General features: G+C 35.5%; 42 protein-coding genes (2 of these 42 cut by a window edge). 14 read left to right on the forward strand and 28 right to left on the reverse strand.

From position 1 onward, the window contains the following. The 4 genes from AC3EA5_RS10495 to AC3EA5_RS10510 all read right to left on the reverse strand — a co-directional run. A protein-coding gene (locus tag AC3EA5_RS10495) for a TIGR03826 family flagellar region protein (protein WP_488608292.1) crosses the window boundary here: on the reverse strand, positions 1-108 show its 5' portion. Its footprint begins 303 nt before the window's first position; 108 of the gene's 411 nt are visible here — the first part of the coding sequence; the start codon lies at positions 106-108; the stop codon falls past the left edge of the window. Positions 109-180: 72 nt separating this feature from the next. Further along, a complete protein-coding gene (locus AC3EA5_RS10500; RefSeq protein WP_488608293.1) occupies positions 181-741 on the reverse strand; it encodes a ComF family protein in 561 nt (186 codons plus the stop codon). Between the two features lie 56 nt (positions 742-797). Further along, positions 798-2,135 (reverse strand): ATP-dependent helicase ComFA, encoded by a 1,338-nt coding sequence (locus tag AC3EA5_RS10505; protein ID WP_488608294.1) that lies wholly within the window; start codon positions 2,133-2,135, stop codon positions 798-800. Between the two features lie 102 nt (positions 2,136-2,237). Continuing rightward, complete coding sequence (locus AC3EA5_RS10510) at positions 2,238-2,807, reverse strand: nuclear transport factor 2 family protein (RefSeq protein ID WP_488608346.1); 570 nt, start codon at positions 2,805-2,807, stop codon at positions 2,238-2,240. A gap of 332 nt (positions 2,808-3,139) precedes the next feature. On the opposite strand from AC3EA5_RS10510, the gene AC3EA5_RS10515 reads away from it, so the two are divergent. After that, the gene (locus tag AC3EA5_RS10515; RefSeq protein ID WP_488608347.1) at positions 3,140-3,886 is read left to right on the forward strand and encodes a nuclease-related domain-containing protein; all 747 of its coding nucleotides are present in this window, start codon (positions 3,140-3,142) and stop codon (positions 3,884-3,886) included. 167 nt (positions 3,887-4,053) lie between these two features. On the opposite strand, the gene AC3EA5_RS10520 is transcribed toward AC3EA5_RS10515, so the two are convergent. Then, positions 4,054-4,728 (reverse strand): response regulator, encoded by a 675-nt coding sequence (locus AC3EA5_RS10520; protein ID WP_488608295.1) that lies wholly within the window; start codon positions 4,726-4,728, stop codon positions 4,054-4,056. Between the two features lie 28 nt (positions 4,729-4,756). Next, complete coding sequence (locus AC3EA5_RS10525; RefSeq protein ID WP_488608296.1) at positions 4,757-5,914, reverse strand: sensor histidine kinase; 1,158 nt, start codon at positions 5,912-5,914, stop codon at positions 4,757-4,759. A gap of 172 nt (positions 5,915-6,086) precedes the next feature. Here AC3EA5_RS10525 and AC3EA5_RS10530 point away from each other — a divergent pair, with 172 nt between their 5' ends. The 3 genes from AC3EA5_RS10530 to AC3EA5_RS10540 all read left to right on the forward strand — a co-directional run bounded on the left by AC3EA5_RS10530 (position 6,087) and on the right by AC3EA5_RS10540 (position 9,034). After that, positions 6,087-6,719: a YigZ family protein gene (locus AC3EA5_RS10530; protein ID WP_488608297.1), complete on the forward strand. Its 633-nt coding sequence runs from the start codon at positions 6,087-6,089 to the stop codon at positions 6,717-6,719. Positions 6,720-6,857: 138 nt separating this feature from the next. Beyond that, entirely contained in the window at positions 6,858-7,904 is a 1,047-nt protein-coding gene (locus tag AC3EA5_RS10535; protein ID WP_488608298.1) for an LCP family protein, read from the forward strand. Positions 7,905-8,017: 113 nt separating this feature from the next. After that, the gene (locus AC3EA5_RS10540) at positions 8,018-9,034 is read left to right on the forward strand and encodes an LCP family protein (protein WP_488608299.1); all 1,017 of its coding nucleotides are present in this window, start codon (positions 8,018-8,020) and stop codon (positions 9,032-9,034) included. Positions 9,035-9,240: 206 nt separating this feature from the next. Here the strand turns inward: AC3EA5_RS10540 and AC3EA5_RS10545 are convergent, their stop codons facing one another. Then, positions 9,241-10,293 (reverse strand): glycosyltransferase family 4 protein, encoded by a 1,053-nt coding sequence (locus AC3EA5_RS10545; protein ID WP_488608300.1) that lies wholly within the window; start codon positions 10,291-10,293, stop codon positions 9,241-9,243. A gap of 242 nt (positions 10,294-10,535) precedes the next feature. Here AC3EA5_RS10545 and secA2 point away from each other — a divergent pair, with 242 nt between their 5' ends. Both secA2 and AC3EA5_RS10555 read left to right on the forward strand, forming a co-directional pair. After that, on the forward strand, positions 10,536-12,896 hold the full coding sequence (gene secA2, locus AC3EA5_RS10550) for an accessory Sec system translocase SecA2 (protein WP_488608301.1): 2,361 nt from the start codon (positions 10,536-10,538) through the stop codon (positions 12,894-12,896). 2 nt (positions 12,897-12,898) lie between these two features. Next, positions 12,899-13,786 (forward strand): accessory Sec system S-layer assembly protein, encoded by an 888-nt coding sequence (locus AC3EA5_RS10555; protein ID WP_488608302.1) that lies wholly within the window; start codon positions 12,899-12,901, stop codon positions 13,784-13,786. A gap of 49 nt (positions 13,787-13,835) precedes the next feature. Here the strand turns inward: AC3EA5_RS10555 and AC3EA5_RS10560 are convergent, their stop codons facing one another. The 4 genes from AC3EA5_RS10560 to AC3EA5_RS10575 form a co-directional block, all read right to left on the reverse strand. Then, positions 13,836-16,346 (reverse strand): phosphodiester glycosidase family protein, encoded by a 2,511-nt coding sequence (locus AC3EA5_RS10560; RefSeq protein WP_488608303.1) that lies wholly within the window; start codon positions 16,344-16,346, stop codon positions 13,836-13,838. 250 nt (positions 16,347-16,596) lie between these two features. Beyond that, positions 16,597-17,217, reverse strand: a complete 621-nt coding sequence (locus AC3EA5_RS10565) for an S-layer homology domain-containing protein (protein ID WP_488608304.1) — start codon at positions 17,215-17,217, stop codon at positions 16,597-16,599. 107 nt (positions 17,218-17,324) lie between these two features. Continuing rightward, a complete protein-coding gene (locus tag AC3EA5_RS10570) occupies positions 17,325-18,371 on the reverse strand; it encodes a hypothetical protein (RefSeq protein WP_488608305.1) in 1,047 nt (348 codons plus the stop codon). A 12-nt stretch (positions 18,372-18,383) separates the two neighbouring features. Next, positions 18,384-19,766: an MBOAT family O-acyltransferase gene (locus AC3EA5_RS10575; RefSeq protein ID WP_488608306.1), complete on the reverse strand. Its 1,383-nt coding sequence runs from the start codon at positions 19,764-19,766 to the stop codon at positions 18,384-18,386. A 226-nt stretch (positions 19,767-19,992) separates the two neighbouring features. On the opposite strand from AC3EA5_RS10575, the gene AC3EA5_RS10580 reads away from it, so the two are divergent. From AC3EA5_RS10580 to AC3EA5_RS10595, 4 genes are read left to right on the forward strand one after another with little or no spacing between them, the layout of a single operon-like run. Continuing rightward, the gene (locus tag AC3EA5_RS10580) at positions 19,993-20,928 is read left to right on the forward strand and encodes a glycosyltransferase family 2 protein (RefSeq protein ID WP_488608307.1); all 936 of its coding nucleotides are present in this window, start codon (positions 19,993-19,995) and stop codon (positions 20,926-20,928) included. Continuing rightward, positions 20,928-22,652, forward strand: a complete 1,725-nt coding sequence (locus AC3EA5_RS10585) for a DUF6020 family protein (protein WP_488608308.1) — start codon at positions 20,928-20,930, stop codon at positions 22,650-22,652. The genes AC3EA5_RS10580 and AC3EA5_RS10585 overlap by 1 nt, the downstream gene beginning before the upstream one ends. Continuing rightward, a complete protein-coding gene (locus AC3EA5_RS10590) occupies positions 22,645-22,980 on the forward strand; it encodes an EamA/RhaT family transporter (RefSeq protein WP_488608309.1) in 336 nt (111 codons plus the stop codon). The genes AC3EA5_RS10585 and AC3EA5_RS10590 overlap by 8 nt, the downstream gene beginning before the upstream one ends. Before the next feature lie 31 nt (positions 22,981-23,011). Then, on the forward strand, positions 23,012-23,314 hold the full coding sequence (locus tag AC3EA5_RS10595) for an EamA family transporter (protein WP_488608310.1): 303 nt from the start codon (positions 23,012-23,014) through the stop codon (positions 23,312-23,314). A gap of 116 nt (positions 23,315-23,430) precedes the next feature. Here the strand turns inward: AC3EA5_RS10595 and AC3EA5_RS10600 are convergent, their stop codons facing one another. From AC3EA5_RS10600 to AC3EA5_RS10620, 5 genes are all read right to left on the reverse strand, one after another. Next, positions 23,431-23,928 carry a C40 family peptidase gene (locus tag AC3EA5_RS10600; RefSeq protein ID WP_488608311.1) on the reverse strand — a complete coding sequence of 166 codons (498 nt, stop codon included), beginning with the start codon at positions 23,926-23,928 and terminating at the stop codon, positions 23,431-23,433. 449 nt (positions 23,929-24,377) lie between these two features. After that, entirely contained in the window at positions 24,378-25,589 is a 1,212-nt protein-coding gene (locus AC3EA5_RS10605; RefSeq protein ID WP_488608312.1) for an S-layer homology domain-containing protein, read from the reverse strand. 14 nt (positions 25,590-25,603) lie between these two features. Beyond that, a complete protein-coding gene (locus tag AC3EA5_RS10610; RefSeq protein ID WP_488608313.1) occupies positions 25,604-27,400 on the reverse strand; it encodes a M14 family zinc carboxypeptidase in 1,797 nt (598 codons plus the stop codon). A 531-nt stretch (positions 27,401-27,931) separates the two neighbouring features. Then, positions 27,932-29,779: a putative bifunctional diguanylate cyclase/phosphodiesterase gene (locus AC3EA5_RS10615; RefSeq protein ID WP_488608314.1), complete on the reverse strand. Its 1,848-nt coding sequence runs from the start codon at positions 29,777-29,779 to the stop codon at positions 27,932-27,934. A 514-nt stretch (positions 29,780-30,293) separates the two neighbouring features. After that, positions 30,294-30,809, reverse strand: coding sequence for a divergent PAP2 family protein (locus tag AC3EA5_RS10620; protein ID WP_488608315.1), 516 nt, complete (start codon positions 30,807-30,809; stop codon positions 30,294-30,296). 198 nt (positions 30,810-31,007) lie between these two features. On the opposite strand from AC3EA5_RS10620, the gene AC3EA5_RS10625 reads away from it, so the two are divergent. After that, positions 31,008-31,508: a hypothetical protein gene (locus AC3EA5_RS10625; RefSeq protein WP_488608316.1), complete on the forward strand. Its 501-nt coding sequence runs from the start codon at positions 31,008-31,010 to the stop codon at positions 31,506-31,508. Between the two features lie 91 nt (positions 31,509-31,599). Here the strand turns inward: AC3EA5_RS10625 and AC3EA5_RS10630 are convergent, their stop codons facing one another. From AC3EA5_RS10630 to AC3EA5_RS10645, 4 genes are all read right to left on the reverse strand, one after another. Then, positions 31,600-31,878, reverse strand: a complete 279-nt coding sequence (locus tag AC3EA5_RS10630) for an AbrB/MazE/SpoVT family DNA-binding domain-containing protein (protein WP_488608317.1) — start codon at positions 31,876-31,878, stop codon at positions 31,600-31,602. A gap of 242 nt (positions 31,879-32,120) precedes the next feature. Continuing rightward, positions 32,121-34,877, reverse strand: a complete 2,757-nt coding sequence (locus AC3EA5_RS10635; protein WP_488608318.1) for an S-layer homology domain-containing protein — start codon at positions 34,875-34,877, stop codon at positions 32,121-32,123. A gap of 398 nt (positions 34,878-35,275) precedes the next feature. After that, the gene (locus tag AC3EA5_RS10640) at positions 35,276-35,629 is read right to left on the reverse strand and encodes a hydrolase (RefSeq protein ID WP_488608319.1); all 354 of its coding nucleotides are present in this window, start codon (positions 35,627-35,629) and stop codon (positions 35,276-35,278) included. Positions 35,630-35,829: 200 nt separating this feature from the next. Continuing rightward, positions 35,830-36,486: a reverse transcriptase-like protein gene (locus AC3EA5_RS10645; RefSeq protein ID WP_488608320.1), complete on the reverse strand. Its 657-nt coding sequence runs from the start codon at positions 36,484-36,486 to the stop codon at positions 35,830-35,832. 187 nt (positions 36,487-36,673) lie between these two features. Here AC3EA5_RS10645 and AC3EA5_RS10650 point away from each other — a divergent pair, with 187 nt between their 5' ends. After that, on the forward strand, positions 36,674-37,060 hold the full coding sequence (locus AC3EA5_RS10650; protein ID WP_488608321.1) for a DUF3139 domain-containing protein: 387 nt from the start codon (positions 36,674-36,676) through the stop codon (positions 37,058-37,060). A gap of 131 nt (positions 37,061-37,191) precedes the next feature. Here the strand turns inward: AC3EA5_RS10650 and AC3EA5_RS10655 are convergent, their stop codons facing one another. The 3 genes from AC3EA5_RS10655 to AC3EA5_RS10665 all read right to left on the reverse strand — a co-directional run bounded on the left by AC3EA5_RS10655 (position 37,192) and on the right by AC3EA5_RS10665 (position 47,223). Continuing rightward, positions 37,192-37,614: a VOC family protein gene (locus AC3EA5_RS10655; protein WP_488608322.1), complete on the reverse strand. Its 423-nt coding sequence runs from the start codon at positions 37,612-37,614 to the stop codon at positions 37,192-37,194. A gap of 43 nt (positions 37,615-37,657) precedes the next feature. Continuing rightward, a complete protein-coding gene (locus AC3EA5_RS10660; protein WP_488608323.1) occupies positions 37,658-43,294 on the reverse strand; it encodes a pullulanase in 5,637 nt (1,878 codons plus the stop codon). Positions 43,295-43,446: 152 nt separating this feature from the next. Then, the gene (locus AC3EA5_RS10665) at positions 43,447-47,223 is read right to left on the reverse strand and encodes a S8 family serine peptidase (protein ID WP_488608348.1); all 3,777 of its coding nucleotides are present in this window, start codon (positions 47,221-47,223) and stop codon (positions 43,447-43,449) included. Between the two features lie 351 nt (positions 47,224-47,574). On the opposite strand from AC3EA5_RS10665, the gene AC3EA5_RS10670 reads away from it, so the two are divergent. Continuing rightward, positions 47,575-48,297: an SGNH/GDSL hydrolase family protein gene (locus AC3EA5_RS10670; RefSeq protein WP_488608324.1), complete on the forward strand. Its 723-nt coding sequence runs from the start codon at positions 47,575-47,577 to the stop codon at positions 48,295-48,297. Between the two features lie 47 nt (positions 48,298-48,344). Here the strand turns inward: AC3EA5_RS10670 and AC3EA5_RS10675 are convergent, their stop codons facing one another. Then, complete coding sequence (locus AC3EA5_RS10675; RefSeq protein ID WP_488608325.1) at positions 48,345-49,442, reverse strand: acyltransferase; 1,098 nt, start codon at positions 49,440-49,442, stop codon at positions 48,345-48,347. Positions 49,443-49,775: 333 nt separating this feature from the next. On the opposite strand from AC3EA5_RS10675, the gene AC3EA5_RS10680 reads away from it, so the two are divergent. After that, positions 49,776-51,998 (forward strand): Ig-like domain-containing protein, encoded by a 2,223-nt coding sequence (locus tag AC3EA5_RS10680; protein ID WP_488608326.1) that lies wholly within the window; start codon positions 49,776-49,778, stop codon positions 51,996-51,998. Positions 51,999-52,129: 131 nt separating this feature from the next. Here the strand turns inward: AC3EA5_RS10680 and AC3EA5_RS10685 are convergent, their stop codons facing one another. The 4 genes from AC3EA5_RS10685 to AC3EA5_RS10700 form a co-directional block, all read right to left on the reverse strand. After that, positions 52,130-54,280, reverse strand: coding sequence for a S8 family peptidase (locus AC3EA5_RS10685; protein ID WP_488608327.1), 2,151 nt, complete (start codon positions 54,278-54,280; stop codon positions 52,130-52,132). A gap of 430 nt (positions 54,281-54,710) precedes the next feature. Then, complete coding sequence (galE, locus tag AC3EA5_RS10690; protein ID WP_488608328.1) at positions 54,711-55,694, reverse strand: UDP-glucose 4-epimerase GalE; 984 nt, start codon at positions 55,692-55,694, stop codon at positions 54,711-54,713. 33 nt (positions 55,695-55,727) lie between these two features. Beyond that, positions 55,728-57,137, reverse strand: a complete 1,410-nt coding sequence (locus tag AC3EA5_RS10695; protein ID WP_488608329.1) for an undecaprenyl-phosphate glucose phosphotransferase — start codon at positions 57,135-57,137, stop codon at positions 55,728-55,730. 9 nt (positions 57,138-57,146) lie between these two features. After that, a protein-coding gene (locus tag AC3EA5_RS10700; protein ID WP_488608330.1) for a glycosyltransferase family 2 protein crosses the window boundary here: on the reverse strand, positions 57,147-57,671 show its 3' portion. Its footprint extends 363 nt past the window's final position; the window shows 525 of its 888 coding nt (coding positions 364-888); its start codon lies off the right edge, out of view; it ends in the stop codon at positions 57,147-57,149.

A 57,671-nucleotide genomic window follows, 5' to 3' on the forward strand; every position in this document is an offset into this window, starting at 1 on the left:
TGTTTCATATTGTTGTTCCTCGATATTAGCACATTTTGCACACACATCACGCATCCCCGTGTAATTGAAAAAATCATTACAAGTTGGACAATTTCTTAATTCCCCCATGTTGAACGCCTCCTGGTGTAGATGGTTGTTAGGAACATTGTACTCGGAGGAATGATTTTGGACAAGATGAATTTACACACGCACTAAGGTAAGAGCACTTACTTTAGTAGCTCCAGCTTGCTTTAATATGCATGCAGCATGGTGCAAGGTGGTGCCGGTGGTGTACAAATCGTCTATTAATAGAATGGATTTTCCAGCAACACTTTCTGTTAGTGCGAATAAAATCTCTGATTGCATACGTTCTTGTTTCGACTTCTTTCCTTGCGTCGTGTTCATAATCTTCTGGAGTGGTTGTGTAAATGTAATATCTGCTGCAATTAGTAATTCATCTATATGGGCAAAAGTCCTTTCCTTCAGTTTTTCTGGATGCATGGGGATGGGAACAATCATTGTCGTTTCTGATTTCAAATGGACAAAATCTTCACGAAATATTTTAGCCATCTCAACATCCTGGAGAAACTTGTATTGATGGAGAACATCTTTCATGAATTCGTTATAGGAATAAATTGAAATTAATGAGTCTAAGGAACCCTCAAACATAGTGTCTTCCCAGTCTTTGCGATAATCTTTCATTTCAGCTTGTTCAAACTTATTTTGGCATTTATCACAAATTACTTGAGGCTGTCTAATCATGAATAGTGATGTCCATGAGGGCTTTTCTAAAAATTCGTTATTGCAAATAAGGCAATTCATTTCTTCACCTTATTATGTTCTTCGATTAAATACTTCGCCTCATCCATTTCATTCGAAATCCCTTGATGGAAAAACACGATATCGCCAGTTGGAAATTCACTTGACCGTCCTACTCTTCCGCAGATTTGAATTAAAGCACTGCTTGAAAAAATGGATTCATCAGCTCCAACCACTGCCACGTGAAGTTTCTCGATCGTAATCCCTCTTTCTAAAATGGTTGTTGTAAGAAGTCCAGGCACTTGTTTATTTCGCAGCATTAATACTTTTTCTTTTCTTTGGGGGTCTTCGGCATGAACAGAAGGAATATTTTCGAATAAAATGGATGCCTGCATCATTAAATCAATCGTCGGAAAGAAAATAAGAAATGGTTCCTGGTTATTCATTCTTTCTTCCATCCACACCCTTAATTTACTTGGGTACTTCCCTTTCTTTATCTGCTTCGTATAATTCCATAACGGTTCAAACCGAGGGACAGGTAAAGGGTGGCCGTGGAATCGAATTGATATGACTGACTTATTCTTTACATCTCTCAGAAGTTCCTTCGATGGCGTAGCAGTAATATAGTGAACAGCCGTATCAAGTTTCTTTGCTTTATTCACAGCATATTCAAGTGATTTGTCGATTGAATACGGAAAAGCATCCGCTTCATCGACAAAAATGACATCAAACGCATTCTCAAATCGGTACAGCTGGTGAGTGGTCGCTATGATCAATTGTGCAAAACCTTTTTGGTCTATTGCTCCTCCATATAAGGCATGTATCACAGTCTCAGGGAAAACTTTCTTAAATCGTGGAGCCAACTCGAGCACGACATCCGTTCGAGGTGTCGCAACACATACTCGTTTCCCTTCCTTCAATAACTCCGCAATGACAGGAAACAGTAACTCTGTCTTTCCCGCTCCACAAACCGCATGAATCAGATGTGATTCATTTGACTTCACACTTCGTATTAATTCATCAGAAGCTCGCTGTTGATCAAGTGTAAATGTTCCATTCCATGCAAAAACGACCTTCTGTTTTATTTCCAATGAAGGTCCTGTCCAAGATATTAAATCTGTGCACCGACTAATTCTGCCCATACGAATACAATTTCGACAATAAAGACACGGACCTTCGCATTTGGCACAGTTAAATGGAGTTAGTTGGTAATTGCCGCAGCGACGACAACTGTTTGATTGATAAGTAAATGTAAAAAGGGTTTTGACACTCGACTGAATGCCTGGGTAGGGGGTTATATTCCCTTGGTTAATTTCATTGTCTATGTCTTCTCGCGAAAACGGGGTATGTTCGCGCAGCCACATGCGACCTGTTAAAAATTCTCGGATTTCGTTCATGAGCATCCCTCCAAATGTGGATTGACCTCATTCCTATTTTCAGTTTAGCATGAGTTATAAAAAACACCATAATGAAACTTTCTCATCATGGTGTCCAGCAGTTTATTCAACTTTATCGCCAATAAAGAACACACTTGTCACTTTCCACTCACCATCTTCATTCGTAAAGACAGTCACTTGACGACCGGAGCGATCTAATTCCGCCCCACTCGATTCTTGCACCATCGAAATATCGAAATTAGCAAATACTTGCGCCTGGTTCTTATCGTATTTTATTAATGTGATATTATCAGCAGTTCGATCAACATTATATTCTTTGAAAGTTTTGCGAACTAATTGTTCTTCTTCTGCATACTCGAACCCTTCAGGTTCCTTCGCAATGACAGACATATAGGTTTCAACGTCTTCATCATTGAAGGCTTTCATGTATGTGTCGAAAGCCGAGAGGATCGCTTGTCTTTGTTCTTCTGGAACATTCGTCGCTTCCTCAATTTTGCCGCCAGCCATTTCAAAGCCAACTTCGCCTTGATCCGTCACACCATGTTCTAAGGCATTGCTTTCATTTGGGGATTCTCCGTCGTTAACGGAGCCGGAATTTGTCGACTCATCATTGCTACATGCCGTCAATAAAATTGCAGTCATTGTTAATAAAAGTATATATGGATATTTCATCAATTCTCGTCCTCCTACTCGGTTATTAATTTTGGCATATTCATGCGCGAAACTCAACGATTATTGACTTGTGAAATTTATTTGAACATGCTATGTTGAAAACACCCCTATTTTCTCCTAAATTCTACTAAAGGAGTGTTTCAAAAATCGACTTCGCACGAACCGAACCATCTATAATTCACGCATACACAAGAGTTTTACATCGACTTCCCTCTGAGCATCCATCCCGACACGATATCTTATCTAAAATCGATATGACGAGAGCCGGCTATAATGGCGAATGTCAGGTCGATCGCTTCCTAAAATAGGTCGGGTTTGCAGAACCCTATGCCATTTTAAAAGAAGTTAATTTAAAATGTGATGCCCAATCCTTCATTTCCATCGATACATTGATTATTACTCAGTCATATATCTGTGTGTTGGAAATAAAGACGATTAAAGGCAAGCTTATGTTCCAATCAAATCCCCCACAACTTTTAAAAGATGTCGACGGCGTCATTACCCCACTAAAATGCCCTGAACAACAACTAAACAGAAATGTAAAAAGACTAAACATGTGGTTAGAGAAGCATGGCGTTTTATTACCTATTCACAGCTATATCGTGCTACCCTACTCCAAAAATCATGTAGCCCTCCCACCTAAATTCGCCAAAATTATTATGGGATGCGACATCAGTAGCTATATCGAAGAGTTAAACGAAAAAGAACCAATTATTTCCCGGGAAACTTTCGACAAACTGTTGAGTTTAATAAATGAATATCAAACTAGTTATTTCCCTCCACCTTTAAGCAATCGATATCAAATTGAGTATGAACAAATTCGAAAAGGTTTAATATGCAGCTATTGTTTTAAGACGATTAAGAATGAAAAAAAATGTACCAATTGTAAAAAGCCGACGAAACTTGCGAAGAAGGAAGCGGTAGAAGATTGGTTTTATTTGTGGAAGGATTCAATCACTACACGTGAGTGTATGGAGTACCTCAGTTTGAATGAAGATGCTGCGAGCTATCTATTGAGGAGATTAAACTTGGTACCGGTTGGTAACGGTAGAGGCAGAAGATATTTTTGGAAGTCTTAGTTTGTTTAAAATCGTTGTTTTACGGGATTAGCAATTATTTTTACGGGATTAGGTATCAAATTTACGAGATTAGCAATCAATATTACGTGTTTAGCATACTAATTTACGGGATTCAAACACATAAACGAAAAAGATCCGCTCACAACAAGTGAGCGGATCCACAATTATTATCGCACTTCAACCCAGCCATTTTTAATAGCTGTTACAACGGCTTGTGTACGGTCATTTACATTCATTTTTTGCAAAATCGAAGATACATGGTTCTTAACGGTTTTTTCAGAGATGAACAATGTTTCACCAATCATACGGTTACTTTGACCATCTGTTAATAATTGAAGAACTTCACATTCGCGTTTCGTCAACAAGTGGAAAGGACGACGAATTTCTGATTGGTGGAAGCTGCCTTTATTTTCACGTTCGCTTAACCGACGGAATTCAGCAACTAAATTACGTGTTACTTTTGGATGTAAGTAAGATCCGCCTGTTGCGACAACTTTGATTGCTTGAACAATTGCATCTGCATCCATTTCTTTTAACATGTATCCAAGTGCACCAGTTTTCAGAGCATGTGTTACATATGATTCATCATCATGGATAGATAACATGATTACTTTAGCTTCTGGGTATTGTGTCATTAATTCGCCAGTTGCTTCCACACCGTTTTTACGTGGCATGTTAATGTCCATTAAAATAACGTCTGGAGAATATTTTTCATAAAGGCCAATAGCGTCTCCGCCGTCTCCACCTTCAGCTAATACTTCAAATGAATCTTCAAAATCTAAAATCCGCTTTACACCTTCACGGAATAATTGGTGGTCATCTATGATTACAATTTTCGTCATCGTCATTTCCTCCTATATCGACACAATCTTAGTATTTGTCTTTTTCCTCTATTAATGGAATTCGAAACATCATCGTCGTTCCTTTGCCTGCTGAAGAAGTCACAGTCATCTCACCTTTAATCAAATCAATGCGTTCTCGCATCCCAAGCAATCCAAATGATGAGTCTTGAACTAAGGTTGGATCAAAACCGGATCCGTTGTCTTTCACCAGTATGTTCACAGCGTCATTTCGCCATTCAACCTTAACCCAAATTCTAGTACACCTCCCGTGTTTCGTGGCGTTCGTCACCGATTCCTGAACTAATCGAAAAATGGCAACCTCATAATTACTAATGATTCGTCGATCTTCACCCATGGATTGGAAGTGTATTTCGCACCCTATGTTATATTCTTCGATAGTCATTAAGTATTTTTTGAGGGTAGGAATTAATCCTAAATCATCCAATGCCATTGGTCGCAAATCATAAATAATTCGACGCACTTCAGAAAGTGCATTTCGAACCATAACTTTTAAATCGGCCAGTTCTTCAAATGCCTTCTCGACGCCCTTTTCTCGGTACGTACGCTCAATCAAATCTGAACGTAACAATACATTCGCCATCATTTGAGCTGGACCATCATGAATCTCACGGGATAATCGTTTTCGTTCTTCTTCTTGTGCTTGAATAATTTTTAAGCTGAAATCTTGCTTTAATTTTGCCGTTTCAAGTGCTTGTCCAACATTTTTTAAATCAGAAGTTAAATAATTCATGACAACATTCACTTGTGTAACGAGTTGATCTGCTCGCTGTATGGTTTCGAGCAACCCTTGCAATCGGCGTTCCAAATCGTCACGTCGTTCACGAAGTTGTTTTTCTTCCGTCCGGTTAATAGACAATTTAATTTGTAAATTATTCGCTAATTCATATGCCTCACGAACTTGAACTTCAGAGAAAGTATTGAAATGCTTTGATACATCCGCTAATCTAGTTCGCGAAAATCTTGTCTTCTCTTCAAGTAAATCGCCTTCAATAATAACCAATGAAATATTTTCTCGAACAATTTCTAATTCTTTTCTCATTTGTTCAAAGCTTTGACGGCTCTGTTCACTTATAATAAAGATATCATTTTTGGACTGGTCCATCGTATCGACCATTTGACTAAATATATAATCCAAAGACTTGATATCAACTCGATTCCCAGACATAATGATTCCCCTTTGTTGCTCGATTGTCTGATGGGTGACTTTTTATTCATACATGTACCATTCGTCACCTACGCCTTTTTTCCTGCAAGGGCTAAAACTTATTATAGCACTATCACTACTTTTAAATATTAAAATTGCATGACAACTAGATGTCAGTAAGGATGTGAAGCGTTTGCGAAACGATTACAAAACGGTAAAAGGTTTCGGTGAGTCAGAATTAATTATACAAAAATCCCGCTTTATTACCTATGTAAACCGGGCAGAAACTGAACAAGAAGCACAGTCTTTTATTGATAATATCAAAAACCAGCACAAAAGTGCTAACCATAACTGTTCAGCATACATGATTGGTGAACATGACAACATTCAAAAAGCCAACGATGATGGTGAACCAAGCGGTACAGCTGGATTTCCTATGTTGGAAGTTCTGAAGAAACAAGGTTTAAAAGATACGGTGGTAGTAGTGACAAGGTACTTTGGCGGAATAAAACTCGGTGGTGGTGGACTAATACGCGCTTATGGAAAAGCGACAACAGAAGGTATTTCCGCTGCACAGGTTGTAGAACGAAAATTGCATTATATTATGAAGGTCTCAATTGACTACACTTGGTTAGGTAAAGTCGAAAATGAAATTCGCAGTTCTGAATACCCCCTCGATCGAATAGAATATGCTGAATCTGTCGAATTATATGTCTTCATTCCCGCTATTAAAGAAGATATTTTCAGAGGTTGGATAACAGAAATAACGAATGGACAAGCTGATTTTGAGCACGTTGAAGAAAAATTCCTCGAATTTGTCATCTAAATGATACAAACTTTTCTTTTACTGAATGAAAGAAACGCTGTATAATGAGGAGTACTGTAGATAAGGATGAAACCATATCTTAAATACAGACGTCTTATTGAACGAGCAAGGATTAAACCTGCTCAGAGGAGAATTTGGATGAAACGTAGAGAATATCAAACTGTGTCACATAAATCGTCAACAAAGTCACTGATTTTAAAGATATCTATTATGCTCGTATCTTCAATGTTAATTAGTTTGACTGCATATGGTTTATATCTTCACAAAAAAGCTGAAACGGCTGCAGGAAATGCTTTTGAAACATTAGGCGATAGAAATAAGTCAGAATTACGTGAAGAAGCTGTTAAACCATTAGAAGATAATGTATCCATTTTATTTGTTGGAATAGATGATAGTGAACAAAGGGATCAAGGAACTTCTAATAGTCGTTCTGATGCACTTATGTTAGCTACTTTAAATAATAAAAGTAAGACTGTTAAGTTAGTGAGTATTCCCCGGGATTCATTGGTTTATATTCCTGAACTGGGATATGAAGATAAAATTACTCATGCCCATGCAAATGGAGGCACTAGAGTATCAATAGAAACTGTTGAAGAATTATTAGAGATTCCAGTGGATTACTATGTAAGAATGAACTTTGATGCTTTCGTGGATGTTGTTGATGCACTTGGAGGAATTGATGCGGATGTCCCTTATGAAATTAATGAGAAAGATGCGCTCGATAATAACAGCATTAAATTATTCCCAGGCTATCAACATTTAGATGGTGCGGAAGCACTTGCTTTAGCACGAACACGTAAACAAGATAATGATATTGAACGTGGTAAACGTCAACAAATGATTTTGCAAGCTATTATGAAAGAAGCTTCCTCTGCTAGTTCTTTCACTAAATATGGTGATGTAATTGATGCGGTTGGAGATAATATGAAAACAGATATGTCTTTCGATGAAATGAAATCGTTTTTTGAATATATAAAAGATGGTGCACCTCGTGTAGATACACTGACTCTAGAGGGATCAGATGATATGTCAACAGGTACCTACTATTGGTTACTCGATCAAGAAAGTCTTGAAGAAACGCGAGATATACTTAAATCTCATCTAGGAATAGATGACTCTTCCTCTAGTTTCTCAGACAGCGAGACGGACGTAACTGAACTTGCTTCTAAAAAAGATGATAATTAATTATGCTTATTCAAACTGACCTATATAGGTCAGTTTTTTTATTGTAAAAAATACCAGCGTTTGTGTCAAAATTATCGTATAATTTAAAAAACGACATATTAAGGAGCACTTGGATGAAAAGGAAAGAATTTCGCAACAAAACGACTAACCAGTCGAATAAATCTTTAGTAATTAAAATTTCTCTTATGTTAATTGCTTCAAGTATCATTTGTTTTACGGCCTATGGAGTATATTTACATAAGCAAATCGAAGTTATGGCATTAAACGCCTATGAGCCATTAGATAATAATAAGATTACTTCTCCTGCTATCAACGACATTATAGCAAAAGAACAAACTTCCATTCTCTTTTTAGGCATCGACGATAGTGATAAAAGAAGTCAAGGTGAAGATAATAGTCGCTCTGATGCAATTATTTTGGCAACCTTAAATAAACAAGAGAAAACAGTGAAATTATTAAGTATTCCTCGTGACTCTTTAGTATATATCCCAGCAAAAGGTTATAACGATAAGATTAATCATGCATTTCAAAATGGTGGCGCCAAATCATCTATTGAAACGATTGAACACTTATTAGAGGTACCAGTTGATTACTATGTAAAAATGAATTTTGATGCCTTTGTGGATGTTGTTGATGCGCTAGGAGGAATTGAAGCAGAAGTGCCCTTTACTTTTATAGAGAAAGATCAATATGAAAAGTCCACTGTCAAATTAACCAAAGGCAAACATGTATTAGATGGTCGTGAAGCACTTGCCCTCGCTCGTACCCGAAAAATAGATAATGATATTGAACGAGGTCTACGGCAACAACTTTTATTACAAAGTCTTGTTGAAAAAGCAACTTCCGCAGGCTCAATAACTAAGTATGATGATGTTATACAAGCAGTTGGACTACATATGAAAACTGATATGACAATGGATACCATGACTTCTTTTGTTTCTTATCTAAAAGGCGGTATGCCTGATATTGAGTCACTTTCCTTAAAAGGTTTTGATGATTGGACCTCTCAAGGTTATTATTGGAGACTTGACGAGCAGAATTTAGAAGAAACGAAATTTAAACTGAAACGTCATTTAGAAATTATTGATGAAGAATCAATTGAATCAGCTTCCCCATCAACTAACAATTAATTAAGAGTAGGTGAGGCGACTCCTGGACGATTTGCAAGAGTTTTAAACGCTGTATAGTAACGTGTGGGAAGCAGCCTATCTGAATGAGTCCAACACAATTAAGACCAAAAACTCTCCTACATGATTAAAAACCATCACGAGTATATTCAAATAAAAAAATGCACATTCCATTGTGACATCATTGGAATGTGCATTTTCTATTTATCTTATTTACCAATCATTCTAACAAAATTGATAAGTGGCCGATAGTTCTTCCCTGCTAATCCTACTGCTTCCACAAATAATTCGATTGCTACGAGCATTACTGCAATTAACAAAATTGCTCCCCATACAGTTGCTTGTGAGAAGATTAATGCAGCTAGTCCAAACATTGCGGCTAAAGCATAAATGATTAACACCGTTTGTCTATGAGTAAATCCAACATTCAGCAAACAATGATGCAAATGGGACTTATCAGGGGCTGATAAAGGTTGTTTCAATCTCCATCGTCGAACAATCGCAAAAAATGTATCGGAAATTGGAACTCCTAACATAATGACTGGAATGATTAAGGAAATAACCGTAATATTTTTAAACCCTAACAGTGCAAGTACCGAAATCATATATCCTAAAAATAACGCTCCAGTATCGCCCATAAAAATTTTCGCTGGATGGAAATTATAAATGAGGAATCCAGCAGAACTTGCTGCTAAAATGGCAGCCATCGAAAAAACGAACATGTCGCCTTTCATCAAGGCCATCCCTGATAAAGTGATTAACGCAATAGTTGAAACACCAGCTGCTAAACCATCAAGTCCATCAATTAAGTTGATGGCGTTAGTGATACCAACTATCCATAAAATGGTTAATGGAATACTTAAATATCCAAAATCTAATACGCCACCAAATGGAAGATTAATAAATTCTATTTGCAATCCGCCGTAGACGACAATTCCTGCAGCAATAAATTGGCCAAGTAATTTTGCTTTCGCTGTAATTTCAAACATGTCATCTAAAACACCCGTAATGATAATCATAACTGCCCCACCTATAATAAATGGTGCTGCTAAAGGATTTTCTGGATCAACAGGTTGTAATATAAAATACGCAATTAAAAACGCACCGAATATAGCTAAACCGCCTAGGCGAGGCATAATTCGTGCATGTACTTTTCTGTAATTAGGTCGGTCAACGGCGCCCACACGGAACGCAATGGCCTTCACCACTGGAGTTAACAGTATTGAAGCGACAAATGCCAGAACCAGAGTTAGGTATAGCATGTCTTTCCTCCTTAAATCTATGCATCTTTGCATGTGAATCCAATAGTATTATAGCATGTTTTTGCCAATCGTAAACAAGATTCGTCAACAATGAGCGTTTCTTCCTATTAGAATATCCCATTATTATCTATATCAATCACGTAATTATTTAGACGAAGTTCACTTCTAATATGTTTCATGGTTTTTTCATTCGAAATTTGTTAAAATAAGCAAGTGTCTAGAATTTAAAGGGGCGTAAACCTATGTATTCAATTTTCAAACGGTCAAACGAAACATCCGATCGACAATTAAAAAAATACCGTAAAACGGTAGATCATATAAATAAATTAGAGAAAGTCTATACTTCTAAAACGGACAATGAACTGCGACAGATGACTGAACAGTTCAAACAGAGAATTTCTAACGGCGAAAAAATCGAATCAATTATTCCTGAAGCGTTTGCTGTAGTAAGAGAAGCTTCTAAACGCGTATTGCATATGCGCCATTTTGATGTGCAATTAATCGGAGGGTTAGTCTTAACTGAAGGTAACATAGCTGAAATGCCAACTGGTGAAGGAAAAACACTAGTTGCTTCCCTACCTTCATATGTACGAGCTCTTGAAGGTAAAGGTGTTCATGTTATCACAGTTAATGAATATCTTGCTAAACGTGACTTTGAACAAATTGGTCAGATTCACAGATTTTTAGGTTTAACAGTAGGCTTAAATTTGCCATTAATGCAACCAGATGAAAAACAAGATGCCTATCAATCAGATATAACCTATGGTGTAGGTACCGAGTTTGGGTTTGATTATCTACGAGATAATATGGTTGGTGATATGACGCAAAAAGTTCAACGTCCATATCATTTCGCTATTATTGATGAAGTCGATAGTGTATTAATCGACGAAGCTAAAACTCCTCTAATTGTTGCAGGGAAAATGCAAGCTAATTCTGATTTGCATATGATTTCAGCGAGATTGGCAAAACGTTTTATCGTAGACCGCGATTATGATTTTGATGATGAAACGAAAGCCACTTCACTTACAGACGTGGGTATTGAAAAAGTAGAAGCCGCTTTCGGCGTTGAGAACTTATATGAGCTTGAACATCAATCACTTTATCATTATGTGATTCAAGGAGTCCGAGCTCATGTTATGTTTGACCGTGACGTGGATTACATAGTGAAGGATGACAAAATTCATTTAGTCGATATGTTTACAGGTCGAATTATGGAAGGACGTACTCTTTCAGATGGTTTACACCAAGCGATCGAAGCTAAAGAAGGCGTTACAATTACTGAAGAAAATAAAGCCCAGGCTCAAATTACGATTCAAAACTATTTCCGTATGTACCCATTACTATGCGGAATGACTGGAACAGCTAAAACACAAGAACAAGAATTTAGAGAAGTTTATGGAATGGAAGTCCTTCAAGTTCCTACGAATCGTCCAAAAATTAGATTTGACCATGATGATATTGTATTTGAAACAATTGACCAAAAATATAAAGCAGTTGCTCTTGAAGTAAAATCATGTCATACAAATGGACAACCTGTTTTAATTGGTACTACTTCAATATTACAATCTGAAAAAGTTGCTAAGTATTTAGACGAACTTGGACTATCTTATCAGCTACTAAATGCAAAAAGTGTGGAACAAGAAATTCAATTGATTTCTCAAGCTGGTCAATTAAACCAAATAACGGTTGCTACGAACATGGCGGGGCGTGGAACGGACATTGAACTGGGTCATGGGGTAGATGAAGTTGGCGGGTTATTTGTCTTAGGTACAGAAAAACATGAAAGCCGTCGAATTGACAATCAATTACGTGGACGTTCTGGTCGACAAGGAGATCCAGGTGAAAGTCAATTTTTCATTTCATTAGAAGACGATATGTTTAGACGATTTGCGAAAGATGATCTTGAGAAATTTAAAATTAAACTTAAAACCGATTCTCTTGGGCAAGTACAGAATAAAGAAGTCCATGAACTGACTGACCGTACTCAACGAATTGTAGAAGGTGCACATTTCTCCATGAGAGAATATAACTTAAAACTTGATGACGTAATTAATGATCAAAGAAAAGTCATTTATTCATTAAGAAATCGTGTTCTTCTAAAAGAAGATTTATTGACTCAACTAAAAGTGATGTTAGCTGAGACTATGGATTATGTTGTGGGTGAAAGTTGCCCTGAAGATGCACTTCAAGAAGAATGGGATTTTGAGAGAATTGAACAATCAATTAATCAGTTTTCTGCAGAAAAACTAGTGTTAAGCCGATCACTAAATAAGACAAAAGATATTCATAAGGTGTTAGCTAAGCCTATATCAGAGCTAGAAAACTTCATCGGCTCATTCTCAGAAAACGAACAAGTAATGGCAACTATCCCTAGGGTAATGCTTTCATACATTGATGCTACATGGGTAAAACATTTAGAATCAATGACGAGACTAAAAGAAGGAATTGGACTTCGTTCATATCAACAAGAAGATCCAATGCGTATTTATCAACGCGAGGGATTAGAACTTTTCGCAATGCATTATCAAGAACTAAGACGATCTATCGCTACTGAAATACTAAGCTTTATGCGAATCATTGAATCTCAAAAGGAGGAACAATAATCATGGGACTCTTTTCATTTTTTAAGACGAATAAAACTGGAACAGATACTACAATTGATTCCAATGAACTTTTCGAAAATGAATCATCAATAACATCTGAAGAAATTCATACTACCCTCTCTATTCATCCTGAATGGGATGTTCCTAAGGAACAACAATATGTATTCCAATTTTTATCAAATGAACTACAACCTTTAAAGGTGAACCAAATTTCTCTTTCAGGTATAGATATCGATCGAAATGAAAATACAAGTGAATGGTTAGTTAAGGCTTTCTTTAGATCATCACTTGAACAGCCCGTCACAATGGGTAGAGCGGAATTACTCATTTTATCTAATGATGATAAAGTCATTGCTGCAAAAGAATTTGATCTTTCCGAACTTGGTGAAATTCCAGCAAAAACTGCACGACCTTGGGTTTTTATTTTTGAAACAAATACACAGCGAGTTGAAGAAATTCCTGCTGAAGGTTGGAAAATCGCCTTTAATGTACAGTCATTAATCCCCCACCAACTCGAATTAGAGAGTACTTGGGAACAAGCATTATCAGAAGATCAAAAGCTAGCTTTAACAAAAATAGTGCAATCTTTACCTAAATTAAAAGAACGCGAAGTGAATTTTAGTGGATTTCAAGCGAAACCACAAGAAGATGGAAGTTTAGCCATTTCACTATTTATTCGAAATGGACATTCTCAACATATTAATTTAGAACAACTTCCTTTAGAAGTATTAGACGCTAATAAAGAATTGGTTGCACGTGGATCTTTTAAATTAGATTCCCTTCAAGTTAAAGCCAATACGTCTAAGCCATGGACATTCATTTTCCCAAAGGAAATGATCCAATTGGAAAATCCGGATTTTAGTAATTGGACAGTAAAAGTTTCGCAATAATATAAAAGGGCATTCTCATTACAAAATGAGGATGCCCTTTTCCCTTATCTTATTGAACTTTAAATTCGGTTATACTATCTTTCTTCATTTTAATTCCTTTAGCATTTGGTACAAAATGTGTCACTACTAGTCGATAGTTTTTTCCACTTTCATAACCTGTAGAAGGTGCTGTAACAATTAGTTTTGTATCGTCACTTCCCTTTCCAACGGTAACATCTTGACGATTCCCATAAATATCCTCGACATAAACATTTTTAGATGTGAAAGTGTTCGTATTCATTGTTTGATTAAATGTAACTGTAAACTGCTTATTGTTGGGTACCAAACGTGCAGAACTAGATGGCAAAAATGCTTTTTCATTTGTATTGCCACTATGATAAACCGCTTGTAATTGATCAAACCATATGGCACCTCTATTTTTTTGAGTTGAGGTCAATTCTGCTAAATAAATCTTGTTCATTTTGATTGGTGCAACTGTAGTTGATGGAATGTTTGCTTCAACATATTTCCACCCTGTCCAGTTAAGTCTATCTTCTTCGGTGAAATCTACTGTAAATTCTTTACCTGTTGCATCGGTTAAGCTTCCACGTAACCAATGATTCGCTCCATCCCCATAAACCCAAACACCAATTCGTTTTGGTTGTGCAGGAATGCTGAAACTTGAATTCCACGTCATATAAGCAGCTGAAGTGCCTTCTTTGTATGCTGTAAAATCGTATGATAGCTTCACAGATGCTGATTTATCTTTTGGTTGCAAGATTTTTTCAGTAGATAAAGATGCTGTCCCACGAATTGATTCTGCTGTTAAACCTGAAGTAGATTCAAATGAACCTAACGCTAGAGGAGCAGTTGAAATTACTACTGGTATAGTTACTTTTGTAGTTCCATATGTACCCACTATGGTTCCACTTGTTTGTGCACTTCCAGAAGTAAAGGTTGTCCCATTTAGAGATCCAATTGATCCTGTTGTAGTCCAATTCACAGCTGCCGGATTAAAAATCACTTGCTGATTATTGCTAATACCTTTTACTTTAACAGTTGTCGTTTCATTTGGTCCCATACGTATTTCTGAAGGAGCTGCTACTAATTGACTAATAGTATCAGTTACAGTTAATGGGAAAGTAATAGTTGTTGGACCATATTTAGCTTTGACACTTCCCGTTCCAGCTTTTAAACCTACAACTTTATTATTCTCAATTTTACCAATTCCATTTGATACAGATTCAAGAATTAATTTAGATTGATCAACCGCCAACACATTATAATATTGGTCCAATACTGAGTTGACTTTATAACCAACTGATGCACCTACTGCCAAAATCCCGTTCTCACTCTGACTAGCATTGATATGTGTTGGGTCTCCATAAGGTGCTGTGCTAATTGCTTCTAAAATGGCAGAAACAGAGCGTTCAGTTCCATCTGATGGACGATTGGCTAAAGTAGGGTATACATTCCCATACTTTCTGGTCACCATTGCTGTGGAACCCCCACCGTCTAAATTGAGTGCATTGTAAACTCCAATAGATACTAAGTAATTAGCAAACTCCACCAAAGTTAATCCTTGGCTATAACCCGATTGACGACCGTCAACTGTCACAAAATATGCATAATTTCCAGTAGCATCAGTTGCCACCGCTGTTCGCGATGTTCTTTCACGAGCACGAGGACTATTCAAATCAATCGTTAAACTAGACTTTCCGTTTTGTACTAATAATGGGCCAGATGCGAGCATGAATTTTGAATTTTTCCATGCTTGGTCTACATCAATTGTTAGGGAAACATCGTCCCCAATTTTCATGTTTCGCACTTTGTCTACTTCAGCAGTTCCAACGGCGGATATCACAAATCCATTTTTAGGAATCTCTGCAGAAGTTGAATCTCCATAGTTTCTAATGGCCGTAACTTTTCCAGTTAGTTTTTCTCCCAATTTGCTTTGTTGATCTACTGACTTTGGTGTTGTAACTACCACTTCTAATCCCGTAGCGTTCGTTCTTGTATGGCTGTAAGCATAACTAGATGTAAATAAAATGCTTTCATTAGCAGCACGTTCTCTATTTAATCCTGTTAATAAAGAGGTTGTACCGTTATGTTCTACAGCAAATGACAAATTATATTTTCCGATTTTAGCTTTATTATCTGCTGTTAAACCAAAAGCTGCCGGTGTATACATAAAATCATTATAATTTGTAGAAACAGATCCTAAATGTTTAATTTCATCGTTTTGTGTAATTAAATAACTAGGATTTCTTGTTCCAAAATCAAAAAACGAGGCATTTATAGCACCTACAACATGATGATTAGCTTGTGTATGTATTTTGGATAAAGAACTCACCGTTCTTAATGTAGAAATAGGTGAAGATATTCCTGCATTAATTGTCGTAAAAGGTTTTTCCAAGTTGATTGAAATCTTATTGATTTTTTGAGGATATCCACTTATCGTTTTTGAATCTGTGGAATGATAAACGCCTTGAGATAAATTAGCGGCAGAAGCAGAGGAAATCGAGTGGCTAAAAAGAAATAGAATCAATAAAAAAGTAATCATTTGTTTCATAAATTTCATGTATGTTCTCCTTAGAAGTTATTTACTTTACAAGTATAACGTAGCAACTGCTAGTCTACTAGAGAATTTTGGAAAAATCCAAATAAATAGGAAAAAGAATCCATAAGAGAAAATTCTCCATGGACTCTTTTTCCTGCATCAACCAGTTGTTTTAGTCTATATATCAAATAAACAGGATTCTTACTACTCTTTAATTCTATCATACGGAGTAGTAGATACAAGATATAAAATCTTCAAATTTGCGAAAAAATTAATCTACCGAAATTACTTCTGGCGGTAGTTCAACTGATAGGTTATCTGCACGAAACACAAAGAGTGAAAACTCTCCGCGAGTGACAGGAGAAGTTGCACCAAAATTCGTTGACGTTTTCCCAAAAGCTACTTCATTTTCAACAAGTGCCGCAACAAATGGAATGAACCGATCACTAACATCAGTAAAAGGTACAGATTGACTAGTAGACTTTAATTCATAAGCTGAAGCAATTACTTTCGCCATCTCAGATCTTGTCATCGAGTCGTTTGCTCCATATTTTCCAGGTGATTTACCACTAACCACATTTACACTAGCTAGTGCATTTACAGCCCATTGACGTTCTTTTGAAACATCAGTAAATCCGGCATTAGGATATGTTCCCTCTTCAGAAAACCCCATAACTCTTGCTACCATAACTGCAGCATCAATTCGTTTAATTGGAGATTCTGTACCGAACTTAGTATCAGTAAACCCTTGAGCATATTGATTCACTATTAAATGATTTACAGACTCACTATATCGATCACCTACATCTGAAAAGGCCGCAGAGACAGGAGAATTAATTGATGATATGACAGTAACGATCACTAATAAAGCCACGATAACTATTTTTTTCATATATTGCTCCTTTCACTTTCATATAAAAACCATAACAAAATATTCCTTTTAATGATATGAACCTATCTCTTTATTTCTTAGGCGGATTATAAGTCAGACGTCCCGTATTATTGAATTTCTTTGACTTGTGATTTTATAAACTCAATATGTTCATCAATATTTTCATCGGTTACGTAAACACCAAAGTCTTGAGGAATAGATGTTTCATTAGTAGAGCTAATTCTATTTGCAATAAGGTCTCCAACTTCTGGATAAAAATGGTGTCCATCATAATAATTCATAATATTATTTGTAATCGTATTTGGATACATAAAGTTCCATACACCACCAAATACTTCCACTAAATCTCTTAACCATATCTCATATTCATCTAGTAAATCGGTTTCAACTAATGCTTTAAATAACTCAGTCGAAATTGGTGTCGTATAAACTATTTTTTCACTTGCTGGTGATGTAAGTTCTATTTTTTGCATGATCTCTTTATACCTTGAGTAATAGTTATAATTTGTCCCATAAAACTCTTGCTTAAATCGAATGATTTTTTGTGCAGTACCTTTTTGGATCTCTTGTTCTGTTAACTTTTTAGCAAAGGCAGTGTTATGTCGATTATAAAGTCGATCCTCGCTAATCTTGTCATTTGAGGACAGTTGAATATTTTCAATTGAATAGTCAAGTAAATCTAGTGATAATAGATTTTTCGCTCGATAAAAGCTTGTGTCTACTTTTGACTCATAATTATTAATTGATTGAGCAATTCCCGCTTCTTTTTCACTAGACTTAAAGAAATCAACTCCAAGTATGTAACGTTCAACAGATATATCGTTTGTTTTCTCTGCATACATCATCATACTTTGATATTCTCTCATAGATAAATTAGCAACTGAATAATTGTATACATTCCAATCGCCAAACGATTTTGGAGAAATATACGTACTTCGGCTACTTCCTATTAAAATTGTATCGAATTCCTCATCTTGATATTTTAACTCTGCCGTTTTTTGTTCTCTCTCATTAATGACTATTTGAACATCATTTAATTCATGTGCGTGTGCATAATGCCACATAGGGTCGATTAAAAAATTAGTTCCAACAACTCCAGTGGTCAAAATCGCAAATACAATTAAAATAATCCAAGTAAATTTTTTATCGCTCACAATTTGACCTCCCTAGAAGTTGAAATATAGAAACTCACTAACTTGTTGAAGTTGCATTACACTGTAAAACAGTAACAAAGCAATAAATACAGCCATTCCAGCAGAACGTTTGTGTTGGTCAACAATTTCCATTGAGTTTTTAGCAAACCAAGCTAAACATAAACCGAACAAAATGAGCAACAATGTTTTCAGCATACTCATCGTGGTAGGAATGTTGAAGTCAATCATAAACATCTTTTGGAACATGATAAATGCTTCATCGATACTTACTGCTCTGAAGAATACCCATGCGAAATGAACAAACATAAACGTGATAAACCAAGCTAACCATTTGTTCATTCTATAACCAGCAACTTTCCAAAAACGACAGATAATGCTAGCTATGCCATGCAATGTTCCCCAAACGATAAAAGTCCAGCCCGCTCCATGCCAAATACCGCTTACTAAGAAGATGATAAAAATGTTTACATATGTGCGAACTTTCCCTTTTCTATTACCTCCAAGAGGAATATATAAGTAGGTTGTTAGGAAACTAGATAAGGTAATATGCCATCTTCTCCAAAAGTCTTGTATATCTAAAGCTTTATATGGGGAATCAAAGTTAATTGGCATCACAATATTAAAGAGTAAAGCTAGACCAACAGCCATATCTGAATACCCACTGAAATCATAATAGAGTTGCAGTGTATAGGATAAAGTTGTTACCCAACTATCAATAAACGATAGGGTTTCTACAGATGCGTATCCTTCATTTGCCCACTTAGCAAAGGTATCGGCAATTGCGACCTTTTTAAATAATCCAATAGCAAAAATCATGAGTCCCTTTGAGAAGTTGGAATAATTAACGTAATACGATTCTTTTTCGTTAAACTGCGGTGCTAATTGCTTATGATGAACAATTGGACCTGCAATTAAATGAGGAAAGAATGTTACGAATAAACCATAATTCAAAAAATTGTACTCTTTTGTTTCCATTCGATATGAGTCTACCAAATACGCAATTTGAGTAAACGTGTAAAAACTAATTGCTAATGGAAGCAAAATTTGTTGCAAAGGTAAATTTGTTTCAAAAAATCCATTTACATTCTGAATAAAGAAATCGAAATATTTATAATAAGAAAGTAATCCGACATTGAAAATAATACCTATGATTAATGCTGCTTTTCGCATTTTAGCTTTGTTGCTTTTACTTAAAAAAGAACCTATTAAGTAATTAATGACCATTGATATAAGTACTAGTGGTAAATACGATGGGTTCCAATAAGCGTAGAAAAAGAGTGACGCCAATAGGAGCCATGCCTTAGCAATGGGAATGTTAAATCTGCCAATGCCATAGAAAAGAAGCAATACAATTGGTAAAAAAACAAATATAAATTCAAAGGAATTAAAGATCAAATTAAGTCCGCTCCTAATATAGTAAATTAATACAACATCCATAATTTTAACACGGTGACAGCAACAGGTATATAATTTTTAAGGTAATAAGCGGAAACACTCAAATTGTCATAACTCTATCTTTCTTAAAGCAGATATATGTATTCGTTCACGCGCTATCAAAAGCATGGTATCATAGATAGGATGCAGACATTTAATTAATTGAAATGAAAGAGGAGATTTATACATGCAAGTAGCTATATTAATACCTTGTTTTAACGAAGAACAAACAATTGGAAAAGTTATCACGGATTTTAAAAGAGAGCTTCCGCAGGCACAAATATATGTATATGATAATAATTCAAAAGATCGGACATCTGAAGTTGCGCGTGAACATGGGGCAATCGTTCGATTCGAACCAAGGCAAGGAAAAGGAAACGTTGTGCGAAGTATGTTTCGTGAAATTAATGCGGACGTATATGTAATGGTAGATGGTGATGACACATATCCTGCAGAATACGTGCATGAAGTAATGAAACCAATAATTGAAGGCACAGCGAATTTGGTTATTGGAGATCGTTTAACTAACGGAACATATTATCAAGAAAACAAACGACAATTTCACGGATTTGGTAATCAATTAGTTAAAAACTTAATCAACAAACTATACAAGAGTAATATTACAGATATCATGACGGGTTATCGTGCTTTTGATAAATTATTTGTAAAATCTATGCCAATTACAAGTCCTGGTTTTGAAATAGAAACTGAAATGAGCATTCATGCTTTAGATAAAAAGTTTTTAATCAAGGAAGTGGCTATTGATTATAGAGATCGTCCTGAAGGCAGCGAATCAAAACTAAATACGATTTCAGATGGAATTAAAGTTTTACGTATGATTTTTACTTTATTTAAAGATTATAAACCTATGCTTTTCTTTTCCGTATGGTCCGTTTTATTTTTACTACTAGGGTTAATCGTGGGTTCACCGGTATTGTATGAGTATTTCCAAACTTCCTTTATTACAAAAGTTCCATCAGCTATTTTAGCTGTCGGGTTTGTATTATCTTCTATGCTTTCTTTTGCTTGTGGCATGATTTTAGATACGGTAGCTGGAACTCATCGCAAGCAATATGAAATTGAGTTGAATCGCATCAGTGATCGTATATCTGGAGGTCAATGATGATTAAGAATAGCCTCATTGGATTACTTTCCCTTTTCCTAACTTGTACATCTGTATTTTTCTTTTATCCTATTAAAAGTGTTTCATTCGTACTTTTATTGATCATTTCAATCGGTCTATTTTTTATAATAAAATATGCCATGTCATTTTGGGTATTATTTAGAAGCTTTACAAAAGCGAAAAAAATTAGTTTAATCATTTTCTTCATTTTATTCCCTTTATTTGTTTTAGTCAGTACTAAGGGAGAACAAGCATTTTTACTAGATAATAATATGCTAATTAAAATAGTTGTTTTTATTGGCTATTATGTAACCATAACTTTCATAATGATTGCCACTATTAATTTGATACTTAATGTAAATTTAACTTCTGGAGAAAAGAAAGTTCCATTTTGGATGGTCTTTGTTTATGCAATTCCATTTATCGTTGTGTCTTTCTTTTTCTTACTTGCATTCTACCCTGCAGGAATGACACCTGATTCATTAGCACAGTGGGAACAGGCAAAAACAAAGGAATTCACTAATTGGCACCCTGTATTATTTACTTGGGTAATCATGGGTCTGACTGCCATTTGGGATAGTCCAGCAATTATCGCATTATTTCAAATTGGATTATTAGCTATCGCATTTGGTTTACTCGGCTATACTTTAGAAAGATTTTTATTTCCCAAGAAATATATTTGGATCGGATTGGGACTATTAGCTATAAGTCCCGTCAATGCGATTTATTCCATTACCATATGGAAAGACGTTGTATACAGTGCATTTATGCTTTTATTTTCGATACTAATTTTCATTTTAGTGAAAACAGCTGGTCGTGAAACGAAAAAAATTTCATTCTTACTTCTCTTCACTCTAGTAAGTTTAGGTCTTGTATTCTTTAGACACAATGGATTCCCAGTGTTTATTGTCACAATGATTGTTACGATAGTGATGTATAGATCTTATTGGAAGAAATTAATCCCAATATCTTTATTTATTATCATTACACACCAGTTAATCACAGGACCACTGTATACTAAACTCGAAGTTTATCCTTCTGATCCACAAGAAGCTTTAAGTATCCCTACTCAACAAATTGCATCGATTGTGACGGGTGATGGCCAATTATCGTATTCACAACAACATTATGTTAACCGTCTTATGCCTCTTGAATTGTGGGATGAAAAATACAACCCATATAGCGTAGACAGTATTAAATTTTCATGGGGGGATTACGATCGCTTTGTCATTTATGATAATCCAAAGCAATATGCATCCATGTGGTCTAATATGGTCAAGACAAACCCTGAGTTAGCAGCCAAAGGTTTGTTTAAACAAACATCTTTAGTTTGGCAAATGAATGAACCACTAGACGGCTATACGAGTAAATATGTGACGAATATCTATTTAAATAATGAATTCGGATTGAAAAACCGAGTCATTGAACCTTCAATTACTAGTCTTGCAAGAAGCTATTTAAAAGCTACAGATAAAGTGGAAGAATTACTTTGGAGACCCGCTGTTTATACTTCTTTAGCGATTCTATTCATCTATATCGCCTATTTAAGAAACAATTGGCGAGCCTGGTTATTAATCTTCCCTATCGCTTTAAATACTGGCTCTGTTTTCATTGCGATACCCGCACAAGATTTTAGATATTTATATTCGAACTCACTGTTTATGTATGCTGCATTTGTCTTCAGTTTTATGACGTATCAGAAAATGAGGATTAGCAATGAGTGATTCTAGTAAACCTTTGTTAGGTGTTATTTTGATTATTAGTGCCGCGTTAAGTACTTCTCTTGGTCAACTCTTTTGGAAGCTTTCTGACGGCATTTGGGATTATCGGTTGTGGATTGGATTCGTTTTATATGGTTTAGGTGCCGTATTTATGACGGTAGCATTTAGATTCGGTAAATTGTCTATGCTTCACCCATTAATGAGTATAGGTTACATTTTCGCTATTCTCTTTGGAGCCATATTTTTAGATGAAATCATCTCGATTAATATCATCGCTGGGACTAGTTTAATATTAATCGGTGTCATATTAATCGGAGGTGATAATCATTAATCTGCCCATATTAATATTGATATTGATTGTTATGACCTGGTTCGGTGCATTTGGTGGCTTTTTATTAAAGAAGGCGTCTTCATACAATTTTAAAGTAGAAAAAAATAAGATGCTTGTGTGGTTAATGATTGGTGTGTGTTTCTATGGTTCAGCGGCTATTTTAAATATAGTAGCACTACATTATTTACCTTATACAATAGTCTTTCCTCTCACTGCAGTCACTTATATTTGGACAATGGTTCTTTCCTATTTTTTGTTAAAGGAACATATTTCTAAACGAAAGTTAACCGGTGTTAGTTTAATCGTAATCGGAGCAATAATACTTGTTTTATAAGTAACAGCCAGCGAAATTACTGGCTGTTTTTGCTTATTTAATGACGAATGATAAAACAAAAAAACACTTCACAGTCGAAAATCACTGCAAAGTGTTTGGGAGTCATAAGTTTAATATTATTTTGAAGATGCTACTTGAGTCACGTTGGTAACACGTTTTGCACCAATATATTTTGCACCCCAGTAATATGGGTCATTTAGTTTAGAAATTGAAACACCTTTGCTTGAAGAAGAATGAGCGAATTTACCATTACCAATGTAAATTCCTGCATGTGATACGCCTTTTCCAGATGTATTAAAGAATACTAAATCGCCAGCTTTTAAATTTTTCTTAGCAACTGAAGTTCCTGTCGAATACATAGCAGCAGATGTTCTTGGAAGAGAAACACCAGATTTTTTGTAAACGTAACCGATGAAACCTGAACAATCAAATCCCTTAGCTGATGTCCCACCATATACGTATTTAGTTCCCATAACACTTTTAGCTGTATTAACAAGTTGACTCGAATTTACTGAACTTGCTGCATCTGCTTGATTTGCTAATGGTCCTACGACTAATAATAGTGCGATTGTAATCAATGAAATGAATTTAGCTACGTTTGACTGCAATTTCATGAATATTTATCCTCCGGTTGCCCTTGGCTACAATTTTCTGAAAACTTAACTAAAATCATCTTATCACGAGTTAAACCTCCCTTAGGTTACAATTGTGTAACAATTCCTTTACAAAATGATATATTTCGACTTGATTGATGGAAAAAGTGTGATTTGAACATGTTTTATCAGTAATCTTGGCTTATTCGAGGATTCAAAGGGTTCATTCAAGGATTGGACTGCCTATTCAAGGATTCGACAGGTACATTCTAGTATTCGCAAGCCCTATTCTCCATCTCGTAGCCCTCATTCTAAAATTCATGATTTTCAAACAATTTGTACCAAAAGAAAACATAGTAATCTCGGAAGATTACTATGTTTTCTTTTGCTATTATTGCTCTGTGGTTTTAGTGATACTTCTAAAAACTCCTGTATATAATATGCCAATATATGAAACAACACCAAGAAAATTATCTTTGATGTAATGCTCCATTATTTAGATCGAATGAATAGGTCGTGTTGCCATTAACTAAGAACAACTCACCATCACTGTATGAATCCTTTCCAATGTGTTTAATTGAATTCACTTCTTGTTGCCAGTATATTGACAATGCATATGTTAGATAGTCCTTAGCTTCATCTAAAGTTAGATTTAATGGAGACTCTTCAAAGGCAACCTTATTCAATGATTTTATTTTCCATTTATCACCTACACGAATTAATTCTATTGTTCCGCGATAGCCATTGGAAAAATAACTTTCAGGGGCAACTGCATTAACAATTATTGAATCATTTGTTGATTGGATAACTGTAAAACCTAACCCGTAATCGAAATCCCTTATCTTAATGTCTACATCACAAGCAGCGCAAGGCAAACTTGAATAATTGTTTAAAGCCCATGAATAAAAAGGATCTACTGCAACTTCTTTAAAGTCATCGGAAACATTTGAAGCTTGTAATTTCGGGAAGTTTTTTACTAGACCTTGACTAGTAATAACCCTTGCCTTACGAAGAGCTTCATTCACCGCATTAAGAACTTCTAATTCATTATATTGAGATCCAGGTACTTTTTTATAAGCACGATCCATAAAAGCTGCCATTTCTTGGCGTGAAATTTCACGATTTGATGCATATTGTGTTGCTGTTACTCCAGAAGTAATTCCGTTTGAATAGAGAGCATGAACATAGGGTTTAAATGTTTTACTTACATCGGTATATGGAATAGACGATTCTGCATTAATTTGATAATCAAATGCGGATGCAATGACTTTAGACATCTCCGCACGAGTCAATAGCTGATTGGGCTTAAATGATCCATCCAGAAACCCATCTAATACGCCTTTAGCGGACATTGTTTGAATCGCATCATAGGCTACATGATTGTTTAAAACATCTGGAAAATTAGTCCCTTCTTCATACGTGTATCCTAACAAGTGATATAACATATATGCAGCATCCGCACGTGTAACTGATTTCAAAGGCTCAATTGCTACTCCGTCCGTATGCTCAGTACCTTCCATAACTTCTTTTAAATAAAGACTATAGACTGACTCATAAAACCTGTTGTGTAATGCTAAGTCAGTAAAAACTGTCGTTCGTGAACTTGCAGCAGATACCGATGAAAGTGAAAACATCGATATAAATAAACTTGCTGTGACTAGACCAAAAAGAATTTTCTTCATTGATTTTCCTCCTACTATCTTTTACTTGCATCCTGTGCGACAAATAAACCAACCTTATGATTTTGTTTCCATATTCTATCCCAATGAGATATTGGAACAGGTTTATTACCTACGTAAGGAGAAATTTCAATTGTCAAACCAGGCATTTTAGTTTTTTCAATAAACCAATCTGCTGAAGAGCCTGAACCTCTTAAATACATAGGAGCTACAACACTATATCCCGTTAAACTTGTAATTTTTCGAGCTAGTGTTAAATCACGAGTAGCTTGGGCACCTTTTTGCCACTGGAACCAGTAAATTATTTGACCAGAAGAATGGTAGGAAATATACGATTTAAACGAATGTTTTAGAACGAAATCTCGCAAAGCGACCGATTCTGGTTCACTAAAAGCACGGGGACCTTTATAACCAGAGAAATTAGGTTTCGTAACACTTGACTTCACACTCTTCCAACCTGCATCGAAATTATCGTTTAAATCCACTCCTCTAACATTAGCTTTCCATCTAGCAAAATTAGTACCGCCATTAATTTTAGTAGCGAGTGCTCCATTTTTTACACTTTTTGCACCAGACTGGACTAACGTAACCCCATCTGGATTCATCATTGGAACAAACCAAATGGCAACTTGATCTAAAACTTTTCTTGGGTGATATCCTGCATAACTTGAATTCCGTATATAGTGGAGACTATATGTATCTATCATTTCGAGCAATACATTGGTAGACATATGTTCCCTTGCATGTAATGAACCATCGAAGAGAACTTCTTTCTTTCCTTTGCCTACTCTTAAAGCATAAATTGGCCGACCTTCAACGGACTTCCCTATTTGGTCTAATTTTGTGAACTCTGGATACATCAAAGAAATGACTTGAACAGTAAAACTCATTTCAGCATGTGAAATATTTTTTTTGGAATTTAACAAATTGGTATGATTAAGCTTAGAAAATTCGACCTTTGCTTCTCTTCCAAGGAACTCAATCACTGCATATTTACCCGATATAGCTCGGACCTGTAGTGAAGTACCTTTTATTAGAGTCCCAATTACAGAGCCTTGTAAATCATACACATGTACCGCTCTTTCAGTAAGTAATGTTATAGGGTATTTTGCTTTAGGAGCATGCTTTGTAGCTGGATTATCAACTAACGGAAAAGTATTTTGTATTGGTACATAAACATTTTTTGAATCGATTTGCATGATATGATAAGTCGCGGATTCACTAATCCTCGCCCATACCGTATCTTTCGTGAGAGTACCTTTTTGAATTAACTTTCCGTTACTCATTTCATAATAAGGAATATGTGAAGTTAAAACTTTAAAATTTGATTGTGGATTTTCAAATAAAGCAATACCTTGTGCAATAGGCAAATATGCTAAATTACCGGCTAGATTAACCACAAAAAATTCATTTTCAATTGCAATTACATCCATATGTATTTCTTTGCTTGTTGATAATAAAGGTGCACTTTTAGTTGATGGTTCTGAATAAAAAGTAGCTGGAACACTAGTTTTAATAATTCCGATTGATAAATCATTTTGTACAGGTGCTGAATCATTATGAGGAATCACCAATTCTCGTTTAATGAAAAATTCTTTTCCACCGATTCGAATCATTACTTGATCTTGATTTGTATTATCAAAATAAGTAATACCATCGGTGTGAGATGTTATAGTACCTGCCGATTGTCCTCGTTCATCAAAAATTGTTGCAGAATTCACATTTAATAATCCACGCAATTCCCCATCGTCTGCAGATACTAAATTAGGGATAAATAAAAATGAAAAAACCAATAAGACAACAAGATTCTTCATTTATGCGGCCACTCCTCTAACTATTTTCTTTAATTATACTTGTAAATATTGGATTGAAGATATAAAGCAATATACCCTATTTGACAGAATATTCATTGCCATCGGCTTACAAATGATCATTGAAATAAGACTTTCGCCTAGATGTTGTTTCTTGTGTAATAGAGGTAAATAAATTATCAAGCATTCATTTACGACTCTATAAAAATAAATATTTTGGACATAGAATTCAAAGATTCGACATGTCAATTCAAACATTCACTGTACACATTCTAGATTTCGACCAGCCTATGGATTCAATCCTCTCATTCTAAAATTTGCTTTTAACACACAATTTGACACGTTTTAAATGGTGTCAGTTGATGCAACAAAAGACTCGGTTACAGTGTGTTTATAGTTAACAATAGTATTTGCTTTCTCAAATTGGCTTAAGTGTGAAAGGATTTACACATACTGTTGGAGGGATGATTTTTTACGCTTACAATTAACAATTGGAAAGTCTACATTTATTAGTCAAGAAAAAACCCAGCAATATTATTTGCTGGATTCATTCATAAAAGATAAGTTATTTAAGTATTGTTCTTCAAACTCACTAGCTTTTATAGGCTGACTAAAATAATAGCCTTGAGCAATCGTACAACCTAAACTGCTAAGTAATTTAATCTGCTCTTCCGTTTCTGTGCCTTCCGCTACGATATTTAAGTTAAATGTCTGTCCGATTGTAATAATCGTTTTTAATAACGCAATATCTTTTTCATTTCCATGCAGGTCATTCATGAACGATTGATCAATTTTTAGTGTATCAATTGGCAAAGTCTTTAATAAATTTAATGACGAATAGCCTGTTCCAAAATCATCAATTGAAATGCAAACACCAATTTCTTTCATATCTCGTAAAATAGGAATGACTAATTCTGCATTTTCCATTACACTTTCCGTGACTTCAATTTCTAATTGAGCTGGGTTTATCTCATAACATTGAAGTGAATCATGAAGATAATCAACGAAAGTTGTGTCCCTTAGTTGTCGTTGGGACACATTGATAGATGTGTTGATATTCGGATAACCAGCCAAACTCCACTTTCTCATCTGCTCTAATACATCATTCACAACCCATTTGGTTATATCCAGAATGATGGCAGTATCCTCAGCAATTGGAATAAATTCCAAAGGAGAAATTAACCCTAGAGTCGGGTGATCCCAGCGAATTAAAGCTTCCATACCCCATAATTCATTAGTTAGCAAATTCATTTTAGGTTGATAAACCATATATAATTCGTTATTCTTAACTGCTTTTCTAAGCTCAGAATCAATAAAACTTCTTCTTTCGAGTTGAGATTTCAATTGTTCTGTAAAGATTTTATACGTGTTCTTGCCATCTAATTTTGCATAATACATAGCAGTGTCTGCCAAACCAATGAGTTCAAATACATCATTTGTGTGATCAGGTGTATTACTTATTCCGACACTAGCGGTCAAAAAGATTTCGTTTCCTTCTATATAATATGGTTCTCTTAAGTATTCCACAATATCATAAGCTATTAACTTCACTTGATCCAAATCAGAGTCACAAACCAAAGCTATAAATTCATCGCCACCTAAGTGGTAAGTGGAAATATTTTTTTTATTGAAGAAACGAAGACGACTTGCAACATCTCTTAATAAATAGTCTCCTATTTCATGTCCCAATGTGTCATTCACAATTTTAAACCGATCCAAGTCGATAAATAGGATACAAGTTGATTCCTCTTCATTTTTACGTTTTTCTAAATCCATCATCAGTTTTCTTCTGTTGGCCAACCCAGTTACTTCATTAAGTTCTACTTTTTGTTTCAAACGTTTTTCTTCTGCTTTTTGTTTCGTAATATCATGAATAACAACAATTGTTTTTTGATGATTTTTCATTAAAGAGAGTGAAACAGATTGATGAAAAGTAGAGCCGTTTTTTCTTAATCCAATGCCTTCTCCTCTAGCAAAGCCATTTTCATATAAAGGTTTAACCATTTCTTCTTTTATTGTTGGGAGAAATTCTTGAGGATATAATTCTTGCCAATGAATTTCGAACAATTCTTCCTTTGTGTAGCCATGAAGCTTAGCAAATGACTCATTTACGAACTCATATATACCCGCTGAATTTGTAATCCCAATGGCATCAATAGAAGCATCAAGAGCAATTGAATAATCCATTAGTACACTTCTAGTTGAATTTAACTCAATTTTGGAATGAAGATACTTGTCAACTTGTAAACCGATTAACCATCCAAGCCAGATATTAATTGGAAAAATGATGGTCCTAGCCCATGAAAATTCATTTTGAATGAGTCCAATAAAATTCCCTATCAAAACAACTGCAGCGATACCAATTTGCCATTTCCTGTTCATCCAACCACCACACTCTCATTTTTATAGGTAGAATTTTCACACAATTTATACATACTATCATGTTAGCAAATGGAAATTGTGTAGTCTATGTACCTAATGAATTATTTTTCGTCATAATAGTATAAATTACCCTAATATTTTTAGGTAGATAATCACTTCATGAGGGTGAAAAGTGTGACATTCTAGGATTCGAGGTATGTATTCAAGGATTCAACTGGGCTATTCAAGGATTCACCACCTACATTCTCCATTTCATGCCCTCTATTCTAAAATTCACGTTTTACACACAATTTACCACTGAAAAAAGGAGTAACTGCATGAGCAGTTACTCCTTAGTTTCTTGTCGGATAACATTCTAGGATTCGGGATATGTATTCAAGGATTCAATTGGGCTATTCAAGGATTCAACACATACATTCTCCATTTCATGTCCTCTATTCTAAAATTCACATTTTACACACAATTCACCACTTCAAAAAAGGAGTAACTGCATGCGCAGTTACTCCTAAAATTCCTATTCCCAATTAACACGGTGGCGATTTAATTGTCTTCTTTCCTTACGACCATCATTTTCAAACTTAGCTGCTAACAGTCCCATTACAACTCCAAGCGCAGCACCACCTAATACTTCAATGGGTTGGTGACCTAATAGCTCTTTCAATTCCTTTTCGCGCTGAACATATTCAAAACTTGGAAATTCTCCCGAGAACTTCGATATATTATCCTCTAGATCATTCACAAGTTGAGCAATCTCACCTGTATGTCGACGAATTCCTTGTGCATCATACATTACAATAACGCCAAATACTGTTGCAAGTGCTGTTTCCGTATGACGTGTACCTTTATTCGCAGCCACATACGAAGCTAACGCTGACACTCCAGCCGAATGGGAACTTGGCATTCCACCTGTAGTGAAAGCTTGACGCCAGTCCCACACACCAGCCACCTTTTTATGTGTTAATATTTTTAGTCCTTGAGCTAATGCAATTGCTGATAATGCTGTGACCATACCACGATTCATACTTCTCATATTAAAACCTCCAATAATAAAATACAATTTATTGTCTATCTCTTTTGAATACCCATTAAAGAAGAAAAATATGCACAGAATTCAAATGAATAGTTACACCAATTAACCCATTAAAATTATTTATACAAAATATGACATTCTGCTCTATTCATAAAGTAGATTTTTCTAATACACTTATTCTAATGGGAGGATGATGAAATGAACACTTGGAAAGTTTCCACACTAATTTTGACCTTATTGCTAGTAATTTCTATAGTTTGGAATGTTCATCAAAAAACAACCTATCATAAAGAGCAACTTATTCATTATGCTTTAAATCATGCACAGGTAGTATTAGCTCTGGATGGTCTTATACCAGAATACGAGAAAACTGGTAATCCACAAAATCTAGCGACTTGGACGAGTGATAGGGCTGGAATTGCTACATACATCGGAACTCCGTCTTATACAGCAGCTTCCATTACTCGTGACTTCGATTATGATACAGCACGTGTATTAAGAGAGATTCATAGAAAAGCTCTCAATGACACTCTCGATTCCACTGATATTGACCGCTTAAAAGTAATACGAGATTTACATGATGTATTTGAAAAAACTATTTATCCTAATATGGATACTAAATCAGTTAAACAATTTGAAACTGATTTCACAGAATTCATGGCATATTATGAAACCCAAAAAGAATTGCTTTTTAAATAGTTCCACTAGCCACACACTTAATTTTTAAAATATTGAAGGGACATTCCACTGAAGGAATGTCCCTTTTTAAGAATATGTGTGTGATACCAATTTAAAATCTGACCGACCACTGCTTTAATTTCATCATCAGCAATTCGGCTCCCTTAGGACTTAAAATCAATCCTGGAGCAAGCTCAGAATTACTAGATAATTTTTCACCAGTTATAAAACAAGTTTGATGGGGAGAATATTTCTTCAATACAAGATTTTCGCCATCGATGAAAAACTCGATGCGATCATCTTGCTTAATTTTCAAATCGTTTCTTACATCTCTTGGAATCACCATTCGACCCAATTTGTCCATCGATCTCATGAATTTATTATTGCTCATGCTAATCCCTCCGTCACTATTTATGTAAAATCCTTATAATCAAATAGTAATGGATTAATGAATAACTAGATAGACAATTAGGTTGGGAAATCTTTTCGCAAAAAGCACCTTTTTTCAACATTTTTAGCCTTTAGTTTCCCATTAACAAAAAACCCCAAATTTAGTTACCTATTAAGTAAAGTTTACTTTTAGAGAAAAAGTCCAGCAATAATGCTGGACTCTTTCTCTAATTATGAAATTACTTACTCCAAGCCAATTCTGAATTCCATACCATAATTGGCGTATACACCAAATTGCATCGTGGCTTTTAATCTAACTGTAGTATCACTTCCTATATATGTATCAGAAATTATTAGTTTTCCTGATTCATATGTTATTCCATTAGGTAATGGATAATTGGTACTAGTCTCAACAATAAAATTTCTCATTCTCGTGTCATTCATAAACGCGCCAAACTCAGTACCTTGTAAATAACCTAATACATCAAATTCATTTTGGGTATTTACATTAAATGAAACAGGATCTGAAAATGGAAGAACTTTTTCAAGCGTATCTATACTAGCAACTTCTTCGGTAATTTGATTTATTTCATTTTTCAAATCTTCTATTGTTGCATAATGTGTATAACTAGTAGGTGTGCTAACAAAACGGAATAAATAACTATAATGATTTAAAAAAGACTCTGTTAAATTTAATTCTGTTGCGGCTTCTAACACGTATTTCATAACATCAGAATAATAAATTTTATTAACACTAATTTCTTCATGATGTTTTTCTAAAATCAGTCTGTTAACCTCAGTGAGTGTATCCAACAAGCTGTCTACTTCAACATGAATAATTTTGGTTTCGGTAATAGTACCATTCTTAAAGACAACCTCTAAATCCACTTCACCAGTTGCATTTGCAACCATTACATAAGAATCTCTTAAAGTTCTGGGATTCTTGCCTAAGTTTATTTCTAAAATATTAGGTTCCATTGATGAGATTGAAAGGACTTCTCTATTTTCATATCCGTTTAACAAGCTCCCGACCTGCAACGGTTCAACATACCTCGGTACGTTTGTATACATTTTCAGTGGTAGATCCGCAACTAATACTTCTTCAATAAGAGCATTAATGGCGCTAATACTTGGAGTTTCTAAAAGTTTTACTTCCTCCATAAACATTTCAATTCGACTATTGCTCAATTCGTACGACTTTTCCAAAAATGGGCTGATATTCTCGAAGGTTACATTCGCCCAATCTTCTTTTAAAACATCGAATGCTGTTTCAATATCCGCCGTTAAGTCTAATACTAATTGTTCATGAGTAATCGTATCTAATATCGCACCATTTTCATCAAATACTAATATATTAAATTGCATAAGAGTGGATTCAGACAAATTGAACTCTTTTAAGATATTCGGAATTCCTTTAGATGCTAACTTTAATGGTTCAAAAATAAATAAATCTTTTGTAATTCCTTCTATGGTTGGGTTTGCTGCTGGTAAATAGTTAACTTTAAAACTTTTTGCAGCGGGATACTTTACTCTTAAAGCATTTAAATAAACATCTACATTTGCATAACTATAATAATAAGGAGATTGTGAAGAATAATATTTCTTTACATCTTCAAAACTTTTAGATGTAATCACATACATTGGCATTTCTACTGGAGAAGGTGTAATAACTTCAATAGATGGATCCTCAGTAAATTTTGGTGTAATGATATTCTTTATTGATTCAAAATTCGCAATCACATCTGCTGCCAACACATCCGATGGAAGGGTCAATTTTCCAACGTGTATTAAACCTTCTATCGTCACTTTTTGATTACCCAACAATGAAAGTTCTTTAATTGTTGCTCCAATAAATACCTGCTCTACATTCTCGCCGATATTCACTGATGGAATGATAATACTTGAATCAGATTCAATAACCGATTTCTTATTTATAGTCACCTTTGAAACAGTTGTTTGATCAGTAAATTGGACACGTACATCTAACTTTTCAACAACTACATCAACAAGACTCGATTGATCAAAAACGACGGTATTAGAATCCCCACCAAAAACATTCGTTTTTCCTTTAACAGTTACATTACTCATATAGAAATCATTTTTAACATCCTTACTAATAGTAAGAGTCCCGTTAATTTGACCGTTTTTCAATGTGAAGAAATCACCGTTTACGGTTAAATCACCAAGAATCGTTGATTTTCCCAAATCTAAAGTCACGTTTTGATCGAATTCAGCATGAATACCAACAGACCCGGATGAGTTTAATACTAAATCAGTAACTTTAACAATGTTTGTCCCTTCGGTTTCAAATTTAATCTCTGCCCCTATTAATGAGGCTTGATTACTTTCGGAGAATAAACCTTGTAAGGTTTCATCATATGTATACATCACACCATCAATAACAACACCATTTCCTGTAACTTCTTCTATTACATTTTCTTGATTCATAAGTACTCGATGTATAAACACACTAAATGAAACGCGGTTAACGGGTTCATTGGGTCTGAATGTCTGGTCATTAAACCCAAGTGTAATGCCATTTTGATATAGAGTCTTAATATCTTCTCTATGTGAAGAAGATGCTTTACTCAAATCCTTTAATGGAACATTTTCATCGAGAACTGGTGTCAAATTATATGATCGAACAATAACGGAAGCCATTTGTTCTCTTGTAAATGTTGTATTAGTACCAAATACTCCTTCTTCAAAACCGTAAAAAATACCATGATCGAGTGCTGCATCTATGTATGTTATCCAATGAGATGTTTTTGAAACATCTTTGAAATCAGGGAGTTCCCCGTCACCTTCAACTTGCAAAGAATCTACTAAAAGCTTAGCTGCTTCTAAACGCGTAATTGGTGATGTTGGTCGAAAAGTACCATCTTTAAAACCACTTATAATACCTCGCTCAGTTAAGTTCTTTACTTCATCATAGCCAAATTCATTTTTAGACAAGTCTTTAAAGCTATTTAAATCTTGACCGAAAACTTTCGAATTCATGACGGAAGTCACTAGTATAAATGAGACAAATATCACTATAAATTTTGTTTTAAAATTCCTATTACTCATTAAATTACCACCTTCTTTTAATTTTTACATCTTTTATACTAGAGAACTATTAAGTAAATTAAAAGTGAATATTTTGTCGAATCAAGTCGAAAATGAAAGTTGATTGGATTTTACTACATAAATTTTTTATATAACTTTATTCATATATATCCGAAACTTTATATCTAATAGAATTAAAAATGCAAAGTTTTTTAGGATATTTGACCTGAAAAATTGAGTTCATACTAGCATTTAAACACAAAAAAACGTCCGATATTTTTCTCGGACGTTTTTTCTATTAATTAAATGTTCACTTTTATAAAACTAGATAAATTATCCCCAACTACCGATTATCTTAAATTCCGAATATCCTCCGGGTCATCCTCTTTACGATCAGTCAAAATCCCCATTTGCTTAATATGTGCTCTCGCTGCATCATCACCTAATTGATAGATAATAGCATACAACATTTTCTGCTGTGCATCATAACGATCATTTTCCGGGTCATGATGATACTCCAAAAATGGAATATGAGAACGCACATAGGTTTCCATATCCGCTTCATGTTTTTTCTCTAATACTGTCTCTAACGCATGAATTTCTTGTCTATTAGCTTGAACCACAAAACTCGTACTTTCAAGAGGCTCAGGTAAAATACTCTCACTTACCAAATCGACATAATACGTCTCTTTTGTTTGATCCATTATTTTCATCTCCTCCATTCACTTGTTTTACTTGTACCCCTTAGGATGTAAATAAAACCTTATGAAATGGCAGACTAATTACTATTTCCACTTACGAATGCATTCTTGAGATGAAAATTTGAATGATTATAAAACGAACTGTGCCACTTCATTCAAATAAGTGAATCGAATTATTTAACACGATTTTAATATCAACCTTATTATAAAATCTCAACATTTGCATTAACTGCAATGCCACTCAACGCTTGAGTTGCCAATCGATCCGATTCATTATTTACTTTTCTTGAAATAAGTTCATATTGGGGTTGAATACCTAGATCCTTCATCTTTACTTCAATGCGTTCTGACCATTCTAAAAAGTTCTTTTCAAGAGTCGGCCATTCTTCTTTCATTTGATTAATAACGACTTGTGAGTCGCCAATAATTTTTACAGGCTGATGATGAACATTTAAATGTTCTAGTTCTTGAACTGCTAAATAAAGAGCTGCATATTCGGCATCGTTATTTGAAGTCAATTCACTTGAAGGGGCATTGCTTCTAAGTCTATATGTTTTACCATTTTGTTCATAATAAATCACACAACCTAGACCTGATTTGTTCGTTTCATGGTCAAATCCACCATCAAAATATACTTTCACATTATGCGGTTCTGTCTCAAGACTTTTCATATAATTTCTCATCTCTTTTATGGTCCAAGTACTATCGTATTGGTCAGTAAAAGTAATTCTTTTAATTCTTCCCGTCCGCTCTAAATCTTCCGCAATCAGGAGCGCATGTGCAACTGGCAATTCTTCTGAATGAAATTCTGCCTCTGTCCCCTTTGGTGTTTTGTATACCCAATCAATTTTCAACTTCATTTCGAACCCACCTCTTTCATTTCCAAATGCAAACCATATTCCTCAGTATATCCATTACCGATTAATATAAAATTCAAAAACTTCTATACCTTTTATTAATTCAAATGAGCACTATTGACTACTTACATTTTTTACTATTAATGCAATACTTTATAGACAAAATAATCTCAATGAAACGGTGAATGCTGTGAAAAAAACTAATATAAAAATTGCTTTTACGACAATACTTATCTCGATAATCATATTTCATTTAAATTCTTGGCATTATAAACTGCTTGCACATGATCGAATTAATAGAGTTATTGAACTGCAAGAAGCTGATATACACCTCGCAAAAGTAACATATGATCAATACGATTATTTTGAATCAGGTTATGTAATGGAAGTATATTTTAACGATGACCCTGATATAAAATACAGATATGTATACGAAAGGGATAAACGTAGAGTCCAAGTCTCTGCTTGGTTAAATAACGCTTCATTAGATTTTACAAACCGAAAGGGTAAATATGATTATTTTATCACCGTTCTATTTGATAAAAAAAAAGAAATACAAGATGTTATCAAAAGATAATGATGTAAAAATATTAATTCAAGAATTAGTATCCTGGACTCCATAAAAAAGCCTACTCATTCATATTTTATATATGAATGAGTAGGCTTACATAAATTATATTGAATTAATAAATGAAATTTCAAAAAAAGTTACACCGCTCCATCTTCATAACTAAACTGCCATATTATACCGAACTTATCTTCTAATGATCCGTATAACGGACTCCAAAATGTTTCTTGAAGTGGCATGGAAACTTTCCCATCTTCAGCAAGAGCATTAAATTCTGCCTCTAACTTTTCTCTGTCTCCAGTAACAACCGCCAAAGTAATGTTCTTACCGAATGACACAGGAGCATTTGGCATGGAATCTGAGAACATGACCGTACTGCCATGAACGTTAAGACGAGCATGCATAACCAATTCCTTCATATCGTCTGGTAGAACAAAATTAGGATCTTTTGGATTATCACCAAACTTAGAAATTTCAGGTGTTTCTTGTCCAAAAACTTCTGCATAATACTCGACGGCTTCTCTACAGTTTCCATTGAAATTAAAGTATACGTTAACTGGCACTTCAACAGCTCCTCACCTTTTTATTCCAATAATCATAACATCTTTACTTCTTCCGTGGAATATCAGCTACTGGATGGTTAGGCTTAGAATTTTTGTTATCTTTATTAGGTTTCTTTTTATCCTTATGATCCACTTTAATCACAATAGTTGTTAAAGCATCAATCGTTAACGTATCTTTCGTTAATGTAAAGCCTGATTTCTTATGAATTTTCTTCGTTCCCGCTTCATCACTATCGACTAAGACATCTCCTTTGGATAAATCCAAATCTCCCAAAGTTAAGTTCCGAGCTTCTGTATCTGCATTTACAAATACGTAGTAATCCCCTGTGTTATCTGTCGACTTACTTTCGTAAGCAATGACTAAATCAGACTCATTTATCTCAGGGAATTCCAATAAAGTTACATTTGAATCTACTAATTCCTTATCTCCTAATCGGAAAGCATTAGTAGATCTACGTAATTTAATTAGACCTTCTGTGAATTCTCGAGTAGTTGTATTCACTTTAAACTCTTTTTTATTCGTTGCTTTTTCCCAATCGAATTTATTAATCGCATCCGAAGAATCATACGAATCATGAATGAAGTATCCAAACGAATTTCCGTATGTATCACTTAGCTCATGATATTTCTGTTCAGGCACGCCTTCGCCTAACCATTGCTTTGTTCTGCCATATTCTTGACCAGCGTGAATAAATGCTGTTCCTTGGGACGTTAAAATCATCGAGTTCCCAATACGAATACGTTTATGAATCTCTAAATTATTTTCAGCAATTACTGGATCCTTTTTAATAGATTGAGCAATCACATCGTATAACGGCAAGTTATCATGTGCAGCAATGTATTGAACCATATCGCCTGGATCGTCGTCAGCTGTATTCGATGGCTGACCTTTGATGTTATTGAAAATGGTCGTAATGTTTCGTGCGCCACCTGTTATAAATCTTGGCTCACCTTCTGAACCGAAACCGGATTTCAATTCGTTGCGGATTTCGTCAGAGAATACGCCAACATCGTCCGTTTTGTCCATCCAGTCTTGATCTGCACCCATTCCTGTAAGTGAAGGGTCAGCAATATGACCAGCAAACGTTCTCCAACCTTCGCCAATAAATAATGCATCGGGATTTACAGAAGCGGCTGCATCATACGCATTTTGAATTGAAGGATACGTCGCGTCACCCATCATATCAAATCGCATGCCATCAATTTTGTATTCTTCAAACCAATACTTCACTGAATCCACCATCAGCTTTTCAGCCATTGTATGATTCGTTGCCAAGTTGTTACCAAAACCGCCTAAGAAATTACCTTTCGAATCTTGGAACGCATAGTAATTCGGCACAATATCATTTAATTGGCTAGCTTTCGCCATATGCGTGTAGACAACATCAAACACGACACCCATCTCAGCATCATGAATTGCGTCAATTAATTCTTTCAGCTCTTTTACGCGAAGTTCAGGATCAGTTGCATCCTCTGAATACGCACCATCTGGTGAGAAGTAATTATGTGGGTCATAGCCCCAGTTGTATTCATTGCCACCCGCTGAATATTCGAGTTCCCGCTCATCCATATTCGTTTCATCGCCATAATACCAAGCCATGACCGGAAGTAGCTGAACATGAGTAACACCTAAAGACTTAATATAGTCGAGTTTGTCAATAAAACCTTTGTAAGACCCCCATCTCGATTTTAAGTCCTTTTCAATCGAAGGATCAGATGTAAAGTCACGAACATGAACTTCGTAAATGACCGCATCTTCCCGCTTTTCGTATCCATCAATTTTGGCATGACCGAAACCTGTTGGGTTCGTACCACTTAAATCAACAATAGCAGATTTCCCAACAGTATCGCCGTCCGGACCTGCATTTCCTTCTGTATTTACAGTAAATGCTGCCATTAATTTAGCATAAGGATCTAATACAGTTTTTCTTACGCCATCATTTGTGACTTCATACTGATAATAATATCCTTTAAGATCCGATACTTCTAAGTCACTTGGTAGAACCTCTTTTGACCAAACACCTTGTTCACCAATTGTTAAATCTACACTGCCAATTGGCGTTGCCGCGTCATCTTTATCAAAGAAATTCGCAACCACTTTGCTAGCCTTTGGAGCCCATAATTTTAATGTGGCATTGCCATCTTTGTATGTCGCACCTAAATCATCCCCATCGTACGCATACATTTCATCTAGTAATCTCCATCCTGTCGAAGCTGAAACAGTTCTACCTGCATAGGTAATCGACAATGGAAGTTTGTCTAAAGCGAAAGTTGATTTCACTTCAACCGATGTGTCTCCAGTTATTTCAACACTTTCGGCAACAACTTCTGTTCCATCGATATCTGTAATCACTAAATCCGTTTTCAACATTTCAGTTGTTAACCCTTCAGTCATTGTAAATCCTAATAGAATGGTATCTTCAGAAATGACTTCACCAGATACAATTCCTGATGCTACTTCTTCATAAGGAGAAATATAAACCGTATCATCACCTTGCTTAATCCATAAGTGATTATACTTATCTAGTAAGTTTAATGACTTATCTCCACCATCTTTTTCTTGTGTCTCTTCATTAACAATTAAGAACCCAATATCCTTGGCATCTTCTTTCAACTCGATATCTGCGTAAGCACCATAACGGTCGACTCCATCTAAATCGACTGCATCCGTTGGCCAATTACTAGAAGGAGCTGCCGTATCCCCCCAATTCCATACACCAAAGTTTTCGTAATCCGCATTATCACGTGTGTAGTGAATACGGACCGTGTTTTCTGGTAAATCAACCGGTTCGTACATATACACTTTATCTGAACCTTGCTTAATCCAAATTTCGTTCATTTCAGGCAAAGCAATCGTAAAGCCTTTGTCGCCACCATCTTTACCGGCATCCCCTTTTGTTATGTCCATAACAAGGAAACCAATATTTTTCGCACCGTCAGCTAGTGGAACATCAATGTACGCGCCATAACTGTCGGTTTTATCGAACATAGTTGCACCTACCGGCCAATTAGCCGAAGGTGAAGCGACATCATTCCAAAGCCATGCACCATAGTTTTCATAAACATTGTCTTCTCGGTTATAGTGAATGCGAATGTTGTTAGCTGGAATCGGTTCAACTTCTACATCGCCATCTTCAGTAACAACCGCTCCAGTAATATTGCCACCTTCAGTTGTTAATAAAACCGTACCACCTTCAGCTCTACTTGGAAGTGTTAAAAGAACTTCTCCTGCTTCATTCGTTTCATAAACCTCACCCGAATAATGGTTAGTTACCACAGCATCTGGTGAATCAACCGTTAATGTTACCTTTTTTTCTTCTTCCGCAACATTTAAACCAACGTACACAGATTCATCGTTATACGCTCGAGAGAACAGCAGGAACTGATCTTTATCAGATCCACCTACAAAAGTTCGCTCTCCTTTAGCAACCACTTTCGAATGATCACTTCGGAAATTAAGAACTTTCGTATAGTGATCTAAAATATCATTGTTTTCAACTTGATCCCAGGCAAAGTCATAGCGATTATCGTATTGTGGGTAGTTATTTGCTCCAGTTAACCCAAGCTCTTCGCCGTAATAAATAACGGGCTGACCTTTTGCAGTAGCTTGAAGAGATGCAGCAACTTTTAACTTACCTTCATCTCCTGCTAAAGAATGCAAGAATCCATCTTCATCGTGACTACCAAGGAATTGCCCTAATGTAGCGGTATTATCAAGTTTTCCGTTACGTGAAACCAGTGCATCATTCGCAGCTTTCAACTGGCCATTTACGAAATTACGAGCTGTATTTTTAAACGCGAAATCTAGTAATGAATCCATCATTCCTGTTTCAAGATAACCTAGATTATTGTTAACATCGGCACCCCAAGCTTCACCAATCATCTTAAACTCAGGCTTCTTCTCTGTTAACACATTTTTGAACTTCATCCATGTTGCATCTTCAACATGCTTCACTGTATCTACACGGAAGTAGTCAATCGTATTCCCTTTTTCCGTAGTAGCTTGGTCAATCCAGCTTGTTTGCCAATCAATGATTTGCTGACGAACAACAGGATCTTCTGTCTTAATATCAGGTAGACCAGCTAATTCACCCACCACTTCATCTGTTCCAATATCAGCTCCTTGACGGACAATATTGCTAAATCTAGAACGATCTTCATCTGTTGGGAAACCTGCAGGTGGATTCACCATGTCCCCATCAATTTCTTTTAAGCCATAACCTGTATGATTTAATACCACATCGACCATGATTTTCATGTCTCGGGCATGAGCAGCATCAATTAAGTCATGGAAATCTTCCATCGTGCCGAAATGCGGATTTAATTCCCCGAAATTGTTAGCCCAATAGCCATGATAAGCATAGTAGGGTTCACCGTTTTCGCCAGAACGAACATCATATTTAACGTTTTCGACAATTGGACTAATCCAAATCGTATTGACACCAAGATTATCAAGATAATCGAGCTTTGTCGTGATTCCTTTTAAGTCCCCACCTTGATAGGTCCCACGTTTAGTCGAATCATAGTTAAGCTCGTAAGGATCATTATTAGAAGAGTCGCCATCAAAGAATCGATCCGTTAACATAAAATAAATCACGGACTCGTCCCAATCAAAATCAGCATCTCCTGCCAATTGTCTCGTTTTCACTTCCACTTGCGTCGAACCTTCGTAATTGTTTCCATAAGAATCTACTGCTGTTAATGGAATTGTTTTCATCCCTGCTGTTGTATCATCATCCACTGCAATTGCAATTTCTTTTAATGAAGGATCGATCTCAAGCTTATCTGACCCTCCTAAAGAAGACGCATCCGCAAAGATTTTCGTAATCGTTACATCATTTGTCATTCCTTCAATATCAACAGATAATACCGCGTTTTGATTGTAGTCAATAGCTGCGGGTTCTACTGAACCTGACACCGTTAAATCTGCCTGACGGAAATCAATCGTTGAAACACCGTCCACTGTATTGTAAGGATCGCTTACTTCAGTTGTACCCCCATCTTTTGTTACAAGGAATGAGTATGGTGTTTCCCCATTAGGAATGTCATTGTAAGAAAGGACAAATCTCTCATTCTCAGGTTCGTACGTCATTTCCTTTATTTCTCCATTAAACTTTAACTCCACTTTTTCAATCGTATGCATCGCATCGTTTGTGAAAAGGTCTTTATCACGGTAATAAAACGTCGCATCACCTTGATTAATAACAGGAGCCGACCCATCAGGGACGATTCGAATCTGCTCAACTCCACTTGTGATGTAAGCTTTCGTCAATGAGTCGTTTTTATTTACTTGAATAAAACGATCTCCAAACTCTTTTTGTGCTGTGTTCCAGTCATACGTACTTCGAAGAACAAAGCCAAATTGTTCTGTTTCAGGCGCAACAGCAATATGAACAGTTGCTTCACTACCTTCTTTCGTTTCGAAATCAATTTGATCATCTTTAACGCCTGTGTTCCATGCCCAAATGTTCCATTCGCCAAAGTTTTCATCCTCTCGAATATACGTAAAACGGACTTGGCGGTCTGCCGATTCAGTTGCTTCAACCTCATTGGTCTTTACCGTATCTACCGCAAGTGCCTGTCTAGCTGGCACAAATGGTAGCCATATACTCAGAATCATCATCATAACCATAAAAATCGAGAACTTGCGCTTTGTATTTCTTGATATTTTCACTGCCATGTTTCCTCCCCTTGTTTTATTTTGCAATCGCTTACATAAGTCTAGAAAAATATTCGCAGATAAACCAATGCAATCGTTTGCACTTTTAAAAAATTATTCACTAAGCATTTATTAAGATAAAAGAGCCAGCGTTTTGCTGACTCTTTTATTCATTATTTACCTTGTTTAGAAACTGAGAATTTTTGTGTGGCTTCATGACCTACTAAATCAACCACTTTTAATTCAAATGAATTCTTACCAGATACTAATGGTAATTCAATGTCAATTGTTTGTTCGTAACCTAACATTGCGTAAGGCTCAGAAATTGGTTTGTAGAATACTTCGCTACCATTTAAATAAACACGTACTTCATCAAAGTTGTCTCCGACTTTTACTTTAATGACTGGGTTAGCAGCATTTGATTTAACTGTTTTAGGCAATGATGATTTTACCGCTTCAACAGTTGGTTTTGTTGTGTCCACAAAAATTCTGCGCGAAATCGCCATCGTGTTACCAAATTCGTCGATCGCTTCTACATTTACAACTTGTACACCATCTTCAAGTGTTAAAGTATGTGAGAAATTAACGCCATCAAATGAAGTCACTGTCTCGCCATTCACTTTCAATGAAACAATGTTTGAAGCGTCTTCCACCGCTCCACTTACTTCAACTTGTGAAGAAGTGTTGTATCCGAAGAAACTTGGAGAGTCGATATAGATAACTGGTTCTACTGTTTCTGGCTCATTTGGAGTTGAATCTCCATCTCCTGGATCAGCCCCACCTGGTGTACCAGGTTCCGTAGGTTCTTCGCCATCTTCTTCATCACCTGGATTCCCATGACCCTTAAATGATTTTGAAATTACATTTCCAGCGATATCCCATACTCGAACTTCGATTACATCATTTTTCTTAATATCTTCTTCGAATTGATATGATTCTAGAGTCGTTTCTTCCGCAACTTCTTCTCCATTTACTAATACTTCAATACGATCAATGCCAATTCCATTTTCATTATCAGCTAGTTTTGCAACAGAAAGAAGTTGTTTCTTCTTGTCGTATTTGATATCTGCTACTGGCTTCACTGTATCTACAACAATCGGAAACTCAATTGATTGCCACTCCGCACCCGGGTAGTCAATAACAGCACGTAATTGGATTTGATATTGACCATCTGCAGCTTTCTTGCCGTTAATCATTCCGTCCCATCCAGTTGCTGGATTGTACGTGTATGCAGGATTGGTTGCAGAATCGATATAGTCTTTTTGTAAGTTTTTCTCCGTACGAATCGTACGAAGTTTATTGCCATCTGCATCTAAAACATTCACTTCAAATTCTTTCGCATTTCTTAGTAAAGAGTAAACAGGAATTGCTAAGTCGATATTGCCATCACCATTTGGCGAGAATGCAAATTTCGATGGATCGAAATCTTCACCTAAAGATGGACCAGCAATATAATTACCTTTTTCATCTGCAAGCCCTTGGTAGCCCCAATACGTTAAATCATCCCAAGCATTTAAATCAAAGATAGAAGCATCATCCCATGAACCATTAAATCCAAAGAAAGGAACATTTAACGGAACATTTCCTGAAATATCTTCATTTGGATGCGATAATGATACAAATCCATCAATGAAGTAACCATTTGTAAAGTAATCGTTTAACCAAGCAGAGCCAGAAGCATCCACTGACACTTCAATTTCTGATTGACCATTTGCAGGAATAGTTACTGTTGCTGGAACATTAATTACTGCATCCGTTCCGTCCATAACATATGAACCGTAAGATGCATTGTTTGGAATTGTAACGAAGTTTGCTCCAGCATTGATTGGCATATCTGTTTGTAATTGAACACTTACTTGATACGTTTTTTCTTCATCACTGAAGTTTTGAGCATTTAAAGTAAAGCCAAATTGACCATTTGAAATTTCTTTTAACGCCACTTTTGCTTCTCCAGTAGCTGCATTTGTAACCATAACATCGGTTTCAAGAGCATTTGCAAGCTGCATAATTCCAGCACCTTGTCGACGAGGTGAAACAAATTGACCTGCTTTTAATTCAACGGGTTTTGAAGTATTCATCATTAGATTTTTCGCAAACTGTACTCGATCTGATCCAGATAAGCCAAATTCTTCATTCACACGTTCCATCACGAGCGCTGTGCCACCTGCTACATGTGGTGCAGCCATTGAAGTTCCACTCATTAAGCCATATGAATCATTGTTTAATGTAGAGAAAATATTCCCCCCCGGAGCTGTGATTTCAGGTTTGAAATCTAAGTTAGGTGTTGGTCCCCATGACGTGAATGAACTCATTTTACCTTTTTCGCCATTAGGAGTTTCCAAATACTTGCCATCAAAGCTTACACTAACTGATTTACCTGCATCTAAGCCAGCTTTCATCGCTAAACCATCAGCTTGTAATGTAGACATATAAGGAATATCGATAGAAGGATCCGAAGCCATGTTAATGGTACCTGCCGCATTATTATAAACGATAATACCTGCCGCTCCTGCTGCTTGAGCGTTTAGTCCTTTTTCAACAAAAGCAATTGATCCACGAGAAACTAAGGCAAATTTCCCTTCCCAATCCTTGCCTTCAAATTCTGCAGGAGTACCTAATCCTGCAAATTGAATGTCATATGAATCTTCTGGAAGTTTATTTGGGTCTTGATCATTTGCTAATAGTAATAAAGCTCGACCATTTTCTTGGCCATCAAATGCATAAGTGAAGCTTGCAGCTGTAATAACATCATTTTCAAAAGAAGCTACCCCAAAAGAATCTTCAGATACAGATGGAGAACCAGTTAAACCATAATCTTGATTATCCGCATACGGATACCAACTACCTGATCCATACATATCTGAGTTACCAGCAGAAATAGCAACTAACACACCATTATCCTGGGCTCTCGTAACAGCCATTTGTTCAGGATTCGAGTTATCTACATAACCTGCAGTAGCACCAAGGGACATATTAATAACGTCTGCACCAAGTTTAATTGCGTCATCGATCGCTTTTACATAGATATCACCAAATGTTGACGGGAAAAGTGGATCATTCCCAAAAACTTTTAGCGCTAAAAGTTGAGCTTCTGGTGCTACACCTTTAATACCGCCATTCTCTTCATCACCATTTGCTCCAACCGTACCAGATACATGCATCCCATGCATCGAAGCATCTGGTCCTAAATCACGAACTTCTTGGTTTCCGTCCATATAGTTATAACCATATGGAACTTTATCTGTGTAGTATTTTCCTGGCTCAATTTCACCAGCATTAACTAACGCAGATACTTCTTCAGAAGTAATCTCTTCTTCTGTCTCAGCTGATAAAATCATATCTCGGTGGCTTGGGTCAATTCCTGTATCAATTACGCCCACGACCATTCCTTCACCTTTAAATGAATATTTTTCCCAAGCTAATTGGGCTTGTACCAATTCTTTTGAATGAACCATGTTTGGCTCTTCAGTCGGACGTATATATTCGTTCGTTTCATATACTGCTTTTACACCCTCTGTTTGAGCAATATTAGCAACATCGCCAGCAGATACTTCAGCAGAGAATCCATTGAATACTGTTGTAAATTCTTCTTTAAATTTAATATTTTTAGATTTGCCTTTAACTTTATCTTTTACATTCTTTTGATCAGACTTAATTGATGCTTCTAAACCCTTACGCTCTGATTTAGGAAGATCCTTATAGAGTTTCCCTTTTTTTGTTGCCGCTTCAATCGCTGGAGCTTTCTCTAACTCTACAATAATACGAACAATTTCATTCGCATTCTCTGGTGCAATTAATCTCTCCGGCACTTTCAATGCTGGTTTCTGCATTTGAATAGCTGGTATTTGTTTAGCCAGTTGAGTTGCTGCTAACGGAGCAGGTACCCCAAATGACGCCGTACTAAGTGCAAGTGTTGTAGCAATTGCGAGAATCATATTTTTTCTCTTCATTCCCAATCTACTTTCCTCCCTAGTCGTGTTTCACTTATTAGACGAACTTTACAACAATATTAAACTTCTGTCTAAAGTATGTGACAAAATGAAATTTAACATATATTCCGACTATTTAAAATACTTTTTAGACTTCCTAATATTACATTTTCATTACAAATTTTAGTAAGGATGGAAATCTAGATAAATAGAATTACGTGTTCGACAAATGTCTAGTAATATACAATTATTCGACAAATAATTTACTTATTCTTTTGAACTATTATATTTTTACAATCTCAAAATCTATTAAAAACTTTAAAACAGTGTGCTATCCTAATAATGGAAATAACTTAAGTGAAGGATGACATTATGAAAAAAATTATAGTTAGTTTACTTATTTTCGTACTACTAACTCCCAATTTTAGCGTCTCAACTGAGGCAAACATTAAAGGTGGAGTCATTGCATTTGGAGATAGTAATACTTCTGGATCTTACCTTGGCAAACAATTTCCTGGTTACGCAGATTATAATTGGCCTAAACTTGTTGAAGCAACAAATGCAGGAATTAGTGGAAATACGACTGCTGGAGCAATGAAGCGATTCAAGAATGAGGTTTTAGATAAAAATCCGTCTACAGTAGTTGTTATGTTTGGTATTAACGATGCTTTAATTCGCCCTGATACAAAACAACCTCAAGTCAGTAAATTGCAATTTGAAAAAAACTTAACTAGTATGGTCAAACAATTAAAATCCAAGAAAAGCAAAGTCATTCTTATGACTAACCTACCTGTAAATGAAACCGTCTATTACAATATACAGTCTAAAAATAACCCACTTATTAAACTGTTGTATGCCGATAAAGGCGGGATTAGGGCTTGGGAAAATAGCTATAACAACATTATTCGCAAGGTAGCAAAAGCTCAAAAGGTAACTTTGATTGATAACTATGCAAATGCAATACATAAAGCTGGTGGTTCGTCAGATTCCTTATTGACAAAAAGCGGCTTAATTGATCCGTTATTAGGCTTTCATTGGACACCAAGAGGTCATATGATGGTCGTTTACTCGGTTAGACATTATTTGAATAAGTAAGTTTCAAAAAAACCAGCAACAGATTTCGTTGCTGGTTTTTACATGTATTATTTGTTGATTTGCCAAACCAAAGGTGATTCTTTTGGTAGCTTACCAAATACAAAATTCGCAAATGGAACAAATCGGTGAAATAACCAGATGATTAGATAACAGAATATGATTGTTAAGATATATTGCAAGGCAATTGTAAAATGCCATGGCATCGGCAAAACGCGTGTTGGGAAGTATGTCATCACTTGAAATAAGACCAAAGGATGCATTAAATAATAGCCAAATGAGTAATAGGCTACACTTCGCATGCGATGGTTAGACTTGTCACTTAATTTTCTCACCAAAAACTCAGCCATATAGAAGAAGAAAAAGCTTCCAATAACCATGAAGAGTATGCCAAAGACTTTATATACATCATCTTCAATGGCTAACCGTTCAAAATAAGTATTACGATATCGAATAAATACATAGATAAATCCAAAACCGAACCCTATAATCCCCGTTATGATCATCTTCCATTTTGTCATTTTTTCCACTAAAGATTCATAGTGAAGACCAATCCATGCTCCTAGCAGATATGGGCTTAGCTTAGTAAACAATAATGGAGTCGCAATATAACCTACACGAACAATATATTGGAAGTAAGCATACTCAATAAGTATTCCAAACACCCAAATATACTTTCGGAAGAAATCCCACTTACGAACCATTACCATTAATACCGGGAAAATTATATAAAATTGGACCACAATAAAAATAAAGTACAATTGATATTTACTCTGACCTAGTGCAATTCGATTTAATACCTCACTCCATACGAGGATGCGATCTTGGTAGTACCACATCTCTACCTCATAAATTAACGACCATATGATATAAGGGATTAATATGTACACCACGCGCTTTTTCCAATAGGACAATAGATTTTCCACAGTAAACGGTCGATCACGATACATATAGAAAAAGACAATCCCCATAATCATTACAAACATTCCACCCTCTACACGGATGATGTTATTTAAAAAGAAATAAAATATATTTTGTACAGATGGAACATCAAATAAGTGATGATATTGAGCAGTCGTATGTACTAAGACCACCATGAGCATGGCTAAAAATCTCACATAATATATGGAGGCAATTTCTTTTCTCAATTTCTTACCTCTTTTCTTATATATTTTGAATCTATTAATAAATGATAACATATTTTTCCACTATTATCTGTTTAGTACCAACATGATGTTTTTAAACAAAAGACCACTAAATTATCACATTTTTATAATTTATAATTTTAATTTATCAGAAATTTATATAGGTACTAATACTTTTCACACTGTATCATTTTAACCAATGGTTAATGGCATAATCACCATTAATTCCCTATAGTAAATTCAAGAAAGTTATATAGAATAATAAGAGTGAACTTTTTAAGAATGTTCATCTAAAAGCAAGCCACCTTAAATGGCGGTACATAGGAGGAAATATTAATGTCTTACAAATACAAGAATTATTCTAAATTCGTTGCTTCAGCAGCTACTGCAACTTTGGTTGCATCTGCAATCGTTCCAGTTGCATCAGCTAATGACGCATCAACGGCAGCATTTTCAGATGTTGGAACAAAGTACCAAGAAGCAGTAGATTACTTAGTTTCTGAAAACCTTTCAAAAGGTTTAACTGAAACACAATATGGTGTACAACAAACAATCAAACGTGGCGATGCTGCAATTATTCTTGCTAACGCTTTAGGATTAAACGATGACAAAAATGCTGCAGAATCTGGTTTTTCTGATGTTCCAAAACGTGCAGCACTTGCGATTAATTCATTAAAAGCAGCTGGGATTATTAATGGTAAAACAACTACAAGATTTGGTTTTGAAGATGAATTAACTCGTGGTGAAGTTGCTTTAATCATGGCTAACGCAAAAGCATACAACTTAAAAGGTGATGTTTCTAAATTAAAATTCACTGACGTGAATTCTCGTTATGCTGAAGCAGTTGCTGGGTTTGTTGAAGCTGGGATCACTTCTGGTAAAACAGTTACACAATTTGGTACGGGTGATGCGATTAAACGTGGAGACTTCGCAATCTTTGTTTACAAAGCTGAAACAGCTAACGCTGTAGTTGAAGTTTCTTCAGTTGATGCAACAACTACTCGTGTTGATAACGACACAGATGGTCAATTCCTTGGTTTTACAATAAACGGTGGCAAAACTGCTAGTGTTAAATCTTTAGTTGATGCAGGATATGCAGTAGACTTCCAATCTACAAATAATGCAGTTATCCAAGATGCTGCAACTGGTGAATTAAAAGAATCTGCTCTAACTGCTGATTTCTCATACAAAGTAGTCATCACTAAAGATGGCGTAAGCTATGAATCTGAGCTTTCTAAAGTTGAAGTTTTAGATTTCGATACATTCATTACTGGTCTTTCTGATGTAACAATTAATCAAGGCGATGTAAAAGTTACTAGCGGAAAAGTATCTGTACAAGACGGTACAGTAGACGTTGTTGCAACTAAAGCTACTACTCTAAGTGGTGCAACTGTAAACAATCCAACAACTGTTACTTATAAATCTTCTAATCCATCAGTTGCTTCAGTAAATGCAACTACTGGTGAAGTAACACCTATTCAAGCAGGGACAGTAACTATCACTGCTTCTGTAGACGAAGCAACTGTATCAGTACCATTGACTGTAGTATCTGAAGCTCGTAAAGCTGATTCTGCAACTGCTACTACTTCAGAAGTAAAATTGCTTGCAACAAAAACTCAAGCCGTTGATTTCACAGTGGTAGATCAATTCGGAGATGAATTTGAAGGAGATCTTTCAGTAGTATCTGCAAACGCTGCAATTGCAAACGGCTCTTCAACTCTAACATTTGTTGATGGTAAAGCGACTGAAACAGTAACTGCATTAACAAAAGGTACAACTGTACTTGACCTTAAAGTTGGCACCACTACACTTAAGTCTGTAAATGTTCTAGTATCAGATGATGCTGTTGTAGCTTCACGTAAACTAGAGACAGTATCTCCTTCTGCTGACTTAGCATTAGATGTTATCAAAGGATCTGAAGATCAAAGTGTTCAAGTTGTATGGAATAAATACAACGCTGAAGGATTCTTAATTGGCGCTGAAACAGACTTCACTAACAATGCAGTAGCTGGAACAAAATACACTGTTTCTTCTTCAAACACTGATGTTGCAACGGTATCTGTAGCTGCAAATGGAAACATCACGGTTACTGGTATCGATGCTGGTACAGCTAACCTTGTAATAAAAGAAGGTGGTGTGACTAGAGCTTCAACTCTAGTAACTGTAACTGATACAACTCCTTCAATTACAGCTATCAATTTTGAAGAAGTTGAAGAAGTAAAAACTGCTGGAGCATTAAACGCTCAAGTATTAAAAGCAGAAGGTATTACATTATCTTCTACTGACTACAAAGCGGAAATTGATGCAGCAGGAACAATCTTCATCGATGTAAAAGGTACAACTGCTGGATTAACTGCTGATGACATTAAATTGGGTTCACTTCAAGCAATTTACTCTGGTGTACAAGCTGATTTAACAGCACTTGCAATTAATGCAGGTTCAATCACTGCGACAAATGTTGCTGCAGGATCTGAAGGTACAATCGTTGTAACTGCTAAAGTTGAAGGCAACAACAATGTATTTGCTTCACAAACTATTAAAGTTAACGTTCCTAACTAATACTAATTTAATAATAACTAAAAAAAGCCAAGCAGCTATGGGTATTAAACCCCTAACTGCTTGGCTTTATTTATAAATAAAAAATGTATTTTTATAAAAATTCAACAATATTTGTAACACTAAAACTTCTTCTAGTTTTCAGAAAGTCGATACATAAACACAGCAAGTTGACCTCTAGTAATATTTGATGTTACACCAAATTTTGTTGATGAAATTCCATCAGTTACATTGTTGTCCACCAAAGCATTCACCGCATCTTTATAGCGAGAAGATACATCAGTAAATTTAGATGAAGTGCCCGTATAAGTTAATCCATAAGCTCTTTGTAAAATAATAGCTACTTCACCCCGGGATAAATTATCATTGGCACCAAATAACGTTTTACTCTTCCCACCTACTATACCAGCTTGTTTAAGTGCATTTACTGCACCAATTGCACGCTTCGGAACATCTACAAAACCAGAAGCTGGTGCTTCTGCTATATTTAATTTGAGTTCTTTCGCTAACCATATAGCAGCATCAGCTCTAATAATATTTCTTTTTACACCAAATTCATTTTCTGAAAGACCACTGGTAATTTGTTGTCGTATTAAATAGTCTACTGCTGGTTCATAAAACGAAGTGATGTCTTTAAAATTTTCACCTATTGGTTTAGTTTGAGGATTAGGGATATTGACCATGATCGCAGAAGTATGTTCTTTGTATGTCACGTTGATCGTTGTAATTCCATAATTAACGAAATCTATTCTACCATCTGATACTGTAGCCACACTCTCGTTTTCAGATCTCCACTGGGCCTCATCCGTCACAACTTCACTTTCTCCACTCTTGAATGTAGCCATAGCTGTTACTTGCATAAAGTCTCCTGGTGTTCCTAAAATATTTGATTTATCAGTTTCTAGTTTTACAACTGGATTCTCTTCCGAAATCACGTTAATAGTAATAATTGCAGATTGTCCTCCAAAATTAACAGTCACTGTCGTGCTTCCGTAATTCCCCATGACTATTTGTCCACTAGTAACCGTTGCAATACTCCTATCTGCTGTGGTCCATGTCGCTGAACTAGATACATCTTTTGTTTCACCATTTTTATAAGTGGCAAATGCAGAGATACTTACATTATCAGAAGGCATTCCAAATATATTAGTTTTACTTACTATTAAACTAGTTACTGGGTTTTCTTCAATTATATTAATAGGTTGAGTAAAAGAAGAAGCCTGCATTAAACCATATCCATAAAAAGCATCTCTTCCACTCTGTCCTAAGTCCATCGTATGCTCAATCATTACTTTACGAATTTCTTTATTACTTAAATGAGGATATGCTTGGATCATTAGAGCAAGTTCGCCTGATACATAAGGGGCTGCCATGGAAGTGCCACTAATGTAAGCATATTGATTATCTAAATAAGTGCTTAATATTCGAACTCCTGGAGCCGCAATTTCTACCATTGAACCGGTAGAGGAGAAGTCAGCTCGGTTTAAATAACTATCCAATGCAGATACACCAATGACTGAATCATAACGAGCAGGAAAATCAACCGTATCACCTGATCCATCAATATTACCGTCATTTCCTGCTGCTGAAACTATTAGTAAACCACTGTTATAAGCTTTGTCCATGACAGCATGAAAAGCGGAAGACGCAGTCTGGGTACCTGCACTTAAATTAATGATATCCATATCATTTTCTATAGCCCAATCTATTCCTTCAATGATATCAGACAAAAATGCTTCGCCATCTTGATTAAATGATTTAACTGCATATATATCAGACTCGTAAGCGACACCTTTGACTCCATAACTATTATTTCGTGCTCCAATAATGCCTGCCACATGTGTTCCGTGACCCTGATCATCTATATAGGAAGACGTGTAATCGACAGTAGATACTCCACCGGAAATAAAAAGATCATTATGCAAAGCAATTCCAGAATCTACAACAGCAATTTTCACACCTCTACCTGTATATCCTGAATTCCAGGCATTTGGAATTTTAGTAGTTTGAATACCGTAGTCTTCAATTTGAGCACTTTGCTTTAGAATAATATCTTCTTCTACATATTTAACTGAGGTATCATTTAGTAGTTCATCAATTGATTCGGACGCAATCTCGACTTTTGCCACTCCAACTTCATCATATGTTTCTGTGACTTCTCCACCAACATCAGTAATTGTCTTATCTATTTCAACCTTACTTAACTCTTCATCAAAAACAATAATCATTTGTTTCTTTTCATCTATTTTAGCTAACACCTTGTCATTTTCAATTCCCGAAAACATTAACACGCCTACAATTATTCCAATATTTATTTGTTTCAAAATTTCAACCCCTTTTAATAATTATCGACCAATTTAATAAAAGTCTTAGTATTATTCCTGTATTATTTTAAATAGGACCCTTTAAAGTCTTCCGCTATAATTCTACTTCTCTCGCTTCTTTAATAAAACCCCAAAGGAAAATCCTTCGGGTGCTATATCTTGTATTCTCTGAACATTTAACTTGAAATGGTTCCCTGAAATCATTACCGCAGGTTTCGACAATTTGGCAAATAAAAAAGCACCTGGTTAGAGGTGCTTAGTTAATATGCTAGATTTATTTCAGTAATGGATTACCAAAAACAATACTAGAATAGTCTTGATTTGTTGTTACCTGTAGAGTTAATTTCCATGGTACCCGACAGTTCTATTGTTCTCTGGCATTTACTTAGTATCAGACCGAGTGTATTAACTCTTTAGACTTATGCCATTTCCATGCGCTCTCTATTATTTCCTCAATATCATTAACTGCTTTCCAACCTAAATCTTGATATATTTTACCGGAATTTGCTACTAATCTTGCTGGATCTCCCATTCGTCGATCAGCAAACTTAATATTTGCTTTTAATCCTGTTACTTTTTCACATGTCCTAATAATTTCCTTGACGGAATAGCCATTTCCATTTCCTAAATTATAAGTAGCCGTCTTTAACTCACCTTCTAACATAGCATACAAAGCAAGTAAATGAGCTTTAGCTAAATCCGAAACATGAATATAATCACGTATACAAGTTCCGTCCTGTGTGTCGTAATCCGTTCCAAAAACAGAGACTAATTCCGTTTGTCCTAATAAATGCCTCAACACGATTGGGATTAAGTGCGTTTCGGGGTCATGATCCTCACCTATTATTGAGGAATCATGAGCCCCTCCTGCATTAAAGTAACGCAGCGTAACGTACTTCATACCATAACTTTGTGCGAAGTCATTTAGTATTTGTTCAACCATCCATTTTGATCGTCCATATGGATTAATAGGGTTAATAGGTGTGTTTTCATCAATTGCATCAACATTAGGAGTACCATAAACAGCTGCTGTTGATGAAAATATAAACTTATCAATCCCGTTCTTTTGCATTGCTTTTAATAGTTCTAACGTACATGACACATTATTATGGTAATACTTCAATGGATTTTCTTCGGATTCTCCAACAAGGCTAAATGCAGCAAAGTGAACAACAGCATCAATTTTAAATGTTTCAAAGACTTTTTGCACCGTACTAAAATCACCTAAATCTCCTTCAACGAAAATGGCTCGATTGTCGACTGCCCAACGGTGACCACTACTTAGATTATCTAACACGACAACTTCATAGTTATTTACAAGTTCTTTTACAAAATGACTCCCAATATATCCTGCACCGCCAACCACTAGGATCATGTTATTTTGCCTCCGATACGTTAGGGTTTTCTATTAATAGGCATTCTTGTTTATAAAACCATTAATAATTGTTTTATATATAATTTTAATATCGAATAATATCGTCCAATTCTCTAAATAAAAGATGTCATGATCAACACGATCTATAATGGATGTATCTCCCCGTAATCCACATACTTGGGCCCATCCAGTAATACCAGGTCGCACTTGATGTTTAATCATATATTTTGGAATTTCCTCTTTAAACTGATTCACAAAAAATGGTCTTTCTGGTCGGGGACCAACAACACTCATATCTCCTTTAAGAACATTAAAAAATTGTGGTAATTCGTCTAAACTCGTTTTTCTTAAAAATGAACCATATTTCGTTCGTCGTGGGTCATTTTTAACTGTCCACTGGGTATTTGAAGAATCTTCCTCCATGATTCTCATAGAACGAAACTTATACATAATAAAAGTTCTTCGATTTAAACCAACACGCTCTTGTTTGAACAATATTGGGCCAGAAGATGTTAATTTCAATCCAATTGATATAACAATTAGTAAAGGAGATGTAATTATAATTGCTATTAACGAAAATACAATATCCAATGCTCGTTTTAGCACTTTGTTTACATATTCATCTAGTGGTACACTTCTAGCATTAATAATTTGTAAATCGCCAAATTGTTCAAAGTGCGGATTAGCAGGCAAAATATCATAAAAATCTGCAACAATTGAAACTCTTACTCCGGCTTTTTCACAAATTGAAATAATACTCTTATATTTTTGATAAGCGGAAATAGGAAGTGCAACAATCACCTCATCTATTAGCTTCTCAGATAAAACCTTCTCCAAATCATTCAATTTACCGATTATGTTTACATTCTGATTTCCATCAAAATATCCTTCAGTTTTACTATCATCTAAAAAACCTAATACATGTAACCCGTACTCAGGATGATTATATAAATTTTCCACATAATTTGTGCCAATCTTACCTGCACCAACAATTAAAACAAAGTGTTTATTAAAACCCTTACTTCGTAAGTTTCTTAACATTTGTTTAACAATGTAACGATAAATAATACTTATGATGATACTTATGATTAAAAAATAAATTAAAAACAGTCGAGAAATATCAATAATTTTAAATGTAAAAAGCAATCCAATAAGAATAAACATACTAAGCACATGTGCTTGAATAATTTTAAGGACCTCTGTTGCATACTTCATTTTTCTCTTTGGGGCATACTGTTTAAATAAAAAAGATCCTATTACATAAATAAAAGTGTATACAATATTCCAAGTAAAGTATGTTGTAATTGATAAATATGAACCTTTTGCAACATCATCTTCAATGTAAAATCTTAAAACCCAAGCTAAAAGGAATGCAACTTGTATAAAAATGAAATCTACTAAAATATACAGCTTTGACAAAAATTTTTCTCTTCCTCTGATCATAAACTCACCTTAATTTGTGATAGATTTTGAATTACGAGCTCTTTTTAATATGTTTAAAGCGAGTGCAGTAGTAAACTTTAGTGCTATTCCTGTATAGACTATAGAATTAATAAAAACATTATTTTTCTTTGCAAAATGCTTTTGATGAAATATATACATTGCCCTATGAAACTCATATACTATTTTAGTAGGCTTCTTCCTGCTACTTGCCCCTTTATAATGTACAATCGATACATGCGGACAATAATAAATTTTCCATCCGGTTTCTTTTATTCTATAACACCAATCAATATCTTCACCGTACATAAAGAATTCTTCATCCAACAATCCAATTTCGTCAATTATCCTTCTACGAACCATCATAAATGCCCCAACTAAACAATCGATTTCATGTGTCTTGTTCATATTTAAATAGCTTTTATGATAACGATTATATTTAGGGCTTTTCGGAAACTTCTTAGCTAAACCGGTCATATAATAGAAGGATGCGGTTGGGGTTGGGAAACCTCTATGACAGGCTTTGTCTAATGAACC

The organism is Paenisporosarcina sp. (assembly GCF_057785155.1).

What these genes read in the sequence shown, in the direction of transcription:
- AC3EA5_RS10555 (WP_488608302.1), top strand. Translation starts at nt 12,899, where the DNA reads ATGGGACTCTTTTCATTTTTTAAGACGAATAAAACTGGAACAGATACT.
- AC3EA5_RS10680 (WP_488608326.1), top strand. Translation starts at nt 49,776, where the DNA reads ATGTCTTACAAATACAAGAATTATTCTAAATTCGTTGCTTCAGCAGCT.
- AC3EA5_RS10635 (WP_488608318.1), bottom strand. Translation starts at nt 34,877, where the DNA reads ATGAATTCGAAAGTTTTCGGTCAAGATTTAAATAGCTTTAAAGACTTG.
- AC3EA5_RS10630 (WP_488608317.1), bottom strand. Translation starts at nt 31,878, where the DNA reads ATGAGCAATAATAAATTCATGAGATCGATGGACAAATTGGGTCGAATG.
- AC3EA5_RS10645 (WP_488608320.1), bottom strand. Translation starts at nt 36,486, where the DNA reads ATGAAGTTGAAAATTGATTGGGTATACAAAACACCAAAGGGGACAGAG.
- AC3EA5_RS10615 (WP_488608314.1), bottom strand. Translation starts at nt 29,779, where the DNA reads ATGAACAGGAAATGGCAAATTGGTATCGCTGCAGTTGTTTTGATAGGG.
- AC3EA5_RS10660 (WP_488608323.1), bottom strand. Translation starts at nt 43,294, where the DNA reads ATGGCAGTGAAAATATCAAGAAATACAAAGCGCAAGTTCTCGATTTTT.
- AC3EA5_RS10525 (WP_488608296.1), bottom strand. Translation starts at nt 5,914, where the DNA reads ATGTCTGGGAATCGAGTTGATATCAAGTCTTTGGATTATATATTTAGT.
- AC3EA5_RS10505 (WP_488608294.1), bottom strand. Translation starts at nt 2,135, where the DNA reads ATGAACGAAATCCGAGAATTTTTAACAGGTCGCATGTGGCTGCGCGAA.
- AC3EA5_RS10665 (WP_488608348.1), bottom strand. Translation starts at nt 47,223, where the DNA reads ATGAAGAGAAAAAATATGATTCTCGCAATTGCTACAACACTTGCACTT.
- AC3EA5_RS10620 (WP_488608315.1), bottom strand. Translation starts at nt 30,809, where the DNA reads ATGAGAAGTATGAATCGTGGTATGGTCACAGCATTATCAGCAATTGCA.
- AC3EA5_RS10605 (WP_488608312.1), bottom strand. Translation starts at nt 25,589, where the DNA reads ATGAAGAAAATTCTTTTTGGTCTAGTCACAGCAAGTTTATTTATATCG.
- AC3EA5_RS10565 (WP_488608304.1), bottom strand. Translation starts at nt 17,217, where the DNA reads ATGAAAAAAATAGTTATCGTGGCTTTATTAGTGATCGTTACTGTCATA.
- AC3EA5_RS10640 (WP_488608319.1), bottom strand. Translation starts at nt 35,629, where the DNA reads ATGGATCAAACAAAAGAGACGTATTATGTCGATTTGGTAAGTGAGAGT.
- AC3EA5_RS10685 (WP_488608327.1), bottom strand. Translation starts at nt 54,280, where the DNA reads ATGTTTTCGGGAATTGAAAATGACAAGGTGTTAGCTAAAATAGATGAA.
- AC3EA5_RS10510 (WP_488608346.1), bottom strand. Translation starts at nt 2,807, where the DNA reads ATGAAATATCCATATATACTTTTATTAACAATGACTGCAATTTTATTG.
- AC3EA5_RS10595 (WP_488608310.1), top strand. Translation starts at nt 23,012, where the DNA reads ATGACCTGGTTCGGTGCATTTGGTGGCTTTTTATTAAAGAAGGCGTCT.
- AC3EA5_RS10625 (WP_488608316.1), top strand. Translation starts at nt 31,008, where the DNA reads ATGAACACTTGGAAAGTTTCCACACTAATTTTGACCTTATTGCTAGTA.
- AC3EA5_RS10545 (WP_488608300.1), bottom strand. Translation starts at nt 10,293, where the DNA reads ATGCTATACCTAACTCTGGTTCTGGCATTTGTCGCTTCAATACTGTTA.
- AC3EA5_RS10540 (WP_488608299.1), top strand. Translation starts at nt 8,018, where the DNA reads ATGAAAAGGAAAGAATTTCGCAACAAAACGACTAACCAGTCGAATAAA.
- AC3EA5_RS10610 (WP_488608313.1), bottom strand. Translation starts at nt 27,400, where the DNA reads ATGAAGAATCTTGTTGTCTTATTGGTTTTTTCATTTTTATTTATCCCT.
- secA2 (WP_488608301.1), top strand. Translation starts at nt 10,536, where the DNA reads ATGTATTCAATTTTCAAACGGTCAAACGAAACATCCGATCGACAATTA.
- AC3EA5_RS10695 (WP_488608329.1), bottom strand. Translation starts at nt 57,137, where the DNA reads ATGATCAGAGGAAGAGAAAAATTTTTGTCAAAGCTGTATATTTTAGTA.
- AC3EA5_RS10580 (WP_488608307.1), top strand. Translation starts at nt 19,993, where the DNA reads ATGCAAGTAGCTATATTAATACCTTGTTTTAACGAAGAACAAACAATT.
- AC3EA5_RS10600 (WP_488608311.1), bottom strand. Translation starts at nt 23,928, where the DNA reads ATGAAATTGCAGTCAAACGTAGCTAAATTCATTTCATTGATTACAATC.
- AC3EA5_RS10670 (WP_488608324.1), top strand. Translation starts at nt 47,575, where the DNA reads ATGAAAAAAATTATAGTTAGTTTACTTATTTTCGTACTACTAACTCCC.
- AC3EA5_RS10590 (WP_488608309.1), top strand. Translation starts at nt 22,645, where the DNA reads ATGAGTGATTCTAGTAAACCTTTGTTAGGTGTTATTTTGATTATTAGT.
- AC3EA5_RS10535 (WP_488608298.1), top strand. Translation starts at nt 6,858, where the DNA reads ATGAAACGTAGAGAATATCAAACTGTGTCACATAAATCGTCAACAAAG.
- AC3EA5_RS10585 (WP_488608308.1), top strand. Translation starts at nt 20,928, where the DNA reads ATGATTAAGAATAGCCTCATTGGATTACTTTCCCTTTTCCTAACTTGT.
- galE (WP_488608328.1), bottom strand. Translation starts at nt 55,694, where the DNA reads ATGATCCTAGTGGTTGGCGGTGCAGGATATATTGGGAGTCATTTTGTA.
- AC3EA5_RS10520 (WP_488608295.1), bottom strand. Translation starts at nt 4,728, where the DNA reads ATGACGAAAATTGTAATCATAGATGACCACCAATTATTCCGTGAAGGT.
- AC3EA5_RS10500 (WP_488608293.1), bottom strand. Translation starts at nt 741, where the DNA reads ATGATTAGACAGCCTCAAGTAATTTGTGATAAATGCCAAAATAAGTTT.
- AC3EA5_RS10560 (WP_488608303.1), bottom strand. Translation starts at nt 16,346, where the DNA reads ATGAAATTTATGAAACAAATGATTACTTTTTTATTGATTCTATTTCTT.